We start from the raw sequence: 57,671 nt of genomic DNA, 5'->3' as shown, positions 1-57,671 counted from the left end.
GACGGTCAGCTCGCCTTCGGCACGGACGAGCAGGCCGAGGCGGACGCCCTGATGGCACAGGCCCGGGCCGTACTCGACCTCGGCGAGGCCTTCGGCGAAAAGCTGGTGGACGTGGGCGCGGCAGGGCTGCTCCACGACGTGGAACTGCCCACGTCGCTGCTGCTCGCCCGGATGGAGCGGCACGGCATCGCCGCCGACCGCGCCCATCTGGAAGCGATGGAGCAGCAGTTCGCCGGGGCCGTGCAGCAGGCCGTCAAGGAGGCGCACGCCGCGGTCGGCCATGAGTTCAACCTCGGATCGCCCAAGCAGCTCCAAGAGGTCCTGTTCGGCGAGCTGAACCTCCCCAAGACGAAGAAGACCAAGACCGGCTACACCACGGACGCGGACGCGCTGGCCTGGCTGGCGTCCCAGACCGAGCACGATCTGCCGGTCATCATGCTGCGTCACCGCGAGCAGGCGCGGCTGCGCTCCACCGTCGAGGGCCTGATCAAGACGATCGCCGCCGACGGCCGGATCCACACCACCTTCAGCCAGACCGTCGCGGCCACCGGCCGGCTCTCCTCCATCGACCCCAACCTCCAGAACGTGCCGGTGCGCACCGACGAGGGCCGGGCGATCCGGCGCGGGTTCGTGGTCGGTGAGGGCTTCGAGGCCCTGATGACCGCCGACTACAGCCAGATCGAGCTGCGGGTGATGGCCCACCTCTCGGAGGACGAGGGCCTGATCGAGGCCTTCACCTCGGGCGAGGACCTGCACACGACGGTCGCCTCCCAGGTGTTCGGCGTCGAGCGGTCGGCGGTCGACGCGGAGATGCGCCGTAAGATCAAGGCGATGTCCTACGGACTGGCGTACGGCCTCTCGGCGTTCGGGCTGTCACAGCAGCTCAACATCGAGGCGGCTGAGGCCCGGGCCCTGATGGACACCTACTTCGAGCGCTTCGGCGGGGTCCGCGACTATCTGCGCCGGGTGGTGGACGAGGCACGGGCCACCGGCTACACGGCCACGATGCTGGGCCGTCGCCGCTATCTGCCCGACCTCAACAGCGACAACCGCCAGCGTCGCGAGGCCGCCGAGCGCATGGCGCTGAACGCACCGATCCAGGGCACGGCCGCGGACATCGTCAAGCTGGCCATGGTGCGTGTCGGCACAGCCCTGCGCGCAGCGGGCCTCACCTCCCGCATGCTGCTCCAGGTCCACGACGAAATCGTCCTGGAACTCGCCCCCGGCGAGCGGGAGCAGGTCGAGGAGATCGTGCGCCAGGAGATGTCGACAGCGGTGGAACTGCTGGCACCGCTGGATGTCTCGGTGGGCGTCGGACCGGACTGGGAGTCGGCAGCGCACTGAGCCCGGGCAAGGCCTGAAGGTGCCGGGCGGGCCAGCGGTCCGCCCGGCGCGCCTGGGGTCTGCCTGGCGGGTATATAGAGGGGGACACCCCTCCGGCGTCGCGTGCCGGCTGGGGGCTCCTTGGACGGCCTGACCGCTCAGCTCACGCCCGCGCCGTCCGCGGCGGTCTTCTCGCGGGCACCGTCCGCGGCCGTGCGGTCGGGGCGGAGCCGGACCGCCAGCGCGTAGAGCACGATCCCCGCCGCCAGCCCCGCGCCCGCCCCGAAGCAGGCCGTCGGGATGATGTCGAGAGGCGTGTCGATCCGGCCCCAGTACTGATAGAACCGCACACAGCGATGTGTCATCCCGGCCAGCACGCACACCGCGATCAGCGCCCCGGCGGCCAGCCGGTCCCCGCGGCCGAGCAGCGGCACCCCGGGCGGCACCGGGACCGGTCCCGGTACCCGGCGCAGTGCCGAGGTGACGAACCAGACGACGGCGATGAGCGCCACCGCCGAACTGCCGTACTGCGTGTACAGATAGAGCGGGAAGCCGGCGACCAGCTCGCTCAGCACCGGCAGAGCCCGCACGCCCCAGCGGTCGAAGTGCGTGAAGGAGTCCCACACCACATGTGTGGCCGCGCCGAGCGCGGCAGACACATAGAAGAGGAACATCCAGGCCGCGGGGGATCGCTGAGCCCGGGCCGGCCCCCGCAGCAGCGTATGGATCCGTCCCTGCCGACTGTGCGGCAGCAGTGCCACCAGGGGGTCGCGGACCAGCACCCACAGCCCCACCAGCGCCGCCGTGATGGCCACATCAACCGTCAGCATGCCTTTGAGGCTGTGGGTGACGTCCCCGAAGAACATCGCTTCGGGGTGCACGCTTGCCGCGAAATATGTCATATCGGGTGCGAAGGACCCCGCGACCAGTGCCGACGCGACCAGCGGGCCACGTGCCGAGCCGTCCCTCCTGATCCCCGGCAGCACCGCCGCCGCGTGGCTGAGTGTGAACGGCATGAAGAACCCCAGTCAGGCCGGTTGCGGACCATGTGACCCGGAAAGTGTCACCCGGTAAATGTCACCTAGTATGCGCGATGCTGATCGTCCGCCCTGTGAACGGGAGCGCCTCGTACCGCTTCCTTCGGGCCGGATGACCGATGGGTGAACAACCGGCAAGAGCGGCCGGGTATCCGGTGTTTCGGTCTTCCGCCTTGCCGTAGGGTCTTGGGGGTGTCGCGCGGGGAGCGCGAGGTTCGCCAACGGGGAGGAAACAGACGTATGGCAGCGCATTTCAGCCGCCGACTGCGCAAGGGAGCGACCACCACAGCGGTGGCCGCGGCTGCGGTGGCCGCGCTCTCCGCGTCGCAGGCGCCGGGTGTCACGCCCGCCGCAGCGGGAAGTGACGGCAACGCGGCGGGCTCGACCACCCCGCCCGCGAGCACGGCCACGGGTGACTCCCCCTACTACACGGACCTCCCGCCGCTCAACACCCCGAACAAGCCAGGTGTGGCTCCGCAGACCCCGGTGGTCACCGGCCCCTCGGAAGCCGGAATCCCGGCCACGGTGCTCGACGCCTACAAGCGGGCCGAGGCTTCCCTGACGACCTCCGACCCCGCCTGCCGCCTCCCCTGGCAGTTGCTCGCCGCGATCGGCAAGGTCGAGTCCGGGCACGCGAGCGGCGGTCGGGTGAGCGCCGACGGCACCACGACCTCCCCGATCCTGGGCCCGGTCCTCAACGGCGTGGGGTTCGCCAACATCTCCGACACCGACGACGGTGCGTACGACGGCGACCGGACCCATGACCGGGCGGTCGGCCCGATGCAGTTCATCCCCTCCACCTGGGACGGCTGGGGCCAGGACGGCAACGGCGACGGCACCAAGGATCCGAACAACATCTACGACGCCGCACTCGCGGCCGGGAAGTACCTGTGCGCCGACGGCCGTGACCTGTCGCAGTCGGCGGGCATGGAGCGGGCGATCCTCAGCTACAACCACTCGCAGGAGTATCTGCGCACGGTGCTCTCGTGGTTCGACTTCTACAACCGCGGCACCCATGAGGTCCCGGACGGCACGGGTGTGCTGCCCGTCGACCGCAGCGACGACGACGTCACACCGGTCACCACGCCGACCGCCCCCGTCGCCCCGGGACCCGCGCCCGCCAAGCCCGCCCCCGCCAAGCCCGCCCCGGCCAAGCCGCCGGTCAAGCCCTCCGCGCCGCCCAAACCGCCCACGCCGTCGAAGCCCGAGCCCGGCGACGGTACGAGCACGCCGACGCCCACCGAGGGCGTCGCCCGGATCGAGGACGCGGCCAGCGGCACGCTCGCGGCCCCTGCGGGTGAGGAGTTCGGCGAGCGGGTCAAGGTCCGCGCCGAGAACCGCGGCGGGACCGCCGTCGGCAAGGCCGTGATCGCCTTCGAGATCGTCGGTGACACCGACGCCCGCTTCACCCAGGGACGTAAGAAGGTCCTCGTCGCCACCGGGGCCGACGGCATCGCCGTCGCACCTGTGCTGCGCGCCGGTGAGAAGACCGGGGACTTCACCATCCGGGTCACGGTCAACGGCCGCAACCTGCCCGGCGTGGACTACCTCGCGTCCGTCGTGGCCCGTCAGGCCGACGCGCTGGAGCGCACCGGCGACAAGGAGCTGACGGCCGTGGCCGGCGCCGAGTTCGCCGAGGCGATCGAGCTCAAGGCCACCCTCAAGGGGGCCACCGCCGCCGGTGTGGCCGTGACCGCCACCATGATCACCGATGCCGAGGGCCCGGCCGAGAACACCGAGGGCCCCTGCTTCAAGGACGAGGACGGCAAGTCCGTCCGGAGCCTCACCGGGCTGAAGACCGACGAGAACGGCATGCTCGTCCTCCCGAAGATCTACGCGGACGACGAGGTGGGCACCTTCAAGCTGCGCCTCACCGCCGAGGGTGGCGGCACGCTCACCCTTGAGCTGAAGGTCACCGCCGCCCCGGTCATCGGCACCGAACCTGTCATCGGCACCGAACCGGCCGTCGACCCGGAGCCGCAGGGCTGAGACCGGGGTTCGTACCCACCGTCCCTTCCGCCCACCGCCCCTTCCGCCCGTCGTGGCGAAGGGGCGGTGTCGTCGTGCGGTGCGACGTGTTCTCATCTCGCGGCCGCGTTGCTACGGTGCCCGGACTCCGGCGTTTCTGACGCCACATCAGATCGGGGAGGGGGGCCCATGCGCGCCCTCGTCGCCGCCGCCATCGGGCTGGCCGCGGTGCTGCTCGTCGTGCTGCTCATCGCGGTCCGCGACGTACCGCCGGGGGAGACATCCCCCAAGCCGCTCCTGACCACCGTCCCCGGCCCCAAGCAGTAGCCGGAAGGAGCCGCCGCCATGCGCCGCCGCGTCAGCCTGGTCCTGCTCGCCCTCGCCGTCTTCTTCGGCGCGCTGGCGCCTGTGCTGCGCTGGTACGCCTTCCCGAGGCTGGCGAAGATCCCGCCCTCGCAGTACCAGGAGATGGTGCTGGAGGCGAAGCCCGCGACGCTGCTTCGCTACGACACGATGCAGGCCGAGCAGGTCGACAAGGTCACCATCGTGCAGACCCTCAAGGGCAACGTCGAGGAGTCCCAGAGGATCGAACGGGACGCGGGGCGCGATGTCGTGGTCTGGGACTCCCTGTCGTACGTCCAGGGCCCCGACGGCGCGATGGTCTCCCAGATCCCCGAGCGCTATGTCTTCGACGCCCACACCCAGGCCCCCGTGCACGCCACCGGTGAGTCGGTCGACGGCGACGCGGTGCGCCGCGAGGGCATCGAGTTCAAGTTCCCCTTCCTCACCGAGCAGCGGGACTACGAGTACTTCGACGCCCAGACCCGTACATCGGCGCCCATCCACTACAAGGGGACCCGGACCTTCCGCGGCCTCGAGGTCTACTACTTCGAGCAGACCATCCCCTGGACCAAGGTCGCGTACCCGAAGAAGATGCCGCTCCCCGGCATCGACGCCACCACGCTGGAGAAGCAGACCGGCACCAGCCGCTGGTACACCACCAAGCGGATGTTCTGGGTCGAGCCGGTCACCGGCGCACCCGTCAACGGCGAGGAGATCCACACCGAGGAGCTGCGCGGCGGCTCGCTGCTGGGAGGCAGGGACAAGGTCACGGCCTTCTCGGGCCATGTGAAGATGCGCGAGGACTACGTCGACCACACCGTGGCCCTGGTCTCGGCCAACCGGACGACCGTGCTGCTGCTGGTCTCCTACCTGCCCTGGGGTTTCACGGCGCTCGGGCTCCTGCTGCTGGCGCTCTCCCTCTGTCTGGAGGCGCGCTCACGCCGACCGGAAGGCCGGCCCCCACTGCGGCCTGAGCCCGCGCCGGTCAGCGCTTGACCCCACGGGTCGGTTGGGCGGTGGACGGGTCCTCGGGCCATGGATGCTTCGGATAGCGGCCGCGCAGTTCCGCTCGGACGGCCCGGTAGCCATCGCGCCAGAAGGACGCGAGATCGGCGGTGACCGCGGCCGGCCGCCCGGCGGGTGACAGCAGGTGCACCAGCACCGGCACCCCCGCGACGGTCGGCGTCGCCGACAGCCCGAACAACTCCTGGAGCTTCACGGCGAGCACCGGCTGCTCAGCCGAGTAGTCGACCCGGATCCGCGATCCGCTCGGTACCTCGATCCGCTCGGGCGCGAGCTCGTCCAGACGCGCGGCATCACCACTCGCCCAGGGCAGCAGCCGGCGGAGCGCCTCTCCGGCATCGATACGGCCCAGATCGGCGCGGCGGCGGGCCCGGGACAGCTCCGGCTCCAGCCACTCATCGGCCCGGTCCAGCAGGGCCCCGTCATCGGCCACCGCCGGCCACGGGGTCCCCAGGACCCGGTGCAGAAAGGCGAGCCGCTGCCGGAAGGCCGCCGCCTCCCGCGACCAGGCCAGCAGTCCGAGCCCCTCCCGCCGCAGTCCCTCCATCAGCGCATCCCGGACAAGCCCCGCACCCGGCTTCTTCAGCGGCCGTACGAGCAGCTCGACCGCACCCAGCCGCAGCACCTGGCGGGCCACGAGGTCGCCGTCCTCCCAGTGCACCTCCTCGCCGCCGGAGAGCAGATGCGAGGCGGCGGTGCGCGCCGTGTCCTCGTCGATGACGGCGGCGAGCCGTACCCGTGCCGACGCGGCGTGCACCGGCCGGTCCGCGACGGCCACCGCCAGCCAGGACGCATTGCGCAGCCCTGACCCCTCACCCAGCTCCGCTCCCGTCCCGGAAGCCATGAGAAACGCCCGCTCCCCGCGCGCCCGGGCGACCCGTTCGGGAAAAGCGAGCGCCGTGACGAGACCGGCGACCGTGTCATCCGCGGCATGGGCCGTGCCGGCCGGGGCTTCGCCGCCCCGGCCACCGGCCGCCGCCTCCGGCACCCGCTCGCCGAGCGAGCGTGCCAGTCGCCCCGCCTCCGCCCGCCAGCGCGCCCCGTAGGCGTCACCGCTCCGCCGCGCCGTGCGCCACACCGCTGCCAGATCGTCCCCGTACGCCCGGGGCGGCTCCTCGCTCAGCAGTGCCACCACCTCGGAGGCGCGCCGCGTACCCACCTCCGAGGCCCCGTCCACCAGCGCGCGGGCGAGCCGGGGATGAACACCGACGCGCGCCAGCCTGACACCCCGGTCCGTGGCGCGCCCCGACCCGTCCACCGCGCCGATCGCGCCGAGCACCGCGCGGGCGGCGGCCATCGCGCCGCCAGGCGGTGGATCCAGCAGGGCGAGCCCGGAGGCCGAGGGGTCGCCCCAGCACGCCGCCTGGAGGGCGAACGCGGTCAGGTCCGCGACCTGGATCTCGGGAGCGGGGAACCGGGGCAGCCGTACGTCCTCCGCCTCGGACCAGCAGCGGTACACGGTGCCCGGCGCCTCACGCCCCGCCCGGCCCGCACGCTGTCGGGCCGCCGCCTGCGAGGCCCGCACGGTCGTCAGGGAGCCGATACCCCGTGCGTGGTCCATACGCGGCTCGCGTGCGAGACCCGAGTCCACCACCACCCGCACCCCCGGCACGGTCAGCGAGGACTCAGCCACCGCCGTCGCCAGCACCACCCGGCGCCGCCGCCCCGGTGACAGCACGGCGTCCTGCGTCGCGGCCGGTGCCCGACCGTGCACCTGGAGCACTTCGGCGTCCACGTCCGACAGCAGCCCTGCGACCCGTGCGAGCTCCCCGGCGCCGGGGAGGAAGCAGAGCACGTCACCGGTGTGGGCGGACAGCGCCCGGCGCACCACCGATGCCACATGCGCCAGCAGGGCCGGGTCCACCCGCATCCCGTGCGGCGGGCGCACCGGACCGGCCGGGGGAGCCCAGACCACCTCCACCGGATGTGCGACACCCTCCGCCTCGACCACCGGCGCGTCGCCGAGCAGTCGTGCCCACCCGGCGGCATCCGTGGTCGCGGATGCGGCCACCAGCCTCAGCTCGGGCCGCAGAGCCGCACGCACATCGAGAAGGAAGGCCGCCACGGTGTCCGCGTCCAGATGCCGCTCATGGCATTCGTCGAGGATCACCGTGCCGACCCCGGACAGCTCCTGGTCCCGCTGGAGCCGCTGGAGCAGCACACCCGTGGTGACCACCTCGACGACGGTCCCGGGCCCGACGACCCGTTCGCCGCGCACCGTGAAGCCGACCCGCCCACCGACCCGCTCCCCGAGCAGCCAGGCCATCCGGCGCGCCGCGGCCCGTGCCGCGATCCGGCGCGGTTCTGCGACGAGGACCTTGCCGCCGCCGCGTGCGCCGTCCTCGACCAGCCCTGCCAGGGCCAGCGGCACGAGGGTCGTCTTGCCGGTCCCGGGCGGTGCGCAGAGCACTGCCGCGCCGTGCGCGTCCAGCGCACGCTCGAGCGCGGGCAGGGCGGTCCGTACGGGCAGCCCCGCCAGTGTGTCCGCGCCGATCACGCCCCCGGCTCTTCACGCTCGCAGACGAAGATCGCCGTGCCGGGGATCAGATGCCCCCGCAGCGGAGACCAGCCGCCCCACTCCTGGTCGTTCCACTCGGGCCACTCGGGCTCGACCAGATCCAGCAGCCGGAAGCCCCCGGTGACCAGCGCGCGCACCCAGTCGCCGACCGTGCGGTGGTGCTCCACATAGATGGCGCGACCCTGCTCGTCCTGCTCGACGTAGGGGGTCCGGTCGAAGTACGAGGCGGCCACGCTCAGCCCCTCCGGGCCCGGCTCGTCCGGGAAGGCCCAGCGGACCGGATGGGTCACCGAGAACACCCAGCGGCCACCGGGCCGCAGCACGCGCCGCACCTCGCGGAACACCTTCACCGCGTCGGGGACGAAGGGCACCGCCCCGTATGCCGAGCACACCAGGCCGAAGGAACCGTCGGCGAAGGGCAGCGCCCCCGCGTCGGCCTCCACGAGCGGAAAGCCGGTGCCGATCCGCAGCGCGTGCTGGAGCTGCCGGTGCGACAGGTCCAGGGCCACCGGTCGCGCCCCCTGCGCCGCCAGCCAGCGCGAGCACTGCGCCGCGCCCGCCCCGATCTCCAGCACGCGCAGGTCCTTCAGCGTCTCCGCGGGTCCGAGCAGCCGGGCTTCGGCCTCGTCGAGCCCCTCGGGGCCCCAGACGAAGCGGTCGTCGCCCAGGAACGTCCCGTGCTCCATCTGGTACTCGTCCGCGTTCCGGTCCCACCAGCCGCGGCTGGCCCGGCTGCTCTCCGCGTACTCCGCGGTGCGCCGTACGGCTTGCGGTTCGTACTCTTGTTCGTCCTCTTGGATCATTTCGCCCGTCGTTGTACGTTGCTGAAGGTCTCTGCCGGAGGTGCCGCTGGGGACGTGCTGCGGGCGCCGTCGTGTCGCGCGGCGCGTGCGCTGCGGCTCATCGTGGCCTCGGCAAACCTTAGTTGTGCCGGGTATGCGCTTTTCCGCCCACGGTGGTGGCCTTCGCGCATTGACCATGCCCTGCTGCGCCCTTATGCTAAAGGTTGCGCTGCGGGCTTGCGCGCCTCAGACCGAGCAGGCCGCGCTCGCATCTGTTGTATGTCCCCTCGGTTGTCGAGGCGCCATTCCCCTCGGGTTGGCGCTTCCTTGGCTGTCCGGCTTCTTCAGCTGCGATACGGGCTCACGGCGTAGCAGTACCTACGACTTCAATGTCCGTACCGGAGCCCTTTCCCACATGACGAGCAGCACCGAGACCACCGCCACCACCCCGCAGGTTGCGGTCAACGACATCGGTAACGAGGAAGCCTTCCTCGCCGCGATCGACGAGACGATCAAGTACTTCAACGACGGCGACATCGTCGACGGCGTCATCGTGAAGGTCGACCGGGACGAGGTCCTGCTCGACATCGGTTACAAGACCGAAGGTGTCATCCCGAGCCGCGAGCTCTCGATCAAGCACGACGTCGACCCGAACGAGGTCGTCAAGGTCGGCGACGAGATCGAGGCCCTGGTTCTCCAGAAGGAGGACAAGGAAGGCCGCCTGATCCTCTCGAAGAAGCGCGCCCAGTACGAGCGCGCCTGGGGCACCATCGAGAAGATCAAGGAAGAGGACGGCATCGTCACCGGTACCGTCATCGAGGTCGTCAAGGGTGGTCTCATCCTCGACATCGGCCTCCGCGGCTTCCTCCCGGCCTCCCTGGTCGAGATGCGCCGTGTCCGCGACCTCCAGCCGTACGTCGGCAAGGAGCTCGAGGCCAAGATCATCGAGCTGGACAAGAACCGCAACAACGTGGTCCTGTCCCGCCGTGCCTGGCTGGAGCAGACCCAGTCCGAGGTCCGCCAGACGTTCCTCACCACCCTCCAGAAGGGTCAGGTGCGTTCCGGCGTCGTCTCCTCGATCGTCAACTTCGGTGCCTTCGTGGACCTGGGTGGCGTCGACGGTCTGGTTCACGTCTCCGAGCTGTCCTGGAAGCACATCGACCACCCGTCCGAGGTTGTCGAGGTCGGCCAGGAAGTCACCGTCGAGGTTCTCGACGTCGACATGGACCGCGAGCGTGTCTCCCTGTCGCTGAAGGCGACGCAGGAAGACCCGTGGCAGCAGTTCGCCCGTACGCACCAGATCGGCCAGGTCGTCCCGGGCAAGGTCACCAAGCTGGTTCCGTTCGGCGCGTTCGTCCGTGTGGACGAGGGCATCGAGGGTCTGGTCCACATCTCCGAGCTGGCCGAGCGCCACGTGGAGATCCCGGAGCAGGTCGTCCAGGTCAACGACGAGATCTTCGTCAAGGTCATCGACATCGACCTCGAGCGTCGCCGGATCTCGCTGTCCCTGAAGCAGGCCAACGAGTCCTTCGGTGCCGACCCGGCGTCGGTCGAGTTCGACCCGACCCTGTACGGCATGGCCGCGTCCTACGACGACCAGGGCAACTACATCTACCCCGAGGGCTTCGACCCCGAGACCAACGACTGGCTCGACGGTTTCGAGAAGCAGCGCGAGGAGTGGGAGCGCCAGTACGCCGAGGCGCAGCAGCGCTTCGAGCAGCACCAGGCGCAGGTCATCAAGTCCCGCGAGGCCGACGAGGCCGCTGCCGCCGAGGGTGGCGCCGCCGCTCCGGCCGACGCGCCGCAGGGTGGTTCGTACTCCTCGGAGTCGGACGACAACTCCGGCGCCCTGGCGTCGGACGAGGCCCTCGCCGCCCTCCGCGAGAAGCTGGCCGGCGGCCAGAGCTGACAAGGCTCACGGCCGGACGCTAGCCGCTAGGCGATAGCACCACCGAGGCCCGCCCCCTTTTCGGGGGGCGGGCCTTGGCGTTTGCCCCGGGAATGACCACCCCCTCCGTGATGTTGTAACGGGCAACCGGAAGAGGGGCGTTAAGGTGCTTGATCCGCAGAGTTTGTACGAGTGGGACCCCAAGGGGCTCGCGGTTGTCGACATGGCGCTGGCGCAGGAGTCGTCAGGGCTCGTGATGCTTTACCACTTCGAGGGCTATATCGACGCGGGGGAGGCCGGCGAGCAGATCGTGGGCTCGCTGCTGGATTCGCTTCCGCACCAGGTGGTGGCCCGCTTCGACCACGACAGGCTCGTGGACTACCGTGCCCGCCGGCCGCTGCTGACCTTCCGGCGCGACCGCTGGGCGGGCTATGAAACGCCCGCTTTGGAGGTCCGGCTGGTCCAGGACGCCACCGGGGCGCCCTTCCTGCTGCTCTCCGGACCCGAGCCGGACGTCGAGTGGGAGCGCTTCGCCGCCGCCGTCCGGCAGATCGTCGAGCGCCTCGGAGTGCGCCTCTCCGTGAACTTCCACGGCATCCCGATGGGCGTCCCGCACACCCGGCCGGTCGGGATCACCCCGCACGGCAACCGCACCGACCTCACTCCGGGGCATCGGAGCCCCTTCGACGAGGCGCAGGTGCCGGGCAGTGCGGAAGCGCTCGTGGAGTACCGGCTGATGGAGTGGGGCCAGGACGTCCTCGGTATCGCCGCGCACGTACCGCACTACGTCGCCCGCTCCGCCTACCCCGACGCCGCGCTCACCGCCGTCGAGGCGATCACCGCTGCCACGGGCCTGGTGCTGCCGGGCGTGGCGCACGCGCTCCGCGCCCAGGCTCAGCTCACCCAGACCGAGATCGAACGGCAGATCGGCGAAGGTGACGAGGAGCTGGTGACGCTGGTCCGCGGACTCGAGCATCAGTACGACGCGGTCGCCGGAGCCGATACGCGCGGCAGTCTGGTCGCCGAACCCGTGGATCTGCCGTCCGCTGACGAGATCGGCCGCGAGTTCGAGCGGTTCCTGGCCGAGCGGGAGGGCGAGGCATAGACGCGTGGAACGCACCCCTAAGCTTCCGCTCATGCTGAAGGTGGGCCTGACCGGCGGAATCGGCGCCGGCAAGAGCGAAGTGTCGCGACTGCTCGTGTCGTACGGGGCGATCCTCATCGACGCCGACAGGATCGCGCGCGAGGTGGTGGAGCCCGGGACACCCGGACTCGCGGCGATCGTCGAGACCTTCGGTCCCGAGATCCTGAGCGCCGACGGCACTCTCGACCGTCCGAAGCTCGGTTCGATCGTCTTCGCCGACCCGGATCGTCTGGCCGGACTGAACGCGATCGTCCACCCCCTGGTCGGGGCCCGGTCCGCCGAGCTCGAGGCCACGGCCGGGCCGGACGCGATCGTCATCCACGACGTCCCCCTGCTCACCGAGAACCACCTCGCCCCGCTGTACGACGTGGTCGTGGTGGTGGAGGCATCCGAGGCCACCCAGCTCGACCGGCTGGTCCGGCTTCGCGGAATGACCGAGGCCGATGCCCGGGCCCGGATGGCCGCACAGGCCACTGGCGAGGAGCGGCGCGCCATCGCCGATCTGATCGTCGACAACAACGGGCCCCTGGAGTCACTGGAGCCACGCGTACGAGAGGTGTGGGAGGCGCTCACCGAGCGCGCGGCAGCCGGTTAGCCGGCGCAGGGGATGTTGAATCGCCCGAGCAAGGGGAAGGATGCGAGAGTGCCCGACACGAACCCGGAGACCCACGTCATCGACTTTCGTGCAGCCGAGCATCTGCTGGCGGCACGGGACCCGCGGGGTGCGGTGAAGCTGCTCGACTCGGTGATCGCGGCCCACCCCGAGAACACCGCCGCGCGGCTGCTGCGCGCCCGTGCCTTCTTCGCTGCCGCCCAACTGCGGCCCGCTGAGCTCGAGTTCGAGATCGTCCTGGAGCGCGAACCGGACAACGCGTTCGCCCACTTCGCCCTCGCCCGCACCTACCAGCGTGCGGGCCGCCCCGAGCTGGCCCGGAAGCACTTCCGCCTGGCCGCGGCTCTCGACCCCAAGCCGGAGTACCTCGAGGCGGCCCGTTTCGAGAACTGACGGTCAGCGCGGGGGCCGGTTGTCGCCCCGGTCCGGCTCGTACGGTGGGATGTCCGGACCCGGCTGGTAGTGCGGCCCCTGATGGAGCCGGTGCACCACCATCATCAGGTCCGCCGAGATGATCAAGACCAGCACCGCGCAGGCTATGGCCCAGCCCGCCCGGCCGGTCAGAGTGAAGAGGGCGGTACCGGCGACCGCCCACAGCAGGCCCCAGACACTCAGCCAGAATCGCAACCGCAGGGGACTGCGTGCGGTCGCGGGCTCACTCCCGGTGCGCATGGCATATCGCCTCTTCCATTCCAGGGTCTACCCGGAATCCGCGCGGTATCCCCCGGGGGCGGGCGTACTCCAGCGGGGTGGGTACACCGACAGCCCGTCCGTCCCGTGACCCCGCACCCTCAGTGGACGAAGCTATAGCTCAGCCACGGTGTCGTCCCCGGCGCGATGTTGTCGAACAGCGTCGTCCCGATGTACCCCGACTCGGGACCCTTACAGTTCGGCTCCCGGTACAGGAACATATCGATCAGCGTCGCGTTCTCGACCCGGTGCGCGCCCTTCGGAATGAACGGGAAGCAGCCGGTCACCACGGGGTTGGACACATGGACGACACGCTTGTCCTCGGTCTCGTAGATCACGTTGCCTACCGCGGTCCGGCCGAGACCGGAACAGCCCGCGACGGCGAGGGTCAGAAGCAGTGTCCCGGCCGCGATGGCGGGACGCCGGAGATGGGGCATGGCTGGTCCTCGTCTGTCGTCTGGGGATCCCACTTGTGATCACTCGTGGTCGCCACGTTGCCGGACTTCCGCCGGGCAGGCACGTCGGAGACAGCCGCACAGGGGATCCTGACGCTCGACCGGGGGTCATCGCGGGAATACCGTGGAAGCGAGGACGGACCGGGACGGGACGGACGGCAGGGGGTGCCGTGATGGTCGAAGAGCTGGTGGTGGCCGGTGTGGCGGCCGGTTCTGCGCTCGTGGTGTACGGCCTGGCCGCGGCCAGGGTCATCAAGCAGTACGAGCGGGGTGTGGTGTTCCGTCTCGGCCGGCTGCGCGATCGCGTCCGCGAGCCCGGATTCACGATGATCGTTCCGTTGGTCGACCGCCTGTACAAGGTGAACATGCAGATCGTGACCATGCCTGTGCCCGCCCAGGAGGGCATCACGAGGGACAACGTCACGGTCCGGGTGGACGCAGTCGTCTACTTCAAGGTGGTGGACGCCGCCGACGCCATCGTCAGCGTCGAGGACTACCGTTTCGCCGTCTCGCAGATGGCCCAGACCTCGCTGCGCTCCATCATCGGCAAGAGCGAGCTGGACGATCTCCTGTCCAACAGGGAGAAGCTCAACCAGGGCCTGGAACTCATGATCGACAGCCCGGCGCTCGGCTGGGGCATCAGCGTCGACCGGGTGGAGATCAAGGACGTGTCGCTCCCGGAGACGATGAAGCGCTCGATGGCGCGGCAGGCGGAGGCGGACCGGGAGCGCCGTGCCCGGGTCATCAACGCCGACGCGGAGCTCCAGGCGTCGAAGAAGCTGGCCGAGGCAGCGCACCAGATGGAAGACGCACCGTCGGCGCTCCAGCTGAGGCTGCTCCAGACGGTGATGGCCGTGGCCGCCGAGAAGAACTCCACGCTGGTGCTCCCTATCCCGGTCGAGCTGCTGCGCTTCCTGGAGCACGGCACGCACCGCCCTGCGCCGGAGGCCGCCGTCTCGGCGCCGGTACAGAGCAAGCCCGCGAACGAGCGTGAACCGGCGGCGCCCGCCGACGCGGCAGCGCCACAGGCACCCCCGGCCCTCGAAGGGCTGGCCGGACTGACGGGCCTGGACCTGGACCCGCCGAAGTCCGACGCGGCCGTGATGCCGACGGCCGAGGAGGACGCACCGGAGAGCCGCCGGACGGGGTGACCGCGGCCGGTGGCTCGTAGCGGCACGGTCCGGCCCAGAGGCTCTCGAGGAGCACTGTCAGACCCCGCCCGTATGGTCGTGACTCGAAGGACCAGCAGGCCTCGAAGCCCGGCCACGGAGGGGAGGTGCCCCGCGCATGCCGCAAACGCCGCACACGCAGCCCGAGCGACTCACGCTGCACACCCGTGCCGCGGTGTTCGTCCCTGCCGCGCTGCCGCGCGAAGGGCGGGTCGCCTTCTGGAGTCCGGACGGCGCCCTGCCTTCTCCCGCCCCCGGTTCGGCGGGGGAGCACAGCGAGTTGACGGTGGTGCGGCGGCACGGCAGCGGGGCGCGCCGACAGGTCGTCCCCGCCGTGCTGCTGCCCGTCGCCGACGCCCTGCCCCTCCTCGCCCGAGCCCGGCACGACGCCGCGGCGCACCCCGCCACGGCCTGCTGGGGAGCCGCCGCCCTGCACGCCCTCCAGCTCGTCGCACGCGGCCGGCTGCTGCCTGGTCTGACCACGGACGACCATGACGCATGGCGGGCCGGTCCGCTCGACGCCGACGACATCGCCCACCTGCGGGCCATCGCCGCCGCAATGCCCGTGGAAGCCCACGCCACCCCGGTGCCGGGACCGCGGTCGCTGCGGCTGCCCGAGCCCGAGGCACTGGTCAGGTCGTTCCTGGACGCGGTCGCGGACACGCTGCCCCGCACCCCTGCGGCCGAGCACGCGGTGGGACGGCCGTTCGCCGCGATGGCGCCGCAGCGCCTGCCGCACGCCCGTGCCTGGGCCGCCGAGGCCGCCGCCGGCATGGACGCGGGGGTGCGGATCTCGCTGCGCCTCGACCTCTCGGCGTACGAGCTGTTCGACCGGGTCGACGCACACGGGTCCGGCGGCCCCGAGCCGGCCGAGGACGATCCCGAAGCGACCGGGCCGGACGGGCACGGGTCCGCGCGGCGGGCCGCCGCAGCCCTCGTGCAGGTGCACAGCCTCGCCGACCCGACCCTGGTCCTCGACGCCGCACGCCTCTGGGCAGGTGACGGCGAGGACCACTTCGGGCCCCGGGCCCGGATCGACGCGGTGCTGGCCCTGCGCCGCGCCGCCAGGGTCTGGCACCCGCTCGGGCGCCTCCTGGAGCGCGAGCTCCCCGACGTCCTTCCGCTGAGCGAGGACGAGCTGTACGAACTGCTGGGCGTGGCCGCGGAGCGGCTCGGCGCGGCGGGTGTGGCCGTGCACTGGCCCAGGGAGCTCGCCAGGACCCTCAGCGCCACCGCCGTGGTGCGGTCACCGGCGCCCGGGTCCGCCACCGACGGCACGCCCTTCTTCGACAGCGAGCAACTCCTCGCGTTCCACTGGCAGCTTGCGCTGGGCGGGGATCCGCTGACCGCAGGGGAGATGGACACACTCGCCGAGTCCCATCGCCCCATCGTGCGGCTGCGTGACCAGTGGGTTGTGGTCGACCCCGCTCTCGTACGCAAGGCGCGCAAGCGGGAGCTGGGGCTCCTGGGGCCGGTGGACGCGCTGGCCGTGGCGCTCACCGGCAGCGCCGAGGTGGACGGGGAGATCGTCGAGGCTGTCCCCGAGGGCACGCTCGCCGCGCTCCGGGACCGGCTCGTCGAAGGCCCGGCGGCGCTCGCCCAGCCGCCGGGGCTCGACGCGACGCTGCGCGACTACCAGCTGCGGGGGCTCGCCTGGCTGGACCTGATGACCTCACTCGGGCTCGGCGGCTGCCTCGCCGACGACATGGGCCTCGGTAAGACGGTCACGGTCATCGCACTCCATCTGCACCGCGCCCGCTACGGCGCCCGCACGGCACCGACCCTCGTCGTCTGCCCGGCATCCCTGCTGGGCAACTGGCAGCGGGAGATCGCCCGGTTCGCGCCTGGTGTGCCCGTGCTCCGGTTCCACGGTGCCGAGCGCAGCCTGGAGGCGATCCGCACCGCAGCCGACCGCCCCGGCTTCGTCCTGACCACGTACGGCACGATGCGCACCAGCGCCGCCGCACTGGCCGCCGAGACCTGGGGCATGGTCGTCGCCGACGAGGCACAGCACATCAAGAACCCGTTCTCGGCGACCGCCAAGGCACTGCGCACCCTCCCCGCCCCGGCGAGGATCGCCCTCACAGGAACCCCCGTCGAGAACAACCTGTCAGAGCTCTGGGCCCTGCTCGACTGGACCACACCCGGACTGCTCGGACCGCTGAAGGCCTTCCGCGCCCGCCATGCCCGCGCCGTCGAGAACCACGAACACGCGGAGAACGATCAGGCCGTCGAGCGGCTCGCCCGGCTGGTCCGCCCCTTCCTGCTGCGCCGCAAGAAGTCCGACCCCGGCATCGTGCCCGAGCTGCCGCCCAAGACCGAGTCCGACCACCCCGTGCCCCTGACACGGGAACAGGCATCGCTCTACGAGGCGGTCGTGCGCGAGACCATGGCTCTGGTCGAAACCGCCGAGGGCATGGCGCGCCGCGGTCTGATCATGAAGCTGCTGACCTCGCTGAAGCAGATCTGCAACCACCCCGCGCAGTATCTGAAGGAGAGCGGCGCCCGCCTCACCGCCCGCTCCGGGAAACTCACCCTCCTCGACGAGCTGCTCGACACGATCCTGGCGGAGGACGGTTCGGTGCTGGTGTTCACCCAGTACGTGTCGATGGCCCGGCTGATCGCCGGACATCTCGAGGCCAGGGGAGTCGCCTCCCAGCTGCTCCACGGCGCCACGCCCGTCCCGGAGCGGGAGCGGATGGTGGATCGCTTCCAGTCCGGCGAGGTCCCCGTGTTCATCCTCTCCCTGAAAGCCGCGGGCACCGGGCTCAATCTGACCAGGGCCGGTCATGTCATCCACTACGACCGCTGGTGGAACCCGGCGGTGGAGGACCAGGCCACCGACCGTGCCTATCGCATCGGCCAGACCCAGCCGGTGCAGGTGCACCGGCTGATCGCCGAAGGCACCGTGGAGGACCGCATCGCCGAGATGCTGCTCTCCAAGCGGGCGCTGGCGGACGCGGTGCTCGGATCCGGTGAGGCGGCGCTGACCGAGCTCACCGACCGGGAGCTGGCCGATCTCGTATCGCTGCGGAGGCCCTCGTGACCGGACCGAGCCGGCCGGCCAGGCCGACCAGCCGCATCGAACGGCTCGTCCGGGGACGCGCCACCAGGAGTACGTCATGACCGCCCACCGTCTTCGCTCCTCTCGCGGGGATGCCCCCCGCAGGCCGGACGATCGGCGGCGCACCTTCCCCCGGCTCGCCCCGCGCTCCGGGGACGACACCTCCGCCGCCTCCTGGTGGGGCAACGCATGGGTGGAGGCGCTGGAGGACACCGCGCTCGATCCGGCGCGCCTCGCCCGCGGCCGCTCGTACGCCGGGCGGGGCCATGTGGACGCGATCACCGTGACTCCGGGCAGGGTCACCGCCTATGTCCACGGCTCCCGCCCTCGCCCGTATCGCACGGACATCCGGCTGCGCACCCTTGGCGACGAGGAATGGGAGCGGCTCCTGGACATCGCGGCGGGCCGCCCCGACCACATCGCGGCACTGCTCGACAAGGACGTGCCGCACGCTCTCGCGAACGCCGCCGAACTGCTGCCCGCACCGGGTGATCTGATCCCCGACTGCTCCTGCCCCGATGACGGCCTTCCCTGCAAGCACGCCGCCGCGCTCTGCTACCAGACGGCCAGGATCCTCGACGAGGACCCCTTCGTGCTGTTCCTGATGCGCGGACGTGGTGAGCAGGAGGTCCTCGCCGAGCTCACCCGGCGCAATGCGGCACGCTCGGCGGCGGAGCGGGCCACCGCGCGGCGCATCGTGGAGCGCACCGCGAACCGGGGTGCCAAGGCGGGTCGGAGCGGCGCCGGAGGGCAGACTCCGCCGCCGCTCCTCGCGACCGTTCCCGCCGCATCGGTTCTGGCGGCTCGCAGCCTTCCGGCTCTCCCGGACCCGCTGCCCGTGCCTCCGCATCCCGGACGCCCACCCGTGTATCCGGAGGCGGCCGGTGCCCCTGACCCACTCGCCCTGGACCTCCTCGCCACCGAGGCGGCGGGGCGTGCCCACACCACACTGCGCACCGGGCGGGACCCGCTCACGGGCCTCACCCCCTGGCAGGACGCCGTCCGGCTGGCCGCCGCCCATCCCGGCTCCGGGCTGACCGCGTCCACCCGCGCGCTCTACACCGCGCTGGCCCGCGCCACCGACCGCAGCCCGACGGACCTGGCCCGTGCCGTCGCGGCCTGGCGGCAGGGCGGTCTCGCGGGACTCACCGTTCTGGAGGAGGAATGGGACCCTCCGGCCGGTCCCTTCGACCGGGCGCGCCCCGCGTTGATCGCCGCCGGTTTCCCGGCCGGCCCGGCGTTCCGTCCCCGGCGCAACCGGCTCTCCACCTCCACACTTCAACTGCGCCTGGGCCGGGACGGCTTGTGGTACGGCTACGAGTCGGATCCGGGCTGCGACGACTGGTGGCCGCGCGGTATGCCCGACACGGATCCGGTCGGGGCGCTCACCGCGCTGACCGGCCATTGAGTGCACGGCCACCAGATCGGGTGTGGTGACGGTCGAGTGACGTTCAGTTCGATAATCGGCCCACTCGATGGGGTGAAAGGATGGCCGGCCATAACCCGATTGGCTCCATCGCGTTATTTCCGGTGCGGGACAGCTACCCGTGGTCATTATCCGGAAGGCAGGAACAATGAGGCGGATTTACCGAACAGGCCTCGTCGCAGCGATGGTCACGGGTGGTGCGATGGCAGCCGCCGGGGCCGCGCACGCCGACTCGGCCGCGCAGGGAAGCGCGGCCGGATCGCCGGGCCTGATCTCCGGGAACACCGTGCAGATCCCCGTGCATGTCCCGGTGAACGTATGCGGCAACACCATCAATGTGATCGGCGTGCTCAACCCGGCTGTCGGCAACCGCTGTACCAACGCGGACGCCGCGCGGACCGCCACTGACGTGCAGCGCATCGCCCCGCACGCCGACGCACCGGGCACCCGCACCACGGACGCCCGCGACCACGACGTCGACAACGGCGTTCTCGGCGGTGCGCTGGCCGCGGGTGGCGCCCAGGGTTCCCCGGGGCTGCTCTCGGGCAACACCGTTCAACTCCCCGTCGATGTGCCGGTGAATGTCTCCGGCAATTCCCTCAACGTCGTCGGTATCGGCAATGCCTCCGTCGGCAATGTCTCGTCGAACGGACCCGGAATTCCGGTCACCCCGAATCCGGTGTCCAGGCCGCCGATGGAAGAAGTCGCGGCAGCCCACCACGAACCCCATCAGATGCCGGCCCAGCTGGCCCGGACGGGCGCCGCGGCCGGTGCCGCCTTCACCATCCCGGCAGGCGCGGCCCTGATCCTCGGTGGTGCCGTGCTCTACCGCCGCTTCCGCCCCGCGGCGTAGCACGGAAGGGGCGGGGGTGGTTCGGGGTGACGCGGGCGTCACCCCGCTCCCGTGTCCGCCCCGTCCCGCACGGGTCCGCGCCACCTGGCCAGCAGGGCCTCGATGGCCGGAGCCACCCGCTTGCGCGCCTCATGGCGAGGTACGCCCCGGATGAGCAGGGTGTCGTACGGCGTGTCGAGGTGACGTACGGACGCACGCACTGCCGCCGTGATCGCCCCCTCGTCCAGCGCTCGTCCGGCCGCGGTGCGCCCCACGCGCCCGCTCCCGCGCTCCGCGGTGTGCGCCGCGACATCGGCCGCGCGGTCCGGTGGGCAGTACGGGAACAGTCGCAGGATCTCCGCGGTCAGCGTCCCCGTGAACAGCACATCCCGTGCCGCACGCCGCGCGGCGTCCCTTTCCCGGCGCCTGGCCCGCGCCTCCGCGTCGGCCAGGCAGGCCCGCTCGGCCCGGGCCAGGGCCTCCTCCTCCACCAGCAGACCCTGCCGCTCGTACCGTGTGCGCTGTCTGTTGTGCCGTACGACAACGGCCCACAGCGAACCGGCCTCCCGGGCGCGCCGGGTGAGGGCCGCGTTCCCCCGGGGCAGAAACACCAGATGTCCCAGGTCCGCGCAGTCCAGACAGCGCGGTGAGTTGAAGTCGAGCACCATCCGCTCCAGCGGACCGCGATGGCAGTCGGCGCAGCGGCGCGGCTTCAACGGCTCCACGACCACGAGAGGATCCACCGGCCCGGTCTCCCTCCCTGCGGCGGCCGCATCTCCGGCACTGCGCCGGATAATCGTTCGATGAAGGGGCTTGGGGACTGCTACGTTCCCGCACGTGGCGAAACTCAATCAGATCATCGCAGTGGAGAAAGGCGTCAAGTCCAAGGCGCACCAGGATCTTACGGCGGCCCATCACGGCCTCCAGAAGCCCGCGCTTCTGGCCGGCATCTCCCGGACGTATCAGCCGAAGGACGAGGAGGGCGAGCAGCTTCCGCCCGAGTCGACGCTGGTGCAGATCAAGGCCGAGGACGTGCTGCGCGACACCGCGAAGACGCTGACCCGGCTGTTCGACGTGACCGCCACCAAGGACTGGGCGAACTGCGCGGCCCGCGCCGACATCGCCGTCGACGGCCGGGTGCTGGTCGCCGATGCGCCCGTCTCGTATCTCCTCTTCCTGGAGAAGCAGCTGACGGACATCAACACCTTCGTGCGCAAGCTGCCGGTGCTCGACGCGGCCGAGTCCTGGTCCCAGGACCCGTCCACGGACTCGTGGAAGACCGAGCCGGTCAAGACCGTCCGGACCAGGAAGGTGCCCCGCAACCACGTGAAGGCGGAGGCCACCGAGAAGCATCCGGCGCAGGTCGAGGTGTACTACGAGGACATCCCCGTCGGTTACTGGACAACGGTCAAGTTCTCCGGAGCGCTGCCCGCCCGCCGGGTGAACGAACTGCTGGACCGGGTGGAGAAGCTCCAGCAGGCCGTGAAGTTCGCCCGTGAGGAGGCCAACGGCGCCGAGGTCACGGACCAGCGGGTCGGAGACGCCGTCTTCGGCTATCTCTTCGGTCAGTAGCCCCCTGAGGCTACGATCACACAGACTCCCCGTCCGCGGCATCGCGGGCGGGGTGCGCGAGGAGCGCAAAGCTGAAGCTGAAGCTTGTCGTGACGAAGCGGTTCCAGTGGAGGTTCGAGTCCTCCCCCCGGCACTACCGTGCGAGCCGGGGTAGCCCAACTCGGCAGAGGCAGACCGCGATCAATCTCAGACTCTCGCTCCAGACTCAGCATTCGCCGCTCATCGCCGGATCGACCGGGCCCGGGCCCTGGTGTGTCGAAATGCCAGTTCGAATCTGGTCCGCCGAGCTCGATCGGCGGTGGTCCAAAGGCAGGACGCGACACAATGAGACTGACCCGGGTCCTCAAGCGTGCCGGCGTGTGATGTGAGCGGCATCAACAGGGCCCGAGGGCAGGCTACGCCCTCGGGCCCGCTCCTGTTCTGCCTCTTCCCGCGCACTCACTGGCGGTAGCCGCTGAGGAACCTGCCGATGCGGCTGATCGCCGCGTCCAGATCGTCGGCGTGGGGGAGCGTCAGGATCCGGAAGTGGTCCGGACGCGGCCAGCTGAAGCCCGTACCCTGCACGACCTGGATCTTCTCGCGCAGCAGCAGATCCAGTACGAACTTCTCGTCGTCGTGGACGGGGTGCACGGCCGGGTCGAGCCGCGGGAAGGCGTACAGCGCGCCCTTCGGCTTCACGCACGAGACCCCGGGTATCTCGTTGAGCCGCTCCCAGGCGCGGTCGCGCTGCTCGCGCAGCCGCCCCCCGGGTGCGGTCAGTTCGTGGATGGACTGGCGCCCGCCGAGCGCGGCCTGAATGGCGTACTGCGCGGGCGCGTTGGGGCACAGGCGCATGGAGGCGAGCATCGTGAGCCCCTCCAGATAGCTTCGGGCGTGCTGCTTGGGCCCGGTGACGACCATCCAGCCGGAACGGAATCCGGCCACCCGGTAGGTCTTGGAGAGTCCGCTGAAGGTGAGGACGACCAGGTCCGGGGCGAGGGCCGCCGCGCTGTGGTGGACGGCGTCGTCGTACACGATCTGGTCGTAGATCTCGTCGGCGAACACCATCAGCTGGTGGCGGCGCGCCAGATCGAGGATGCCCTCGACGATCTCACGCGGATACACGGCGCCGGTGGGGTTGTTGGGGTTGATGATCAGCACGGCCTTGGTCCGGTCGGTGATCTTCGAGGCCATGTCGTCGAGGTCCGGGTACCAGTCCGCCGACTCGTCGCACAGGTAGTGGACGGGCCGTCCTCCGGCGAGCGTGGTGACGGCGGTCCACAGCGGGAAGTCGGGAGCGGGGATCAGGATCTCGTCACCATCCTCGAGCAGGGCCTGCACGGCCATGGAGACCAGCTCGGACACCCCGTTCCCGAGGAAGATGTCGTCTACGCCGACCTCGCTGAGTCCGAGGGCCTGGTAGCGCTGGGCGACGGCGCGGCGGGCGGAGAGGATGCCGCGGGAATCGGTGTACCCGTGGGCCTGCGGCAGCATCCGGATCATGTCCTGGAGGATCTCGTCCGGTGCCTCGAAGCCGAACAGTGCGGGGTTGCCCGTGTTGAGGCGCAGGACGCTGTGGCCGGCTTCCTCCAGCGCGTTGGCGTGCTCGATCACCGGACCGCGGATCTCGTAGCAGACCTCGCTCAGCTTGCTCGACTGCCGGAACTCCATGCGCTGACCTCCCCGGAAACGTTGTTGCTTGGTTTTACCAAGTGACTGCTTGGAAAGTCCAACACTATGTCTAGACTGCCTCGCATGCCGCCTCGCTCGTCATCCCCGTCGCGCACCGCGACACCGCCGCGCCCCGCGCGCCGCCGAAGCTATGACCAGTACTGCGCCGCCGCCCGCGCGCTCGACGCCGTCGGCGACCGCTGGACCCTGCTGATCGTCAGGGAACTGCTGGCGGGGCCGCGCCGGTACACCGATCTGCACGCGGATCTGCCCGGTGTCAGCACGGACGTGCTGGCCTCCCGGCTCAAGGACATGGAGCGCGACGGTCTGGCCGTGCGCCACCGCCTCCCGGCGCCGGTCTCCGCCTACGTCTACGAACTGACTCCTCGCGGACATGAGTTGCTGCCCGTGCTCACAGCCCTGGCCGAGTGGGGCGTCCCCGAACTGACCGCGCCCCGGCCGACGGACGCGGTAAGGGCCCACTGGTTCGCCCTGCCGCTGCGCCGGAGCCTTGAACGGGCGGGGTGGCACGGGATCGTGGAAGTCCGGCTGGACGAGGGTGAGTTCCATCTGCGGGTCGGTGAGGCCGCGGGGGAGCCGGTGTACGGGGAAGGGGCGCCGCCGCCCGGTACGGCGGCGGCACGGCTCGAACTCGATGCCGGCACATGTCTGGAGATCGGCCTGGGGAAGCTGAGCGTGGACGACGGGGTACGGGAAGGGCGTATCCGCCTGAAGCGGTTCACGGCCTGAGGCCGTCGAGGCCGTGCCGCATGGCCCGGTCCGTGCCCCGGGCATGATGGAGCCGTGCGACTGCAACCGATCACCTGGGAACGGCTGACCGAAGCGGTCGCCGACCGGATCGCGCGGACCACGGCCCACGACGGGGGCAACTGGCTCCGTGTGGCCGTGGACGGTGCGCCCGCCGCCGACACGGGCGCGGCCGCCTCCGCGTTCGCGGACGCGCTGCGGCTGCGCGGGCGTTCGGTCCAGGTGATCGCGGCCACCGGGTTCCTGCGGCCGGCGTCACTGCGTTACGAGCACGGCCGCGAGGACCCCGACACGTACTACGAGGGCTGGTTCGACACGGGCGCGCTCTGGCGCGAGGTCTTCGGACCCCTGGAGCCGGGTGGGTCGGGGCGGGTGCTGCCCGACCTCTGGGATCCGGTCACCGACCGCGCCACACGCAGCGCGTACCGCGAACTCCCGCCCGGGGGAGTGCTGGTGCTGCAAGGGCCGCTGCTGCTCGGGCACTGGTTCCCGTTCGACCTCACCGTCCATCTGCGGCTCTCGCCGGGCGCACTGTGCCGTCGCACGGACCAGGCGGAGCACTGGACGCTGCCCGCCTTCGAGCGCTACGAGCACGAGGTCGCCCCGGCCGGTGCCGCCGAGGTCGTCGTCCGTGCCGACGACCCGAGGCACCCGGCCTGGAACGACCCGTGGGGGCCCGGCGAAACGCCGGGCGCGTAGAGGTCCCTATCCCGCGGGCGGGCGTCCCCCGTCCAGGGCGACCGCGAGAGCCCCCGCCCTGCATCCCTCCGCTGCGGCGACCGCCGCGTCGGCGCCGGACAGGAGGGCGGCGAGGAAGGCGCCGGTGAAGGCATCACCGGCCCCCGTCGAGTCGACCGCCTTCGCCTGGACCGGTGGCACCCGTGCCGTCACCGTGCCCGCTTCCGCCACCAAGGCGCCCTCGGCCCCGAGTGTGACGACGGTGAGCGGGACCTGGCGGCTCAGCAGGGCCGCGGCGTCGGCGGCGTCGGGGACGCCGGTCAGCAGACGGGCCTCGTCGGTGTTGGGCAGGAGCGCATCGGCCTTGGCGACCGCGCGGAGGAACGAATCGGCTCCCATCGCCGCGATGAAGCCCGCCGACGCGGGGTCCACGCTCACCGGGATGCCCCGTGCGTGTGCGTCGGCCATGGCCACGTCGGCGAGTTCGCGGCTCGGGTCGCCGAAGAAGAGGTAGCCGGACAGATGGAGCCGGGCGACCCCGTCGAGCAGGCCGGGCGACCAGTCGGCCGGGGAGATCCGCAGAGCCGCCCCGCTGTCGGTGAGGAAGGTGCGTTCGGCACGGGCGTCCACGAGTGCGACGATGGTGGCGGTCTGCGCCTCGGGGTCGGTCACCAGGAGCGGACGCACCCCGGCCTTTCGCAGATGCGCCGTGTGCCAGTCGGCGCTCTCGGCGCCGACCCTGCCGAGCAGCCGTACGTCGGCGCAGCCCGCGTACGCGGCCCAGCAGGCCGCGTTGGCCCCGGCGCCACCCGGGAGGGTCCGTACCTCGGCGGCGGTGTCGGTCCCATGGGCGAGACCCGAACCGTGCCGTGCCACCACGTCGGTCGCCACATCTCCGACCACCAGCAGGGCACCGCCCCGGTCGGGACCTGGCGCGGTGGGACCGGTCACAGCGCCGCCGCGATCCGGGCCGCGAGCCGTACGTTTCCGCGTACCGCCGCCAGGTTGGCCTCCAGCGACGCGCCCGCCGTGGCCCGCATCAGGTGCTCCAGGAGGAAGGGGGTCACCCCCTGGCCCGCGATGCCGCGCTCCCGGCAGGCGTCCAGCGCCTCCGACAGCACCCGGTCATGCAGCCCGGGATCGAGCTGCTGGTCCTCCGGGACCGGCTGGGCTACGACCAGCGCCGTGTCGGGCCCGCCGAGCGCGTCCTGGGCACGGATCACCCCGGCGACCTCTTCGGGCGTGTGCACCGTCCAGTCGACGGGCTCGCCCGAGGAGGACAGGTAGAACCCCGGGAAGCGGTCGGTGCGGTAGCCGAGGACACCGACGCCCAGGGTCTCCAGGCGCTGAAGTGTCGCGGGGACGTCGAGGATCGACTTCACCCCGGCGCAGACCACGGCGATCCGGGTGCGTGCCAGCAGCCGCAGATCTGCCGACTCGTCCTGGGAGTGGATCCACTCCCGGTGGACTCCGCCCAGCCCGCCCGTCGCGAACACCCTGATCCCGGCACGGGCGGCGAGGAACGCGGTGGCGGACACGGTCGTCGCCCCGCTCGCCCCGGTGGCGAGGGCGGGTGCGAGGTCGCGGTGCCCGAGCTTGCGGACCTCCGGGTCCTTCGCGACCCGCTCCAACTGGGCCTTGCCGAGGCCGATATGGGCGCGTCCGTCCAGCACGGCGATCGTCGCGGGCACCGCCCCGTTGTCCCTGACCAGGGACTCCAACTCCGCCGCCACGGCCAGATTGCGGGGGCGGGGCAGGCCGTGCGCGATGATCGTGGATTCGAGGGCGACGACGGGACGGTGGGCGTCGAGCGCCTCCCGTACCTCTGGCGACAGCAGCAGTGTGGTCTCGGGCATGATCCATCCCTGGCACGGCGAAACCCCGCGCAAACGTTTCGCCGGACAACGATCCTCACTGGCACGCCCCTGAATCCGCCTGCTCGCGCGGTGCTTGTCCGGCCCCGCTAAGGTGACGCGCCATGACGACCTTTGATGACACCGCTGCCGGCCCCGAATCCCCTTCCTTTGTCGTGCACATTCCGGACGTCGAGCTGGAAGCAGAGCCGCTCGAGCCCGAGCAGATCGTCTCCGGTGAGCCCGTGGTGACCGGACGGGTCCTGTGGGAGTCGGAAGACGGCAAGCAGCTGCGCGGCATCTGGCAGATCACCCCCGGTGTGGTCACGGACACCGAGGCCAATGAGCTGTTCGTCGTCGTGAGCGGGCGCGCCACCGTGGCGGTGGAGGGTGGTGCCACCCTTGAACTCGGCCCTGGCGACGCCTGTGTGCTGCGCGAGGGCGACAAGACGACCTGGACGGTCCACGAGACCCTGCGGAAGGCCTACCACATCAGCCTCTAGGTCCCGGGACGTTGGTGACACGCGTGCTGGGTGCTTGAAATGGGTGAGGGCCTTCTGGCTCGGTGTGGATTGCGACATCTGCACCTAGATCAGGAGGCTGGGGTCTCCCCCGGCCCCTTGGGGCCGAGCCTGGGGTCTCCCCCCGGCCCCTTGGGGCCGAGCCTGGGGTCTCCCCCCGGCCCCTTGGGGCCGAGCCTGGGGTCTCCCCCGGCCCTTGGGGTCGAGCCTGGGGTCTCCCCCGGCCCCTCGGGGCCGAGGGGACGTATCGCAAGGCGGAGGAGGGAGTCATGGCGGAGCCATGCCGACCGACGACAACGCGGCGAGACGCGGCACCAGGGGCACGCGAATCCGACCTGATCCGAACGAAAGGCCCTAGACCAAGGCTCAGCCGGCGGGTGGCGGCAGGGATCAGTCCGTGGTCGCGGAACCCGCCGGGTCCGGGACGGCCGGGGCATTCGGTGTGTCAGGGCGGGCGTTGTCCCCGCCCCCGGATCCCGCCGCCCCGGTGTCCGCACGGGACCGTGTGAGCGAGCGGTACACGATGAGGGCGGCCAGCGGCAGCAGCAGGCAGGCCCCGACCGCGTTCAGCCAGCCATAGCTGGTGCGGGACACGATCAGACCGGCCGCCGCACCGCCGATACCCGCCGCCGCGTTCATGGTCAGGTCGGAAAGACCCTGGACGGCGGCGCGGGCCGGGCCGGGCACCGAGTCCGTGAGCAGCGCCGAGCCCGAGACGAGTCCCGCGGACCAGCCCAGGCCGAGCAGGAACAGACCGGCGGCGGTACGGCCATGACTCGCCCCGGCGGTCCCGGCCAGCAGCGCCGCGCAGGCGAGCAACCCCACGGCCAGGCCGATCACCGAGAGCCGGCCGAGCCGGTCGGCCAGCCAGCCCATCACCGGTGAGAATGCGTACATACCCGCGATATGGCCGCTGATCACCAGTCCGATCAGCTCGATCCCCGCCCCGTGATGGCTCAGCGCCAAGGGGGTCATCGACATGATCGACACCATCGCGGTGTGGGCGACCACGATGGTGGCGAGGGCCAGCTGGGCCCGCGGCGATTCCCGGACCGCACGCACCCCGGCCCGCAGCGAACGCCCTTCCCTGGTGTCCTCGCCGGCCGGGGCCAGCGCCCGCGCCGTCAGCAGAGGGTCGGGACGCAGCAGCAGGGCGACGACCAGCGCCGAGATCAGGAACACCCCGCCCGCCCACAGGAACGGTCCGGCTGTCTCCGGGATCCCGAGCCGGGACGCGCTGCGGCCCGCGGGCGCGGCGATGTTCGGCCCGAGCACCGCCCCGATCGTGGTGGCCCACACCACGAGGGAGATGGCCCGTGCCCGCCGGTCGGGCTCCGCCAGGTCCGCTGCGGCGAAGCGCGACTGGAGATTCGCCGATGAGGCGGCGCCGAAGCCCGCCATCCCCAGCAGGAGCAGCGGGAAGTTCCCGAGCGCCGCCGCCAGAACCACGATGGCCGCCCCGGTCGCGCCGATCACATAGGCCAGTACGAGGCCCGGGCGACGTCCACGCGCGGTCATCAGCGCGGCCAGCGGTACGGACAGCAGCGCCGTGCCGGCCACCATCGCCGTCGGGGCGAGACCGGAGAGCGCCTCGGAACCGCTCACCTGCTGCGCCAGCACGGAGGCCAGAGCGACGCCGGTGGCCACGCCAAGACCCCCGAGTATCTGGCCCGCGATGAGCACGGGGGTGATCCGCCGTCGTAGCGCGGGCAGTTCTGCCGCGTCGATCGCCGCCGGGGACTTCTTTCCGGTGCTCATCGGGTGATCGCGCCCGCTCCGGAGAGCGCGCTGCCGACACCGGCTATCGGAACATCACAGGAAGTAGGAGCCACCGCCGTAGTGTGCCAGGTGTACGCGCACCGGCGGAATCGCCTTTCGGCCGCCAGGGCAGAGGGCTCGGTGTGGGTGAGGCGGCACGACCGGTGCCGTTCAGAACAACGGCTCGGGCAGCACTCCCTCCAGGGCCAGCAGCTTGCGCTTGGTCTCCCGGCCGCCGCCGAAGCCTCCGAGACTCCCGTCGCTTTCCACCACACGATGGCACGGCACCACCAACGGCAGCGGATTCGATCCCATGGCAGCGCCCACCGCCTGCGCGGCGTCCGGCCGACCCACCCGCGCGGCCAGCTCGCCGTATCCCACGACCGCGCCGTACGGCACCCCCGATGCCAGCTCGCGCAGCACCTCGCGGTTGAAGCCGGAGGCCAGCGACCAGTCCAGCGTCAGGTCGAAGTCCCTGCGCCGCGCGGCGAAGTACTCTGCGAACTGACGTATGGGCTCGGCGAGCCGACCGGGTGCGGCAGTGCTGCCCGCCGAAACCGCATCCGCCGCGGAGGCTACCTGATGAGGGGTGCCGCCCAGCTGTGCGGCCAGCCGGTCGACCGCCCTGTCACGCACCGGCGCGTCGGCGTGGAACACGACGCTCACCAGTCCGTCCGCGGTGGCGGCGAGGAGCAGCGGCCCGATGTCCGAGCCCACCACGGTCCACTCGAAGCTCTTCATGGCACCACCGTAGGACCAGCCACTGACAATGCCCCTGACCCCGGGGTTTGCCTCCTGGCAGGATCGCCCTACCCTCGCCCCGTAACGGGCTCCACCCACCGGGAGCCCTCCGGCCACGAGCGGCGCAGGGTGGTACACGGCGGTACACGGCGGCACAGGGCGGTACACGGAGCGAAGGACACAGCGCGATGCAGGGCACAGTCGACGGTTTCAGCCACGGTCTCCTCACGCCCGTGGCCGCCTTTCTCATGGCCTGCGCCGGCGGGGCGCTGGGGCTGCGCTGCACCGCCCGGGCGGTGTGCACGAGCAGATCGTGCGGAGAGCGTGGAGCGCTGCGCTGGTGGTGGCTGATGCTCGGGGCCGCTGCCATCGGTGCCGGGATCTGGACCATGCACTTCATCGCGATGACGGGCTTCACCGTCGCGGAGGCCCCGATCGGCTACGACCGGCCCACGACCTGGGCCAGTCTCGGTGTCGCCGTCGTCATGACCGGCACCGGGATCGTCATCGTGGGCCATCGCGGTGCCACCGCCCTGGCCCTGGTCACCGGTGGCACCATCACCGGACTCGGCATCGCTTCCGCGCACTATCTGGGCATGGCCGGAATGCGGCTCCAGGGGCGGCTCGCCTACGACACCGCGACCATCGCCCTCTCCGTGCTGATCGCCGTCGTCGCGGCCACCGCGGCCCTCTGGGCCGCCGTCTCCGTCCGGGGCCTTCTGCCGAGCCTGGGTGCCGGACTGGTGATGGGGCTCGCCGTCAGCGGCATGCACTACACCGGCATGGCGGGAGTGCGGGTCCATGTGCACGGCGCCGCCCCCGCGGGCACGGCCGGCGACTCACCGGCCACCCTCCTCGCCCCCCTGCTGGTCGGCCCGCTGTTCTTCCTCGTCCTGGCGGGCGCGCTCGCCGTCTCCGCCCGGAAGCGGTCCGGGGGCTCCGAGAACGCCGAGTCCGCCGAGAACGCCGAGGATTCCGCGTACCGGCATCAATGTCAGTGGCGGGTCGTACGGTGGTTGCATGCGGCCCGTTACCAAGATCGAACGCTCGATGGCGCCCTTCGAGGTCATCAGCCCCTACCAGCCCAGCGGCGACCAGCCGACGGCCATCGCCGAGCTCGAGAAGCGCATCCGAGCAGGTGAGAAGGACGTCGTCCTGCTCGGTGCGACCGGCACGGGCAAGTCCGCGACCACGGCATGGATGATCGAGAAGCTCCAGCGCCCGACTCTGGTCATGGCGCCGAACAAGACGCTGGCCGCCCAGCTGGCCAATGAGTTCCGCGAGCTCCTGCCGAACAACGCGGTGGAGTACTTCGTCTCGTACTACGACTACTACCAGCCAGAGGCATACGTCCCTCAGTCGGACACGTACATCGAGAAGGACTCCTCGATCAACGAGGAGGTGGAGCGGCTGCGCCACTCCGCGACGAATTCGCTGCTGACCCGCAGGGACGTGGTCGTGGTCGCCTCGGTCTCGTGCATCTACGGCCTCGGCACCCCGCAGGAGTACGTGGACCGCATGGTGCCGCTGAAGGTCGGCGAGGAGATCGACCGCGACCAGCTGCTGCGCCGCTTCGTCGACATCCAGTACTCGCGCAACGACCTGGCGTTCGCCCGGGGCACCTTCCGGGTCCGCGGCGACACCATTGAGATCTTCCCGGTCTACGAGGAGCTGGCCGTCCGCATCGAGATGTTCGGCGACGAGATCGAGGCTCTCTCCACCCTGCACCCGCTCACCGGCGAGGTGATCAGCGACGACCAGGAGCTGTACGTCTTCCCCGCCAGCCACTACGTCGCCGGCCCCGAGCGCATGGAGAAGGCGGTCAACGGCATCGAGCGCGAGCTCGAGTCGCGCCTCGCCGAGCTGGACAAGCAGGGCAAGCTGCTGGAGTCGCAGCGGCTGCGGATGCGCACCACGTACGACATCGAGATGCTGCGACAGATCGGCAGCTGCTCCGGCGTCGAGAACTACTCGATGCACTTCGACGACCGTGACCCGGGCACCCCGCCCAACACGCTGCTCGACTACTTCCCCGAGGACTTCCTGCTGGTCATCGACGAGTCGCATGTGACGGTCCCGCAGATCGGCGCGATGTACGAGGGTGACGCCTCGCGTAAGCGGACCCTTGTCGACCACGGCTTCCGCCTGCCCTCGGCCCTCGACAACAGGCCCCTGAAGTGGGAGGAGTTCCAGGGGCGGATCGGGCAGACGGTGTATCTGTCCGCCACCCCGGGCACCTATGAGCTGTCCCGCTCCGACGGGTTCGTGGAGCAGATCATCCGCCCTACAGGACTGGTCGACCCCGAGGTGGTCGTCAAGCCCACCGAGGGCCAGATCGACGACCTGGTGCACGAGATCCGCAAGCGGACCGAGAAGGACGAACGCGTCCTGGTGACCACCCTCACCAAGAAGATGGCCGAGGACCTCACCGACTACTTCCTGGAGCTGGGCATCCAGGTCCGCTATCTGCACAGCGACGTCGACACCCTGCGCCGGATCGAGCTGCTGCGCGAGCTGCGCGCCGGTGAGTACGACGTGCTGGTCGGCATCAACCTGCTCCGTGAGGGCCTCGACCTCCCCGAGGTGTCCCTGGTCGCGATCCTCGACGCGGACAAGGAGGGCTTCCTGCGTTCCGGCACCTCCCTCATCCAGACCATCGGCCGCGCGGCACGCAATGTCTCGGGCCAGGTCCATATGTACGCCGACAAGATCACCCCGGCGATGGAGAAGGCCATCGAGGAGACCAACCGCCGCCGGGCCAGGCAGATCGCCTACAACAAGGCGAACGGCATCGACCCCCAGCCCCTGCGTAAGAAGATCAACGACATCGTGGCCACCATCGCCCGCGAGGAGGTCGACACCGAGCAGCTCCTCGGCACCGGCTACCGCCAGGGCAAGGACGGCAAGGCCGCCAGGACACCGGTGCCCTCGCTGGCAGCGCACGCGGGCGGCACAAAGGCGGCGAAGGGCGCCAAGGCCGGTGGCGCCAAGAAGGGCGAGATCACCAGCGACCGTCCCGCCGCCGAACTGGCCGGGATCATCGAGGAGATGACCGACCGGATGCGGGCAGCAGCGGCGGAGCTCCAGTTCGAGGTGGCCGCACGGCTGAGGGACGAGGTCAGTGAACTCAAGAAGGAGCTGCGGCAGATGAGGGAGGCGGGGCTGGCCTGAGCCGGCGACTGTTGCAAGAGCGCCACAAAAGGCCGACCCGCGCTCCGCGGCTCGGCTGGGATGCGTAGGGTTTCAGACGTGGTCGCCCCACGGACGGCGACCGCGATGGCTATCCCGGTCAGACCGGGGAGAGAGGGGGGACAGCGCGTGAGCGTCAACTTGTCCAAGGGGCAGGGCATCAGCCTGCAGAAGTCCGACGGCGGCACGCTGACCGCGGTGCGGATGGGCCTGGGCTGGCAGGCGGCTCCTCGGCGCGGGCTGTTCGGGTCCCGCACCAGGGAGATCGACCTCGACGCCTCGGCCGTCCTCTTCGCCGACAAGCAGCCCGTGGACGTGGTGTTCTTCCGCCACCTTGTCAGCGACGACGGATCCGTCCGCCACACCGGTGACAATCTGGTCGGCGGCGCCGGACAGGGCGGGGATGACGAGGCCATTCTGGTCGACCTCCAGCGTGTACCGGTCCACATCGACCAGATCGTCTTCACGGTGAACTCCTTCACCGGCCAGACCTTCGCCGAGGTGCAGAACGCGTTCTGCCGGATCGTCGACGAGACCAACGGCCAGGAAATGGCGCGTTACACCCTCACCGGTGGCGGTCAGTACACCGCCCAGATCATGGCCAAGGTGCACCGCGTCGGCTCCGGCTGGCAGATGACCGCCGTCGGCGAGCCCGCCAACGGCCGCACCTTCCAGGACCTGATGCCGGCGATCGTTCCGCACCTGTAGGCACGCCCGGTCACGGCCACGGGGCCGTGACCGCCCTTCGTGCGGCTCCCGGCGGCTTCGACCGCCGGGAGCCGTCGTACACCGCGCACCACCGAGAGCTCATCACCGAGGGGACAGAGCCGATGACGGCCGAGCTGGTCCGGGGGCAGAACCATCCGCTGCCCCACACCCGACTGGAGATCCGGGTGTCGGCCGGAAAGGCCGTCGTGGCCGGTGCGACCCTGGCCGACGAGCACGGCCGCGTGGCGGGCCCCGAATGGCTCGCACACCCCGCCCAGCCGGCCTGCCCCGGAGTGGAGGTGTCCCGGCAGGCGACCGCCGACCACCGGATCGCCGTCGACCTGGCCGTCGTGCCGGCCGCCGCCCACCGGGTGTCGCTGCTGCTCGCGCTGCCGGTGGCACCAGGCGCCCCGACCAGCTTCGGGGCCGTCGCGGCCCCCTTCCTCGCCGTCACCTGCCCCGAAGGCGCCGCAATCGTCAGCTACACCCTCACCGGTCTGGACACCGAGTCCGCCGTGGTCGCCGTGGAGTTCTACCGCCGCCAGGACGCGTGGAAGATACGGGCCGTCGGCCAGGGGTACGCGGGCGGTCTCGCCGAGCTGCTCGCCGATCAGGGCGTCGACCGTCCCGGGGAGCTCGTCGCCACCATCCACGAGACCGTCGCGCCCGGGGTGGCCCGCACGGTCGGCACACCACCGCCACGCACCACGGAGGTGCGCCACAGCGCACCGGCGGCCGCCTCGAGCGCGGGGGGCGACCACACCCTCCCCGGCACCGGAGCGCCCGCGTCCGACCAGGGCGCCCAAGGGCCTGCGGACGCGCACCCCGGGACCCAGGGCGTTCCCCGGCCGAGCGCCGCGAATCAGCCGGGGACGGCCGCGCCGCCCGGTGGCCCCATCAACTACGCGCACCCCCGCAGACAGTCCGCCGCGCCACCGTCGCCGGCCCCGGCCGTGCCGCCCGCCGAGCCGGGCCGCCCGGCCCCGCCGGTCGCCGGTGACGCCACCGGATGGTCCATGGAGGAGCGGCTCTACAACCAGGTCTGGGGCATGTTCGAGGACCTGGCCCGGGCCACCGCCGCCTACCGGAGCGCGGTCGACTTCGCCGAGACCCGTCGTGATCAGGAGCTCGACCGTGCGCTCTCCGACCCGCGTGTCCGGCTCACCGGCTCAGGGGATGCCGCGACGGCCGCTCGAGACCGCTGCGAGGAGCTGATCGGACGGGCCCGTGAGGCCCTCGACCGCGATCTCGGCCAGCTCACCGCGGAGTCCGGGGTCGTCGAGCCCGCGCTGCCGCCCGCGTTCGCCCGCTGGGACCATCCGGTCTGGCAGGCCTACCGTGCGCCGATGGAGATCCCGATGGCCCTGCGCCTTGGGGATCTGCACCTTCCCGAGTGTCCCGGGCTGCGCATCCCCATGCTGATGCGGCTTCCGCTCGAACGGGGCCTGTGGGTCGACAGTGGCCGCCGGACCTCCGATGCGGCGTCCCTGATGGATGAGGCGCAGATCCGCAGGCTCGCCATGGACACGGCAGTCATCCACGCGGCCCGGCTGCTCGCCGCCTATCCGGCCGGTGAGTTCACGGTGCATGTGATCGACCCGGCCGGTTCGGGTGCGAGCTCGCTCGCACCGCTGGTGCACTCGGGCGTGCTGGACGAACCGCCTGCCTCCGGCGCCCAGGGCGTCTCGGCGGTGCTCGCCAAGCTCACCCAGCGTCTCGATCTCGTGCAGATGGCGGTACGCGCCGGAGCGGCCGACGCGCTGCCGCCGGATCTCGACACCGCCGAGCAGCTGGTGATCGTCAATGACTTCCCGCACGGTTTCGACGACCGCGCCGTCACCCAGTTGCGCTATCTCGCCGACGAGGGTCCCGCGGTCGGCGTGCATCTGCTCATGGTGGCCGACCGGGAGGACGCAAGCGCCTACGGGCCGGTGCTCGATCCCCTATGGCGCTCGCTGCTGAGGATCACCCCGGTCCCGGACGCCCATCTCGCCGATCCCTGGGTGCAGCACTCCTGGACGTACGAGCCGCCGGTGATCCCCCCGGGCAGCCAGGTGCTCCGGCAGGTGCTGACCCGGGTGGCCGAGGCCAGGCGCACCGGAAGGCGCTGAAGAGGGCTCGATGCCGCGGAAGCACTGATCACACTGCTCCCCACCTGCGCACTTGGCCTCCACATTACCCTTCGCTTTACCTTTCTTTGGTCTTTCCTGTACTGTTCTTTGCGCGGAGGGGAGTACTCCCACATGCGGTGTGCCCGTCAGTACGGACCGTCAGACAGAGCCCGGTCCCGGGGCGCCGGCCCGCGAGCGGCAGTGTCCGCCCGGGTGGAAGAGACCTCCGGCAGCGACGACGCTGATCAGTAGCGGTACGACGCCGGAGGCGCAGTGGACGTTTCGATAACCATGTGGGCACTGACCATTCTCGGTCTGTGTGCCCTGATCGCGGTCGACTTCTTCATCGGGCGCAAGCCCCATGACGTGTCGATGAAGGAAGCCGGGATCTGGACGGTGGTCTGGATCATCCTGGCGGTGCTCTTCGGCCTCGGCCTGCTGCTTGCCGGTGAGAGCCAGGCCTCGGGCGAGTTCTTCGCGGGATTCATCACGGAGAAGTCGCTCAGTGTCGACAACCTGTTCGTCTTCGTCCTGATCATGGCGAAGTTCGCGGTGCCGTCCCACCTCCAGCAGCGCGTGCTGCTCGTGGGTGTGCTGATCGCCTTGGTCCTCAGGGCCATCTTCATCGCCGCGGGCGCCGCGATCATCACCAACTTCTCGTGGGTGTTCTACATCTTCGGGGCGTTCCTGATCTACACCGCCTGGAAGCTCATCCAGGAGGCGCGCTCGGACGACGAGGAGGATGAGTTCGAGGAGAACCGCCTGCTCAAGTCGATCGAGAAGAAGTTCGGCGTCGCCGACCGCTACCACGGCACCAAGCTGTTCATCCGCGTCAACGGCAAGCGGGTGCTGACCCCCCTCATGGTGGTCATGCTGGCCATCGGCACCACGGATGTGCTGTTCGCCCTGGACTCGATCCCGGCGATCTTCGGACTGACCCAGGACCCGTACATCGTCTTCACGGCCAACGCCTTCGCCCTGATGGGCCTGCGCCAGCTGTACTTCCTGATCGGCGGGCTCCTCAAGAGGCTGGTCCACCTGAGCTACGGCCTCTCGGTGATTCTCGGCTTCATCGGGGTGAAACTCGTGCTGCACGCCCTGCACGAATCCGGGGTGCCCGTCCCCGAGATCTCGATCCCGTTCTCGCTGGCGTTCATCTGCGCCGTCCTGGTGATCACCACCATCACCAGCCTCATCGCCTCCAGGAGGCAGGAGCGGCGTGAGGCCGCCGAAGGCGCCGGCACCAGTACGACCCCGGCGTCGGACGGCGAGACCGAGAAGGACAGCATCGGCGCCTGACACCCGCGTCGCACGCTCCGGGGCCCGCACATCCTCTGCGGTGCGGGCCCCGGCTCAGCTCCGGGTGCGGGCCCGGCTCGGGCGGGGGACGACCTCAGGCCGCCGCGCTGTCCCGGGCGGGCTCCGCGGGCTTCGCCATAGGCAGCCGCGCGGGCAGGGTCTCCGGCAGGAGCGCGAAGCACAGCAGGCTGAGCAGCGCGATCCCGGTCAGATAGGCGGCCACTCCCCAGGGCGGGCCGCTCCCGTCCGACAGCGCGGTGGCCACGATCGGCGTCAGCGCCCCGCCCAGTACCCCGGCGAGGTTGTAACCCACCGCCGCACCCGTGCAGCGCACCCTCGGCTCGTAGAGCTCCGGCAGATACGCCGCGATCACGGCGAAGATGGTGATGAACGCCAGCAGGGCGACGAGGAAGCCGAAGAACATGGGCACTGGCCGCCCCGTCTGTAGCAGGCCCACCATCGGGAACATCCAGAGCGCGATGACCGTGCAGCCGATGAGACACAACGGCCGCCGGCCGTACCGGTCACCGAGCATCGCCGCGAACGGCGTGGCGGCGCCCTTGAGGGCGACGGCGGCCATGATCGATCCGAGCATGGCCGTACGGCTCACACCGAGCCGCTCGGTCCCGTAGGCGAGTGACCAGGTCGAGACCGTGTAGAAGACCGCGTATCCCACCGCCAACGCCCCCGCGGTCAGCAGCACCAGCCGCCAGTGCCCGCGCAGCACCTCGGCCAGGGGCATCCGTGCGGGCTCGGTGATCTCCCTGAACTGCGGGGTCTCCGCCAGCGAACGGCGGAGCAGCAGCCCACCGGCGGCGAGCAGCCCCGCCGCCCAGAACGGCACACGCCAGCCCCAGCTCTGGAACTGAGCCTGGGTCAGTCCCGCCGAGAGCGCCAGCATCACCCCGTTGGCGAGCAGGAAGCCCACGGCGGGCCCGATCTGGGGGAAGCTCGCCCACAGCCCGCGGCGTGCCTCGGGCGCATGCTCGGCCGTCAGCAGGACGGCACCGCCCCACTCCCCGCCGAGCCCGAACCCCTGCAGGAAGCGCAGCACCAGCAGCAGGGCGGGGGCGGCGGCGCCAAGGGTGGCGTACGTGGGCACACAGCCGACCAGCACGGTGGCCACCCCGGTCAGCAGCAGAGAGCCGAACATCACCGGCCGCCGTCCGTACCGGTCGCCGATGTGCCCGAAGAGGATGGAACCGAGCGGTCGTGAGATGAATCCGATCGCGAACGTGCCAAAGGCGGCCAGGGTTCCGGCGAGCGGGGAGAAGGTGGGGAAGAAAAGCGGTCCGAGGACCAGTGCCGCGGCCGTGCCGTAGACGAAGAAGTCGTAGAACTCCACGGCCGTCCCGGCGAGGGAGGCCGCGGCGAGGCGGGTCATCGAAGGGGCGGATGGTTCAGCGCCGGAGGGAGTGGGGGAAGCGAGCGCAGCGTGATTTTTGTGCACGCCGCGCCAACTACGTGTGATCGTTCCGGGTTACGGGGCGCACGTGGTCGGCACGCCCCGCCCCGGAAACCGTCTCCACCCGGACGGGGTGCTCACCAGCCGCGTTCGCGCCACTCCGGCAGATGCGGACGCTCGGCGCCCAGGGTGGTGTCGTTGCCGTGCCCCGGGTAGACCCAGGTCTCGTCGGGGAGCCAGCCGAAGATCTTGGTCTCCACGTCGTCGATGAGGCTGGCGAACGCCTTGGGGTCGTCGTGGGTGTTGCCCACCCCACCGGGGAACAGGCAGTCACCGGTGAACACATGCGGGTGGCCGTGGGGGTCGTCGTAGACCAGAGCGATCGACCCCGGGGTGTGCCCCACGAGGTGGCGTGCGGTCAGTTCGACCCGGCCGACCTTGATGACGTCGCCCTCGTCCACGAGTACGTCCGTGGGCACCGGGATTCCCCGGGCGTCCTCACGGCCCGCGTAGGTGCGGGCTCCGGTCGCCGCGACCACCGCTTCGAGCCCGTGCCAGTGGTCACCGTGCCGATGGGTGGTGACGACGGACGTGATGCCGTCGTCACCGATCAGCCGGAGCAGGGTCTCGGGCTCGTTGGCCGCGTCGATCAGCAGCTGCTCGCCGGTCGCCCGGCAGCGCAACAGATATGCGTTGTTGTCCATCGGGCCCACCGCGACCTTCGAGATCATCAGGTCCTTGAGCTCATGGACATCCGCCGGGCCGCCGACCTTCACTGCTCCGCTGTAAGTCATGGAGCCAGCGTACTCAGCTGATCACAGCCACGGCAGCATGATCACGTGACGGAAGCCCGATCACGATGACGGCGGCACGATCACAACGCCGGCAACGCCGGAAGCGCACCACCCGAGACCTTGAGTGCCGCACCGTCGCGGCGGCCGGCCAGCCAGCCGAGGAGATCGGCCGCGGCGCCCGTGACGGTGACGGGCGCGCCCTCGGCCCCGCCGCCCGTGCCCCATGTGCGCCCGTCGTCCGCGACAACCGTGGTGGGCGGTACGTCCTTGTGCCCGGCGAAGCGCTGGGTGAGGAAGTCGATCTCGCGCTCGGTGAAACTGCCGGGGAGGTCCTCCAGCTCGTATCCGATGCCGAGGTCGACATGGTGCAGCTCCACCTCGACAAGGCGTCGGAAGGGCACACGGGACGCCGTGTCCGTGATTCCGTTGCGCAGCTCGACCGTACGGTCCCAGCCGCCTTCCACCGTCTCCTGGGTGGCGCCCACGGTCCGGAACCGGATGCCGCTCTCGCGCACGTCGTCGAGCTGGGCGCCGAGCGGCCGGGCCGCGTCCCGCTCGATGTCGGCGTCGCGGGCCTCGGCGCTCGGGTACATGGGGCGGCCCTCGAGGACGTTGACGATGGCGTCGGCGTTGCGGGCGATATGGGCCAGGACGTGTCCGCGGCTCCAGCCGGGGAGCCGTGACGGCCCGGCGACGGCCGCGTTGTCCAGTCCGGCGGCCGCATCGAGGAGTCGCTCGGTCGCTTCGTGTACAGAGTCCAGGTCGCGCAAAGGATCGATCATGGGGCTGACGATAGCCCCGCCACACGTTCGGGTGAAGCTCGCTCCGCACCACCGAAAATCGAATGCGCGTGCTATAGGCTCGGTCGAGGCATCCTTGGTAGTCAGGCATTCATCCGTCAGGCAGCTATCGATCTCGCGGCCCCCCTAGCCTGGAGCAGTCCAGGACGGGGCCCGTGCCCCCGCTCTTCTCCCACGACCTCTCTCAAGAAAGGTGCGGACCCGGCGTGGCCGACCGTCTCATCGTCCGTGGCGCTCGCGAGCACAACCTCAAGAACGTCTCGCTCGACCTCCCGCGTGACTCACTCATCGTCTTCACCGGGCTCTCGGGGTCGGGCAAGTCGTCGCTCGCGTTCGACACGATCTTCGCCGAGGGACAGCGCCGCTACGTCGAGTCGCTGTCCTCGTACGCCCGGCAGTTCCTCGGCCAGATGGACAAGCCGGATGTCGACTTCATCGAGGGCCTCTCGCCGGCCGTCTCGATCGACCAGAAGTCCACCTCACGCAACCCGCGCTCCACGGTGGGCACCATCACCGAGGTCTACGACTACCTCCGGCTGCTCTTCGCCAGGATCGGGAAGCCGCACTGCCCCGAGTGCGGCCGCCCCATCGCGCGCCAGTCGCCGCAGGCCATCGTGGACAAGGTGCTGGAGCTGCCCGAAGGCAGCCGCTTCCAGGTGCTGTCGCCGCTGGTGCGCGAGCGCAAGGGCGAGTTCGTGGACCTCTTCGCCGACCTCCAGGCCAAGGGCTACGCCCGGGCGAGGGTGGACGGTCAGACGATCCAGCTCTCGGAGCCGCCCAAGCTCAAGAAGCAGGAGAAGCACACCATCGAGGTGGTGGTCGACCGCCTCACCGTCAAGGACAGCGCCAAGCGGCGGCTCACCGACTCGGTCGAGACCGCGCTCGGCCTCTCCGGCGGCATGGTCGTGCTGGACTTCGTGGATCTCCCCGAGGACGACCCCGAGCGGGAGCGTATGTACTCGGAGCATCTGTACTGCGCGTACGACGACCTCTCCTTCGAGGAGCTCGAGCCCCGCTCGTTCTCTTTCAACTCGCCCTTCGGCGCGTGCCCCGACTGCACCGGCATCGGGACGCGGATGGAGGTCGACCCCGAGCTGATCGTCCCGGACGAGGAGCGCTCGCTCGACGAGGGCGCGATCCACCCGTGGTCACACGGTCACACCAAGGAGTACTTCGGGCGTCTGATCGGCGGGCTCTCCGACGCGCTCGGGTTCCGCACGGACATGCCCTGGGCCGGGCTGCCGCAGCGCGCCAAGAAGGCCCTGCTGTACGGGCACAAGACCCAGGTCGAGGTGCGCTACCGCAATCGCTACGGGCGTGAGCGCGCCTACACCACCCCTGCGTTCGAGGGTGCGGTCTCGTTCGTCAAGCGGCGCCACAGCGAGGCCGAGAGCGATTCCAGCCGTGAGCGCTTCGAGGGCTATATGCGCGAGGTGCCCTGTCCGACCTGTGAGGGCACCCGCCTCAAGCCGATCGTGCTCGCGGTCACGGTGATGGAGAAGTCCATCGCCGACGTCTCCGCCATGTCGATCAGCGAGTGCGCCGAATTCCTCGGCAGGCTCACCCTCAACGCCCGTGACAAGAAGATCGCGGAACGGGTGCTCAAGGAGGTCAACGAGCGGCTGCGCTTCCTGGTCGACGTCGGACTCGACTACCTCTCCCTCAATCGTGCGGCGGGCACCCTCTCCGGCGGCGAGGCGCAGCGCATCCGCCTGGCCACCCAGATCGGCTCCGGGCTCGTGGGCGTGCTGTACGTGCTGGACGAGCCGTCCATCGGACTGCACCAGCGCGACAACCACCGGCTCATCGAGACCCTTGTGCGCCTGCGGGACATGGGCAACACCCTGATCGTCGTCGAGCACGACGAGGACACCATCAAGGTGGCCGACTGGGTGGTCGACATCGGCCCGGGCGCCGGTGAGCACGGCGGCAAGGTCGTCCATTCCGGTCCGCTCAAGCAGCTGCTGGCCAACAAGGAATCGATGACCGGGCAGTACCTGTCCGGCAAGAAGTCCATCGCCACACCGGACATCCGGCGCCCGGTGGATCCCGGCAGGCAGCTCACCGTGCACGGCGCCCGGGAGAACAACCTGCGGGACATCGACGTGTCCTTCCCGCTCGGTGTGCTCACCGCCGTCACCGGAGTCTCCGGATCAGGCAAGTCGACCCTGGTCAACGACATCCTCTACACACACCTCGCCCGAGAGCTCAACGGCGCCAAGTCGGTCCCCGGGCGGCACACCCGCGTGGACGGTGACGATCTGGTCGACAAGGTCGTCCACGTCGACCAGTCGCCCATCGGCCGCACCCCCCGGTCCAACCCGGCCACCTACACCGGGGTCTTCGACCATGTCCGCAAGCTGTTCGCAGAGACCATGGAGGCGAAGGTGCGCGGCTATCTGCCGGGCCGCTTCTCCTTCAACGTCAAGGGCGGTCGCTGCGAGAACTGCTCCGGTGACGGCACGATCAAGATCGAGATGAACTTCCTGCCGGACGTCTATGTCCCGTGCGAGGTCTGTCACGGCGCCCGCTACAACCGGGAGACCCTGGAGGTCCACTACAAGGGCAAGTCCATCGCCGAGGTGCTGGACATGCCGATCGAGGAGGCGCTGCACTTCTTCGAGGCGGTGCCGACCATCGCCCGCCATCTGAAGACGCTGAACGAGGTGGGTCTCGGGTACGTCAGGCTCGGTCAGTCCGCACCCACACTGTCGGGTGGCGAGGCACAGCGGGTGAAGCTGGCCAGCGAGCTCCAGAAGCGGTCCACCGGCCGCACGGTCTATGTGCTTGACGAGCCGACCACCGGTCTGCACTTCGAGGACATCTCCAAGCTGATCAAGGTGTTGTCCGGGCTGGTCGAAAAGGGCAACACAGTGATCGTCATCGAGCACAACCTGGATGTGATCAAGACTGCCGACTGGGTCGTCGACATGGGTCCCGAAGGCGGCGGCGGCGGTGGGCTCGTGATCGCCGAGGGCACACCCGAACAGGTCGCGAGCGTCCCGGAGAGCCACACCGGCAAGTTCCTGCGTGACATCCTGGGCGCTGAGCGGATCAGCGACGCGGTGCCGCCGCAGTCACGCAAGTCCGCTTCGGCCAGGAAGACGACGACAGCGAAGAAGGTGGTGGCGGCCAACTCCACCGCCACCAAGAAGGGGGCCACGGCCCAGGCCACCACGGCGAAGAAGGCCACCGCGCGCGCCAGGGCGCGCAAGGCCTGAGCCCGGACCGGGCCGCGACGACCAGGCCGGGTCCGGGGTCCAGCCACCGCTCGGGGGTGGCAGGACACCGGACCTGGTCCCTGTTCGGGGTGCCGAACCGCTCTGGGTGCACGGGCCGGGCGTCAGCCCAGCTCGTGGGCGTAGGGCGGCTCCGCCCCCGTGCGCGAGCAGGTCAGCGCAGCCGCCCGGGCCGCGAATTCGAGGACATCGGTCCAGTCGATCGTGTCCATGGCGTCCAGGGCGCCCGGGGAGAGTGCGTCCCGGCGCCCCAAGGCGTGCAGCAGCGCCGCGTTCACCGTGTCGCCGGCGCCGATGGTGTCCACCACCGTCACCGGCTCGGCGGGCACGGAGACCTTCCTGCCCTGCCGGGTGAACACCGTGAGGCCCTGGTCGCCGCGCGTCACCACCACCGCGGCCGGCCCCCGCCCCGCAAGCCACCGCCCGGGATCCCCGCCCAGCCAGGCCGCGTCGTCCTCGGACAGCTTCAGCAGCGACACCGAGGGGAGCCAGCCGTCGAAGCGGGCCCTGTAGGCCTCGCCGTCGGGGATCAGACCCTGGCGTACGTTCGGATCGAGCAGGGTGAAGCGCCCCCGGGAGGCCTCCCGCCGTAGCAGGGCCTCATAGGCACTGGCCCCCGGCTCCAGCGCCAGCGAGCAGGTCCCGAACGCCAATGCCCGGACCTCCTCGGGGAGTTCGGTCGGCAGTTCGAAGAGCCGGTCCGCGCTGCCGTTGGCGTAGAAGCCGTAGTGCGCCGACCCGTCCGCCCCGATCGAGGCGACAGCGAGCGTCGTCGGCTCGGGACCGCGCTGCACCAGCGAGGTCCCGACGCCCGCCGCGTGCAGCCCGCCGAGCAGGGCCTCGCCGAAGCCGTCCGTCGACACCCGCGAACAGAAGGTGACCGGCGCGCCGAGCCGCCCCAGCGCCACCGCCGTGTTGTACGGGCCGCCGCCGAGCCTGGGCAGCAGCGCGGGCAGGGGCCGGCCGCCGGCCGCAGCCCGCTGCGGGACCAGATCGATCAGGGACTCACCGGCGACGACGATCACGCCCGGAACGTAACCCATCGTTCCGCTCGGGCGACAGTGAGTCGGAACGCCACCCGTCCGCCCACCCGCTCGTGGGGGCCGCGAACTGCGCCGGTATCGTCGCTTCTGTCACCCGAGTGGCGCACCGGCACCCGCACCTGCCTGCGCACCCGCCCCGACCCCGACCCGTGGAGTGCGCATGTCCGGTCAGTCTCCCGCCCGCCGCACCGTGCTGAAGGGCGCCGCGCTCGCGGGGGCGGCAGGGCTGGGAGCCGCCGCCTGTTCCACCGAGTCCAAGCTCGGTCACGCCGAGGTACCCACCCCGACTGCGCCCGTCGACCTCGGCGCCGCGGACGCCGTCCCCGTCGGCGGCGCGAAGCTCTACCGGGAGCAGCGGCTGGTGGTCCACTGCCCGGCGGCGGGCCAGTATAGGGCGTTCAGCGCACAGTGCACCCACGCGGGCTGCGTCCTGGACAAGCTCGAGGGTACCGAGGGCAACTGCCCCTGCCACGGCAGCCGCTTCGACGTGACGTCGGGCGACGCCGTCAAGGGACCGGCGACCGTGCCGCTGCCGGAGGTCCCGGTCAGCGTGCGGGACGGAAAGCTCGTCGCGGGCCCGCAGGCCTGACCGACTCGGCACCGGGCGCCTGACCCCGGTCCGCGGGACCCTGGCGCGAACCCGCCCGAGACCTTGGCGCGAAGGCGTCACGCGCCCCCGAGGCGAGGCCCGGTTGTCGGCGCCCGCCAGTAGGGTGGGCGGCATGGCAGACCCCTCCAGCTACCGCCCCAAGCCGGGACAGATCCCCGACTCGCCAGGGGTCTACAAGTTCCGTGACGAGCACCGCCGGGTGATCTACGTCGGCAAGGCGAAGAGCCTGCGGCAGCGTCTCGCCAACTACTTCCAGGACCTGGCGAGTCTGCATCCGCGCACCCGCACCATGGTGACCACGGCGGCCTCCGTGGAGTGGACGGTCGTCTCCACGGAGGTGGAGGCGCTTCAGCTGGAGTACTCCTGGATCAAGGAGTTCGACCCCCGGTTCAACGTCAAGTACCGCGACGACAAGAGCTATCCGTATCTCGCGGTGACGATGAACGAGGAGTTCCCGCGGGTCCAGGTCATGCGCGGGGCCAAGCGCAAGGGCGTGCGCTACTTCGGTCCCTACGGCCACGCCTGGGCGATCCGCGAGACCGTCGATCTGATGCTCCGGGTCTTCCCCGTACGGACCTGCTCCGCGGGTGTCTTCAAGAACGCCGTGCGCACCGGCCGCCCCTGCCTGCTCGGCTACATCGGCAAGTGCTCGGCACCCTGTGTGCGGCGGGTCACCCCGGACGAGCACCGCGAACTGGCCGAGGGTTTCTGCGACTTCATGACGGGCCGCACCGGTACCTACATTCGCCGCCTGGAGAAGGACATGATGGCGGCGGCCGAGGAGATGGAGTACGAGCGGGCGGGCAGGCTCCGTGACGACATAGAGGCCCTCAAACGGGCCATGGAGAAGAACGCCGTCGTGCTGGCCGACGCGACCGACGCCGATCTGATCGCGGTCGCCGAGGACGAGCTGGAAGCGGCCGTCCAGATCTTCCATGTCCGGGGCGGCCGGGTGCGCGGTCAGCGCGGCTGGGTCACCGACAAGGTGGAGGCCGTGGACACGGCGGGTCTGGTCGAGCACGCTCTGCAACAGCTCTACGGGGAGGAGAGCGGCGACACCGTCCCCAAGGAGGTGCTCGTGCCCGCCCTGCCGGACGATCTCGACGCGGTCGGCCAGTGGCTGAGCGGCAGGCGCGGATCGAACGTCTCCCTGCGCATTCCGCAGCGGGGCGACAAGAAGGACCTGATGGCCACGGTCGGACGCAATGCCCAGCAGGCCCTGGTGCTGCACAAGACCAAGCGCGCAAGCGATCTCACGACGCGCTCCCGGGCCCTGGAGGAGATCGCGGAGGCCTTGGAGCTGGACTCCGCACCGCTGCGCATCGAGTGCTTCGACATCTCGCACCTCCAGGGCGAGGACGTCGTCGCGTCCATGGTCGTCTTCGAGGACGGGCTGCCCCGCAAGGGCGAGTACCGGCGGTTCCAGATCAAGGGATTCGAGGGACAGGACGATGTCCGCTCGATGCACGAGGTGATCAGCCGGCGCTTCAAGCGCTATCTGGCCGAGAAGGAGAAGACGGGGGAGTGGGATCTCGCCGACGGCGGAGATGTGAGTGGTGCGATTGCGGCGAGTGGCGGGAGCGGCGTCGGTGAGGGGGCCGTCGCGGCCGGTGAGATCCCCTCGCCGTCCGCCGCGGCCGACAACGGCCGGCCCAGGAAGTTCGCGTACCCTCCCCAGCTCGTGCTCGTCGACGGTGGCCGGCCACAGGTCGCCGCCGCCCAGCGGGCGCTGGACGAGCTGGGCATCGATGACGTCGCGGTCTGCGGTATCGCCAAGCGCATGGAGGAGATCTGGCTGCCGGGCGAGGACGATCCGGTGGTGCTGCCGCGCTCCAGCGAGGGGCTCTATCTCATCCAGCGCGTCCGCGACACCGCTCATGACTTCGCGATCCGCTACCAGCGCTCCAAGCGCACCAAACGGCTGCGCACCAGCCCCCTGGACGACGTACCCGGTCTCGGTGAATCCCGGAAACAGGCGCTGATCAAGCATTTCGGCTCGGTGAAGCGCCTGCGGCAGGCGACAATCGAGCAGATCTGCGAGGTGCCGGGCATGGGCCGCAAGACGGCGGCGTCCGTCGTCCTCGCGCTCTCCGAAGCGGCCCCGGCCGCGCCCGCCGTGAACACGGCGACAGGAGAGATCATTGAAGAGGAAGCGGACCATGGGATTCCGGGTCGCGGGATACCGGGCCACGGGACGCCGGCGCAGAGCACGACCGAGAACGGGGGCAGCACGGAATGAGCGATCAGGACAGAGCCGGGCGCATGGACCGTGAAGAACGCCTTGAAGAACACGGAGCAGGAGACGTGAGTACGGGAACGACCCCCGAAGCCGGGCCGGCCGCCGAGGCCGCCATCCCCGAGCTGGTGATCATCTCCGGAATGTCGGGCGCGGGCCGCAGCACCGCGGCGAAGTGCCTGGAGGACCTCGGCTGGTTCGTCGTCGACAACCTGCCGCCCGCGCTGATCCCCACCATGGTGGAGCTCGGCGCACGGTCCCAGGGCAATGTGGCCCGTATCGCCGTCGTCGTGGACGTCCGCGGCCGGCGGTTCTTCGACAACCTCCGCGAGTCACTCGCGGACCTCGACGCCAAGCAGGTCACCCGTCGGATCGTCTTCCTGGAGTCGTCCGACGACGCCCTGGTGCGCCGATTCGAGTCGGTGCGCCGCCCGCACCCGCTCCAGGGCGACGGCCGGATCGTGGACGGCATCGCCGCCGAGCGCGACCTGCTGCGGGAGCTGCGCGGCGACGCCGACCTGGTGATCGACACCTCCAGCCTCAACGTCCATGAGCTGCGCGCCAAGATGGACGCCCAGTTCGCGGGTGACGAGGAGCCGGAGCTGCGGGCCACCGTCATGTCCTTCGGCTACAAGTACGGGCTGCCCGTCGACGCCGACCTCGTGGTGGACTGCCGTTTCCTGCCGAACCCGCACTGGGTCCCGGAGCTGCGCCCGTTCACCGGGCTCAACGAGGAGGTGTCCGGTTACGTCTTCGACCAGCCGGGCGCCAAGGAGTTCCTGAACCAGTACACCGAGCTGCTCCAGCTGATCGCGGCGGGCTACCGCCGCGAGGGCAAGCGGTATGTGACCATCGCCGTCGGCTGCACCGGGGGCAAGCACCGCTCCGTCGCCATGTCGGAGAAGCTCGCCGCACGCCTCGGCTCCGAGGGCATCGAGACCGTGGTCGTCCACCGTGACATGGGGCGCGAGTGACCGGTCGCACACTTCGGCTGCGCCGGCTGCGGGGCACCGACGCCCCGGGGTCCGGCCGCAGGCGCGGCACCCAGCCCAAGGTCGTCGCACTCGGCGGCGGGATGGGGCTGTCCGCCTCGCTCGCCGCCCTGCGCCGGATCACCGGCGACCTCACCGCCGTCGTCACGGTCGCCGACGACGGCGGCTCCAGCGGCCGGCTCCGCAAGGAGCTGGGCGTGCTGCCCCCGGGCGATCTCCGCAAGGCGCTGGCGGCGCTGTGCGGCGACGACGACTGGGGGCAGACCTGGGCCAGGGTCATCCAGCACCGTTTCCAGTCACAGGGCGAGCTGCACGAGCACGCGGTCGGCAATCTGCTGATCGTCGCCCTCTGGGAGCAGCTCGGTGATCATGTGCAGGCGCTGGACCTGGTCGGCAGGCTGCTCGGGGCCCATGGCCGGGTGCTGCCCATGTCCGCGGTGCCGCTGGAGCTCCAGGCACTGGTCAGGGGCCATGATCCGCAGCGGCCGGAGGAGATCACCACGGTCCGGGGGCAGGCGACCGTGGCGCTCACCCCTGGGGAAGTGCAGTCCGTGCACCTCGTACCGAACGACCCGCCGGCGGTTCCGGAGGCCGTCGAGGCCGTGCGTGACGCCGATTGGGTGGTACTCGGACCCGGTTCGTGGTTCTCCTCGGTGATCCCTCACCTGCTCGTCCCCGAACTGCACGACGCGCTGGTGGAGACTAAGGCGCGCCGTGTGCTGTCCCTCAATCTGGCGCCGCAGCCGGGAGAAACGGAAGGCTTCTCCCCGCAGCGTCATGTGGAGGTTTTGGCGCGACACGCCCCTAAACTCGCCCTGGACGTGGTGCTGGCCGATGAGGCGGCGGTGCCCGACCGGGAGTCCCTCGCCGACGCGGCGAAGCGGCTCGGTGCCGCGGTCGAGCTGGCTCCGGTGGCGTTGCGCGGGAGTGCTGCCCAGGCCGAGGAAGGCTCTGGTGCTGGTTCGGCCCGGCATGACCCGGAGCTGCTGGCCGCCGCGTACGACCGTATTTTTCGGATGCATGGAAGGATCGGCCCATGGCGATGACGGCAGCGGTGAAGGACGAAATCTCCCGGCTCCCCGTCACCCGGACCTGCTGTAGAAAGGCGGAGGTCTCGGCGATCCTGAGGTTCGCTGGCGGGCTGCACCTGGTGAGCGGACGCATCGTGATCGAGGCGGAGCTGGACACGGGGATCGCGGCGCGCAGGCTCCGCAAGGACATCCTGGAGATCTTCGGTCACTCCTCGGATCTGGTGGTGATGGCTCCCGGAGGGCTGCGGCGCGGCTCGCGCTATGTCGTGCGGGTCGTGGCGGGCGGTGACCAACTGGCCCGTCAGACCGGTCTGGTGGACGGCCGGGGCCGCCCCATCCGCGGGCTGCCCCCGCAGGTGGTCTCCGGTGCGACCTGTGACGCGGAGGCGGCCTGGCGCGGGGCCTTCCTGGCGCATGGCTCGCTGACCGAGCCCGGCCGCTCCTCCTCCCTTGAGGTGACATGCCCGGGCCCGGAGGCGGCGCTGGCGCTGGTGGGTGCCGCCCGTCGGCTGTCCATTGCAGCGAAGGCGCGTGAGGTGCGCGGTGTCGACCGTGTGGTGGTCCGTGACGGTGACGCGATCGGCGCGCTGCTGACACGGCTCGGCGCCCATGAGTCAGTGCTGGCGTGGGAGGAGCGGCGGATGCGGCGTGAGGTCCGTGCCACCGCCAACCGCCTCGCCAACTTCGATGACGCCAACCTCCGCCGCTCGGCCCGCGCGGCGGTGGCCGCTGGGGCCCGGGTGCAGCGTGCGCTGGAGATCCTCGGCGAGGAGGTGCCCGAGCACCTCGCCGCGGCGGGCAGGCTGCGTATGGAGCACAAGCAGGCGTCCCTCGAGGAGTTGGGGGCTCTCGCGGACCCACCGCTCACCAAGGACGCGGTCGCGGGCCGTATCCGCCGACTGCTGGCGATGGCCGACAAGCGCGCCCAGGATCTGGGGATCCCGGGCACGGAGTCGAATCTGACGGAGGAAATGGCCGACGGCCTCGTCGGCTGACGGCCCCGCCGTCTCCGTCCGCCGATGGCCCTGCCGGCTCCGCCGCCGGCCCCTCCGCTGCCGGCCCATCGGCTCAACGAGTGAAATTTCCGCTGCCGGCGCCCGTTTGGGACGCCGGCAGCGGTGTGTCGCTGGACCCCACGCCGTCTTGACATGATCATGAACAGTCATGAGCCTGGCATCTGTTTTCTTTCGCCACAGACGAAAGCAAGAGGGGCTAATGAGACGACGAGCGAGATCGATCCTTGCCGCGACCTCACTCCTGATCGCAGGACTCGCAGCCGCACCACTCGCCCGGGCGGACCAGGGCGCAGCCGGTGACGGACTGTCCGTTTGGCAAGCGAAAGTCACCAAGGCGCAAGTGCCGCTGCTCCTCGCGGCCGGTGCCGACGGTCATGAGCTGACTGCCCAGGTGCCCGACAAGGGCACCGCCACCGTCGAGCTGTACCTCACCGATGAGCAGGCCGGACAGCTGCGGGCCCAGCACATCGACCTCACGAAGCACACCGTGTCCCGCTCCGCGGCCCGACGTCTCGCCGCCGCCGGCGACGGGGTCTTCCGCCCCTACAGCGGCGAAGGCGGCATCAAGGAGGAAGTCCTCGCCGCCGCCGAAGCCCACCCCTCGATCACCAAGGTCGAGAGCATCGGCAAGACGGTGCAGGGCCAGGACATCCTCGCCCTCAAGGTCACCAAGGGCGCCAAGAGGTACGCCGACGGCGCCAAGCCCGCCACGCTGTACATGTCCAACCAGCACGCGCGTGAGTGGATCACCCCGGAGATGACCCGCCGGCTGATGCACCACTATCTGACGGGCTACGGCAAGGACCCCCGTATCACGAAGATCCTCAACACCACCGAAGTGTGGTTCCTGATCTCCGCGAACCCCGACGGCTACGACTACACCCACGCCTCCTCGGCCAACCGCCTCTGGCGCAAGAACCTCCGGGACAACAACGGGGACGGCAAGATCACCACCGGTGACGGCGTCGACCTCAACCGGAACTTCGCCTACAAGTGGGGATACGACAACGAGGGCTCGTCGCCCAACCCCGCCAGCGAGACCTATCGCGGGACCGGCGCCGCATCCGAGCCCGAGACCGTCGCGCTCGACCGTTTCCAGAAGCGCATCGGCTTCGCCTACGGCATCAACTACCACTCCGCCGCCGAACTGCTGCTGTACGGCGTCGGCTGGCAGGTGGCGACCCCGACCCCCGACGACGTGCTCTACACCGCGCTCGCCGGTACGCCCGACAACTCCGCGGTCCCCGGCTACTACCCGCAGGTCTCGTCCGAGCTCTACACCACCAACGGCGAGGCCGACGGCCATGCGGCCAACATCAACGGGATGATGATGTTCACCCCGGAGATGAGCACCTGTCAGACGGTCTCCAACAGCGTCCCGGACGATGCCTGGAAGGCCCAGGACTGCCAGTCGGGCTTCAACTTCCCCGACGACGAGAAGCTGATCCAGACGGAGTTCGCCAAGAACATCGACTTCGCGCTGTCCGTCGCCGAGACCACCGCCCACCCCGACCAGCCGTCCTCACCGGTCGGCCTCACGGCGGCGGACTTCACCATCGACCCGTTCACCACCTCCTACGCACGCGGCGGTAACCAGGAGGTGGCCGTCACCGTCCGCAAGTCCGTGCGCGACAAGGAGCTCAAGTACCGCGTCAACGGCGGGCGTACGTACGACATGGCCCTGCGCCCCTGGAAGGGCGGTGAGAAGTACGGCGGCGAGGACAACATCCGCTTCGACGAGTACCGGGCCAAGGTGATGGACGGTGACGTCGGCGACAAGGTCGAGGTCTGGTTCACCGGCGAGACCCGCAGCGGAAAGCGCACCTCCAGCGACCACTTCACCTACACCATCGCGCCCCGGCCCAAGGCCGACACCGTCGTGGTCGCCGAAGAAGGCGCAGCCGCCCAGCACGCCCAGGCCTACGTCGACGCGCTGAAGGCCAACGGCCGCAAGGCCGTCGTCTGGGACGTGGCCACCCAGGGCCCCCCGCATCCGCTCGGTGTCCTCGGGCACTTCTCCACCGCCGTCCACTACACCGGGGCCCAAGCCCCCGGCGGCCCCACCCAGCTGGCCCTGCGCGACTTCATCAACGAGGGCGGCAAGCTGATCGAGGCCGGTGAACTGGCCGGTGGCAACGCCCAGGTCGGCAGGGCGGCCACCAACGACTTCAGCCAGTACTACCTCGGTGCCTACGGACGCACCTCGGCCTCCACCGCGAACGGCTTCACCGGCGCGGGGGACCTCATCGGATCCACCGGCGCGCTCGGCGCGGCCTCGGGCAACCCGCTGAACGCGGCAGGTATGTACACGGTCACGTCGGACACCCTGCCCGCCGCCGAGTTCCCCCAGTTCGCCAGCGCCCAGGCGGGCCGGTACAGCGGTGTGACCAACCCGTACGCCCCGTACGCGGGCCAGTGGATGGTCTCCGCGACGCACGACGACAACGACTGGAAGCGCCTGACCCGGGCCGTCGACCTCACCGGGGTCGCGGCTGCCGACAGCCCGAAGCTGAAGCTCGCCCTCAACTGGAACACCGAGCCCGGCTACGACCACGCGGTGCTCGAAGCCCGCACGGCAGGCGCCGACGACTGGACCACGCTGCCCGAGGCCGGCGGCCTGACCAGCACGACCGTCCCCGAAGAGTGTGAGGCCGGCTTCTTCGTCAACGGCCATCCCTTCCTGCGCCACTACCTCACCCTCGACGCCGGAGGCTGCACCGCGAGCGGCACCAGCGGGGCGTGGAACAGCTTCACCGGCTCGTCGGGCGGCTGGAAGCAGGTCACATTCGACCTGAGTGCCTACGCGGGCAAGACGGTCGAGCTGTCCCTCAGCTCCATCACCGACCCGGGCAGCGGCGGACGCGGAGTCTTCGCCGACAACGCCGCCCTGGTCATCGGCGGCACGGAGAAGGACGGCGAGGGCTTCGAGACCTCGCTCGGCAACTGGACCACCCCCGGCGCACCGGAGGGCAGTCCGGTGATCGAGGGCGACTGGGCGCGGTCGGGAGAGCTGTTCGCCTCCTACGCGGCCGTCACCACCCGTGACACGGTCCTGCTGGGCTTCGGACTCGAGCACGTCACCGAACCCGCGGCCCGCGCCCAGCTCGTAGGGAAGGCACTGAGAGCACTTCGCCGCTGACACAGGGTGTTCAATTCCCCGGCACGGGAACGGCGGCCCGCATCTTACTCATGGGTACGGGTCGCCGTCTCGTTTCCGCTCCGTGGCCGATGTCACTGCGGGGCCCCGCGGAGAGGTAGGGTCATAAGCGGTCGGGGACATCCCTATAAATGCTCGCCGGGCGCTGAAACCCGGCGTACCTAACGAGGAGATCGGTTCGTGACGATCCGCGTAGGCATCAACGGCTTCGGCCGCATCGGCCGTAACTACTTCCGCGCGCTGCTGGAGCAGGGCGCTGACATCGAGATCGTGGCTGTCAACGACCTGGGAGACACCGCGACCACGGCTCACCTGCTGAAGTACGACACCATCCTCGGTCGGCTCAAGGCGGAGGTCAGCCACACCGCCGACACGATCACCGTCGACGGCCACACGATCAAGGTGCTCTCCGAGCGCGACCCCGCCGACATCCCGTGGGGTGAGCTGGGCGTCGACATCGTCATCGAGTCGACCGGCATCTTCACCAAGAAGGCCGACGCCGAGAAGCACATCGCTGGCGGCGCCAAGAAGGTCCTGATCTCGGCCCCCGCCTCCGACGAGGACATCACCATCGTCATGGGCGTCAACCAGGACAAGTACGACGCGGCCAGTCACCACGTCATCTCCAACGCGTCCTGCACCACCAACTGCGTGGCCCCGATGGCGAAGGTCCTCGACGAGAACTTCGGCGTCGTCAAGGGGCTGATGACCACCGTCCACGCCTACACCAACGACCAGCGGATTCTCGACTTCCCGCACAAGGACCTGCGCCGCGCACGCGCCGCCGCGGAGAACATCATCCCGACCTCGACCGGTGCCGCCAAGGCCACCGCCCTGGTTCTGCCGCAGCTCAAGGGCAAGCTGGACGGCATCGCCATGCGGGTCCCCGTCCCGACCGGCTCCGTCACCGACCTCGTCGTGGAGCTCGACCGCGAGGTCACCAGGGACGAGATCAACACCGCCTTCCAGAAGGCCGCCGAGGGCGAGCTCAAGGGCATCCTGGAGTACACCGAGGACCCGATCGTCTCCTCGGACATCGTCAACTGGCCGGCCTCCTGCACCTTCGACTCGCAGCTCACCATGTCGCAGGGCAAGCAGATCAAGATCGTCGGCTGGTACGACAACGAGTGGGGCTACTCCAACCGCCTTGTCGACCTGACCGTGTTCGTCGGCAACCAGCTCTGATCCTCGGCCGGTAGCACAGCGATGTGAGCAGCAGGGCCTGGCCAGCGCAAAGAAGCGCTGGCCGGGCCCTGTAGCGTGTCCTCGCCCTCTCTAGGAGTCATCACAGCATGAAGACGATCGACGAACTCCTCGCCGAAGGAGTCACCGGCAAGCGGGTCTTCGTCCGCGCCGATCTCAATGTGCCGCTCGACGGCACCACCATCACCGACGACGGTCGAATCCGCGCCGTGCTGCCCACCGTGAAGGCCCTCGTGGACGCGGGCGCCCGGGTTGTGGTCGCCTCCCACCTCGGCCGCCCCAAGGGTGCCCCGGACCCGGCCTTCTCGCTCGCCCCGGCCGCCGCGCGCCTCGGTCAGCTGCTCGGGAACGATGTCGCCTTCGCGACCGACACGGTCGGTGATTCGGCGCGTACGACGGTCGACGGCCTCGCCGACGGCCAGGTCGCCGTGATCGAGAACCTGCGCTTCAACCCCGGTGAGACCGCCAAGGACGACGCCGAGCGCGCCGCCTTCGCCGACCAGCTCGCCGCACTCGCGGACGTCTACGTCGGCGACGGCTTCGGAGCCGTGCACCGCAAGCACGCCTCGGTCTTCGACCTCCCGGCACGGCTGCCGCATGCTGCCGGCTACCTGATCGCCACCGAGGTCGGCGTGCTCAGGAAGCTCACCGAGGATGTCCGGCGTCCCTATGTGGTCGTGCTCGGCGGCGCCAAGGTCTCCGACAAGCTCGCGGTCATCGACCAGCTCCTCGGCAAGGCCGACCGTCTGCTGATCGGAGGCGGAATGGCGTACACCTTCCTGAAGGCCAAGGGCTACGAGGTCGGTGTCTCCCTCCTTCAGGAGGACCAGATCCCGGTGGTCACCGAGTACATGGAGCGTGCCGAGAAGAGCGGCGTCGAACTGGTGCTGCCGGTCGACGTGCTCGCCTCCTCGGAGTTCCCCGACCTGAAGACCAAGGCTCCGGCCGACTACGACGTCGTCGACGCCGACAAGATCCCCTCCGACAAGGAGGGCCTGGACATCGGCCCGAAGACGCGCGAGCTGTACGCGTCGAAGATCGCCGACGCCGAGACCGTGTTCTGGAACGGTCCGGTGGGCGTCTTCGAGCATCCCGACTACGCGGGGGGCACCCGCGCCATCGCCCAGGCACTCGTCGACGGCAAGGCCTTCACCGTCGTCGGCGGCGGCGACTCGGCCGCCGCCGTACGTACGCTCGGCTTCGACGAGAACACCTTCGGCCACATCTCGACCGGTGGCGGCGCGAGCCTCGAGTATCTCGAGGGCAAGACGCTTCCCGGCCTCGCCGCACTGGAGGACTGATCCACCGATGAGCACCCGCACCCCGCTGATGGCGGGCAACTGGAAGATGAACCTCAACCACCTCGAGGCCATCGCCCACGTCCAGAAGCTCGCGTTCGCCCTGGCGGACAAGGACTACGACGCCGTCGAGGTCGCCGTACTGGCACCCTTCACCGATCTGCGTTCCGTGCAGACGCTGGTGGACGGCGACAAGCTGAAGATCAAGTACGGCGCTCAGGACATCTCGGCGCACGACTCCGGCGCCTACACCGGCGAGATCTCGGGCCCCATGCTCGCCAAGCTGAAGTGTGCCTACGTCGCCGTCGGACACTCCGAGCGACGGCAGTACCACGCTGAGTCCGACGAGCTCTGCAACGCCAAGGTGAAGGCCGCCTTCAAGCACGGCCTGACCCCGATCCTCTGTGTGGGCGAGGGCCTGGACATCCGCAAGGCCGGACAGCAGGTCGAGTACACCCTGAAGCAGCTCGACGGCGGCCTCGAGGGCATCCCGGCCGAACAGGCCGAGACCATCGTGATCGCCTACGAGCCGGTCTGGGCCATCGGCACCGGCGAGGTGGCGACCCCTGAGGACGCCCAGGAGGTCTGCGCGGCGATCCGTGGCCGGCTCGCTGAGCTGTACAACCAGGACGTGGCCGACAAGGTCCGGATCCAGTACGGCGGCTCGGTGAAGGCCGGGAACGTCGCGGCGATCATGGCCCAGCCCGATGTGGACGGCGCCTTGGTGGGTGGCGCGGCACTGGACGCCGACGAGTTCGTCAGGATCGTCCGTTTCCGCGACCAGTGAGTAGGCCGTAGCGGCGATCCCGTCGTACCCTTGCGGGGGCCGGACCCTGGGGTCCGGCCCCCGGTTCCTTGATCAGCCTCCGGGGTTTGATCAGTTGCTTTGTTCCTGTCCAGTCGTGTCCTGTCCGAGGAAGTTGGTCCAGCCGTGATTATGGGGTTCTCGATCGCCCTGATCGTCTTCAGCCTGCTGCTGATGCTGCTGGTGCTGATGCACAAGGGGAAGGGCGGCGGCCTCTCCGACATGTTCGGTGGCGGTATGCAGTCGTCCGTCGGCGGCTCCTCGGTCGCCGAGCGCAACCTCGACCGCATCACCGTCGTGCTCGGTCTGATGTGGTTCGCGTGCATTGTCGTGCTTGGTCTGCTGATGAAGCTGGACAGCTGACGCACATCGGGCGCTTCTGGGGTGGGGTGTAACTCCAATCACTGGACGCGCGTTGGGCCTTACGTAGACTGGGGCATCCTCGAGCACCATCACGCAGGGAGTTACAACCGTGGCAAGTGGCAACGCGATCCGGGGAAGCCGGGTCGGAGCGGGGCCGATGGGGGAGGCCGAGCGGGGAGAATCCGCGCCGCGTCTCCGCATCTCCTTCTGGTGCTCGAACGGGCACGAGACGCAGCCGAGCTTCGCCAGCGACGCACAGGTTCCGGATCACTGGGACTGCCCGCGCTGCGGGTTCCCGGCCGGTCAGGACCGGGACAACCCGCCGGACCCGCCGCGCACCGAGCCGTACAAGACGCATCTGGCGTATGTACGGGAGCGGCGCAGCGACGCGGACGGTGAGGCGATCCTCGCCGAGGCGCTCGCCAAGCTCCGGGGCGAGATCTGAGCGGCCGGCGCTCATCGACTGACAGCGGGCCCGGCTTTCACAGGAAATGACTGTTTCCTGTGATAGCGGGGCCCGCGGCCGGCTGTCAGTGGTGGCCTCTACCGTCGTGCGC

At 70.4% G+C, this 57,671-nt stretch carries 48 protein-coding genes (1 of these 48 running past the window's edge); 33 read left to right on the top strand and 15 right to left on the bottom strand.

Features of this window, described 5'->3' with window-relative positions; translation table 11 throughout:
- Positions 1–1,344, top strand: the final stretch of a protein-coding gene (gene polA, locus ACFV6V_RS23210) for a DNA polymerase I (RefSeq protein ID WP_385568107.1). Its footprint begins 1,368 nt before the window's first position; the window shows 1,344 of its 2,712 coding nt (coding positions 1,369–2,712); the start codon falls outside the window, past its left edge; it ends in the stop codon at positions 1,342–1,344.
- Between the two features lie 137 nt (positions 1,345–1,481).
- On the opposite strand, the gene ACFV6V_RS23205 is transcribed toward polA, so the two are convergent.
- Positions 1,482–2,339: a DUF4184 family protein gene (locus ACFV6V_RS23205; protein WP_385568104.1), complete on the bottom strand. Its 858-nt coding sequence runs from the start codon at positions 2,337–2,339 to the stop codon at positions 1,482–1,484.
- Between the two features lie 261 nt (positions 2,340–2,600).
- Between ACFV6V_RS23205 and ACFV6V_RS23200 the strand changes: the two genes are divergently transcribed.
- The 3 genes from ACFV6V_RS23200 to ACFV6V_RS23190 all read left to right on the top strand — a co-directional run bounded on the left by ACFV6V_RS23200 (position 2,601) and on the right by ACFV6V_RS23190 (position 5,666).
- Positions 2,601–4,349 (top strand): lytic murein transglycosylase, encoded by a 1,749-nt coding sequence (locus ACFV6V_RS23200; RefSeq protein WP_385568102.1) that lies wholly within the window; start codon positions 2,601–2,603, stop codon positions 4,347–4,349.
- Between the two features lie 168 nt (positions 4,350–4,517).
- A complete protein-coding gene (locus tag ACFV6V_RS23195; protein ID WP_385568100.1) occupies positions 4,518–4,655 on the top strand; it encodes an SPW_0924 family protein in 138 nt (45 codons plus the stop codon).
- Positions 4,656–4,673: 18 nt separating this feature from the next.
- Positions 4,674–5,666, top strand: coding sequence for a DUF3068 domain-containing protein (locus ACFV6V_RS23190; protein WP_385568097.1), 993 nt, complete (start codon positions 4,674–4,676; stop codon positions 5,664–5,666).
- On the opposite strand, the gene hrpB is transcribed toward ACFV6V_RS23190, so the two are convergent.
- Together hrpB and ACFV6V_RS23180 are read right to left on the bottom strand one after the other, a co-directional pair.
- Positions 5,656–8,190 (bottom strand): ATP-dependent helicase HrpB, encoded by a 2,535-nt coding sequence (gene hrpB, locus ACFV6V_RS23185; RefSeq protein ID WP_385568095.1) that lies wholly within the window; start codon positions 8,188–8,190, stop codon positions 5,656–5,658. The genes ACFV6V_RS23190 and hrpB overlap by 11 nt on opposite strands.
- Positions 8,187–9,014 (bottom strand): class I SAM-dependent methyltransferase, encoded by an 828-nt coding sequence (locus ACFV6V_RS23180; protein ID WP_385568092.1) that lies wholly within the window; start codon positions 9,012–9,014, stop codon positions 8,187–8,189. Before ACFV6V_RS23180 ends, hrpB begins: the two co-directional genes overlap by 4 nt.
- Before the next feature lie 394 nt (positions 9,015–9,408).
- Here ACFV6V_RS23180 and rpsA point away from each other — a divergent pair, with 394 nt between their 5' ends.
- The 4 genes from rpsA to ACFV6V_RS23160 all read left to right on the top strand — a co-directional run bounded on the left by rpsA (position 9,409) and on the right by ACFV6V_RS23160 (position 13,031).
- A complete protein-coding gene (gene rpsA / locus ACFV6V_RS23175; protein ID WP_385568090.1) occupies positions 9,409–10,902 on the top strand; it encodes a 30S ribosomal protein S1 in 1,494 nt (497 codons plus the stop codon).
- 145 nt (positions 10,903–11,047) lie between these two features.
- On the top strand, positions 11,048–11,986 hold the full coding sequence (locus ACFV6V_RS23170) for a PAC2 family protein (protein WP_385568087.1): 939 nt from the start codon (positions 11,048–11,050) through the stop codon (positions 11,984–11,986).
- Between the two features lie 31 nt (positions 11,987–12,017).
- Entirely contained in the window at positions 12,018–12,620 is a 603-nt protein-coding gene (gene coaE / locus ACFV6V_RS23165; RefSeq protein WP_385568085.1) for a dephospho-CoA kinase, read from the top strand.
- A gap of 48 nt (positions 12,621–12,668) precedes the next feature.
- Positions 12,669–13,031: a tetratricopeptide repeat protein gene (locus ACFV6V_RS23160; protein ID WP_385568082.1), complete on the top strand. Its 363-nt coding sequence runs from the start codon at positions 12,669–12,671 to the stop codon at positions 13,029–13,031.
- A gap of 3 nt (positions 13,032–13,034) precedes the next feature.
- On the opposite strand, the gene ACFV6V_RS23155 is transcribed toward ACFV6V_RS23160, so the two are convergent.
- Together ACFV6V_RS23155 and ACFV6V_RS23150 are read right to left on the bottom strand one after the other, a co-directional pair.
- Positions 13,035–13,310, bottom strand: coding sequence for a DUF6343 family protein (locus ACFV6V_RS23155; protein WP_385568080.1), 276 nt, complete (start codon positions 13,308–13,310; stop codon positions 13,035–13,037).
- A gap of 119 nt (positions 13,311–13,429) precedes the next feature.
- A complete protein-coding gene (locus tag ACFV6V_RS23150) occupies positions 13,430–13,765 on the bottom strand; it encodes a hypothetical protein (RefSeq protein WP_385568077.1) in 336 nt (111 codons plus the stop codon).
- Positions 13,766–13,956: 191 nt separating this feature from the next.
- Between ACFV6V_RS23150 and ACFV6V_RS23145 the strand changes: the two genes are divergently transcribed.
- The 4 genes from ACFV6V_RS23145 to ACFV6V_RS23130 all read left to right on the top strand — a co-directional run bounded on the left by ACFV6V_RS23145 (position 13,957) and on the right by ACFV6V_RS23130 (position 20,295).
- On the top strand, positions 13,957–14,934 hold the full coding sequence (locus ACFV6V_RS23145; protein WP_385568126.1) for a slipin family protein: 978 nt from the start codon (positions 13,957–13,959) through the stop codon (positions 14,932–14,934).
- Positions 14,935–15,070: 136 nt separating this feature from the next.
- Complete coding sequence (locus ACFV6V_RS23140; protein WP_385568075.1) at positions 15,071–17,998, top strand: SNF2-related protein; 2,928 nt, start codon at positions 15,071–15,073, stop codon at positions 17,996–17,998.
- A 76-nt stretch (positions 17,999–18,074) separates the two neighbouring features.
- Positions 18,075–19,424 carry an SWIM zinc finger family protein gene (locus ACFV6V_RS23135; RefSeq protein ID WP_385568072.1) on the top strand — a complete coding sequence of 450 codons (1,350 nt, stop codon included), beginning with the start codon at positions 18,075–18,077 and terminating at the stop codon, positions 19,422–19,424.
- Positions 19,425–19,590: 166 nt separating this feature from the next.
- Positions 19,591–20,295: a chaplin gene (locus ACFV6V_RS23130; protein WP_385568070.1), complete on the top strand. Its 705-nt coding sequence runs from the start codon at positions 19,591–19,593 to the stop codon at positions 20,293–20,295.
- A gap of 38 nt (positions 20,296–20,333) precedes the next feature.
- Here ACFV6V_RS23130 and ACFV6V_RS23125 read toward each other — a convergent pair whose 3' ends face one another.
- Positions 20,334–21,017: a DUF2293 domain-containing protein gene (locus tag ACFV6V_RS23125; RefSeq protein WP_385568069.1), complete on the bottom strand. Its 684-nt coding sequence runs from the start codon at positions 21,015–21,017 to the stop codon at positions 20,334–20,336.
- Positions 21,018–21,111: 94 nt separating this feature from the next.
- Here ACFV6V_RS23125 and ACFV6V_RS23120 point away from each other — a divergent pair, with 94 nt between their 5' ends.
- A complete protein-coding gene (locus tag ACFV6V_RS23120) occupies positions 21,112–21,846 on the top strand; it encodes a hypothetical protein (protein ID WP_385568067.1) in 735 nt (244 codons plus the stop codon).
- A gap of 438 nt (positions 21,847–22,284) precedes the next feature.
- Here ACFV6V_RS23120 and ACFV6V_RS23115 read toward each other — a convergent pair whose 3' ends face one another.
- On the bottom strand, positions 22,285–23,496 hold the full coding sequence (locus ACFV6V_RS23115; RefSeq protein WP_385568065.1) for a pyridoxal phosphate-dependent aminotransferase: 1,212 nt from the start codon (positions 23,494–23,496) through the stop codon (positions 22,285–22,287).
- An 84-nt stretch (positions 23,497–23,580) separates the two neighbouring features.
- Here ACFV6V_RS23115 and ACFV6V_RS23110 point away from each other — a divergent pair, with 84 nt between their 5' ends.
- A complete protein-coding gene (locus ACFV6V_RS23110; protein WP_385568062.1) occupies positions 23,581–24,246 on the top strand; it encodes a winged helix-turn-helix transcriptional regulator in 666 nt (221 codons plus the stop codon).
- 54 nt (positions 24,247–24,300) lie between these two features.
- Positions 24,301–24,963, top strand: a complete 663-nt coding sequence (locus ACFV6V_RS23105) for a uridine kinase (protein WP_385568061.1) — start codon at positions 24,301–24,303, stop codon at positions 24,961–24,963.
- A 6-nt stretch (positions 24,964–24,969) separates the two neighbouring features.
- On the opposite strand, the gene ACFV6V_RS23100 is transcribed toward ACFV6V_RS23105, so the two are convergent.
- Both ACFV6V_RS23100 and ACFV6V_RS23095 read right to left on the bottom strand, forming a co-directional pair.
- Positions 24,970–25,893: a carbohydrate kinase family protein gene (locus ACFV6V_RS23100; protein WP_385568058.1), complete on the bottom strand. Its 924-nt coding sequence runs from the start codon at positions 25,891–25,893 to the stop codon at positions 24,970–24,972.
- Positions 25,890–26,798, bottom strand: a complete 909-nt coding sequence (locus tag ACFV6V_RS23095; protein ID WP_385568056.1) for a pseudouridine-5'-phosphate glycosidase — start codon at positions 26,796–26,798, stop codon at positions 25,890–25,892. The genes ACFV6V_RS23100 and ACFV6V_RS23095 overlap by 4 nt, the downstream gene beginning before the upstream one ends.
- 122 nt (positions 26,799–26,920) lie before the next feature.
- On the opposite strand from ACFV6V_RS23095, the gene ACFV6V_RS23090 reads away from it, so the two are divergent.
- Positions 26,921–27,298 (top strand): cupin domain-containing protein, encoded by a 378-nt coding sequence (locus ACFV6V_RS23090; protein ID WP_385568053.1) that lies wholly within the window; start codon positions 26,921–26,923, stop codon positions 27,296–27,298.
- Positions 27,299–27,706: 408 nt separating this feature from the next.
- Here ACFV6V_RS23090 and ACFV6V_RS23085 read toward each other — a convergent pair whose 3' ends face one another.
- Positions 27,707–29,074, bottom strand: a complete 1,368-nt coding sequence (locus ACFV6V_RS23085; RefSeq protein WP_385568051.1) for an MFS transporter — start codon at positions 29,072–29,074, stop codon at positions 27,707–27,709.
- A gap of 171 nt (positions 29,075–29,245) precedes the next feature.
- A complete protein-coding gene (locus tag ACFV6V_RS23080) occupies positions 29,246–29,815 on the bottom strand; it encodes a methylated-DNA--[protein]-cysteine S-methyltransferase (RefSeq protein ID WP_385568048.1) in 570 nt (189 codons plus the stop codon).
- 188 nt (positions 29,816–30,003) lie between these two features.
- Here ACFV6V_RS23080 and ACFV6V_RS23075 point away from each other — a divergent pair, with 188 nt between their 5' ends.
- The 5 genes from ACFV6V_RS23075 to ACFV6V_RS23055 all read left to right on the top strand — a co-directional run bounded on the left by ACFV6V_RS23075 (position 30,004) and on the right by ACFV6V_RS23055 (position 37,122).
- Positions 30,004–30,957 carry an MHYT domain-containing protein gene (locus ACFV6V_RS23075; RefSeq protein ID WP_385568045.1) on the top strand — a complete coding sequence of 318 codons (954 nt, stop codon included), beginning with the start codon at positions 30,004–30,006 and terminating at the stop codon, positions 30,955–30,957.
- Positions 30,866–32,986 carry an excinuclease ABC subunit UvrB gene (gene uvrB, locus ACFV6V_RS23070; RefSeq protein ID WP_385568124.1) on the top strand — a complete coding sequence of 707 codons (2,121 nt, stop codon included), beginning with the start codon at positions 30,866–30,868 and terminating at the stop codon, positions 32,984–32,986. The genes ACFV6V_RS23075 and uvrB overlap by 92 nt, the downstream gene beginning before the upstream one ends.
- Before the next feature lie 147 nt (positions 32,987–33,133).
- On the top strand, positions 33,134–33,712 hold the full coding sequence (locus ACFV6V_RS23065; protein WP_361278094.1) for a TerD family protein: 579 nt from the start codon (positions 33,134–33,136) through the stop codon (positions 33,710–33,712).
- A gap of 122 nt (positions 33,713–33,834) precedes the next feature.
- Positions 33,835–35,823: a TerD family protein gene (locus tag ACFV6V_RS23060; protein WP_385568121.1), complete on the top strand. Its 1,989-nt coding sequence runs from the start codon at positions 33,835–33,837 to the stop codon at positions 35,821–35,823.
- A gap of 273 nt (positions 35,824–36,096) precedes the next feature.
- Positions 36,097–37,122, top strand: coding sequence for a TerC/Alx family metal homeostasis membrane protein (locus tag ACFV6V_RS23055; protein ID WP_385568043.1), 1,026 nt, complete (start codon positions 36,097–36,099; stop codon positions 37,120–37,122).
- Between the two features lie 94 nt (positions 37,123–37,216).
- Here the strand turns inward: ACFV6V_RS23055 and ACFV6V_RS23050 are convergent, their stop codons facing one another.
- The 3 genes from ACFV6V_RS23050 to ACFV6V_RS23040 form a co-directional block, all read right to left on the bottom strand.
- Positions 37,217–38,506 (bottom strand): MFS transporter, encoded by a 1,290-nt coding sequence (locus tag ACFV6V_RS23050; RefSeq protein ID WP_385568040.1) that lies wholly within the window; start codon positions 38,504–38,506, stop codon positions 37,217–37,219.
- Positions 38,507–38,664: 158 nt separating this feature from the next.
- Positions 38,665–39,321: an MBL fold metallo-hydrolase gene (locus tag ACFV6V_RS23045; protein ID WP_385568038.1), complete on the bottom strand. Its 657-nt coding sequence runs from the start codon at positions 39,319–39,321 to the stop codon at positions 38,665–38,667.
- Positions 39,322–39,401: 80 nt separating this feature from the next.
- Positions 39,402–40,103 carry a maleylpyruvate isomerase family mycothiol-dependent enzyme gene (locus ACFV6V_RS23040; RefSeq protein WP_385568035.1) on the bottom strand — a complete coding sequence of 234 codons (702 nt, stop codon included), beginning with the start codon at positions 40,101–40,103 and terminating at the stop codon, positions 39,402–39,404.
- 224 nt (positions 40,104–40,327) lie between these two features.
- Between ACFV6V_RS23040 and uvrA the strand changes: the two genes are divergently transcribed.
- The gene (gene uvrA / locus ACFV6V_RS23035) at positions 40,328–43,342 is read left to right on the top strand and encodes an excinuclease ABC subunit UvrA (RefSeq protein WP_385568032.1); all 3,015 of its coding nucleotides are present in this window, start codon (positions 40,328–40,330) and stop codon (positions 43,340–43,342) included.
- A gap of 122 nt (positions 43,343–43,464) precedes the next feature.
- Here uvrA and ACFV6V_RS23030 read toward each other — a convergent pair whose 3' ends face one another.
- Positions 43,465–44,385: a carbohydrate kinase gene (locus tag ACFV6V_RS23030; RefSeq protein WP_385568030.1), complete on the bottom strand. Its 921-nt coding sequence runs from the start codon at positions 44,383–44,385 to the stop codon at positions 43,465–43,467.
- A 178-nt stretch (positions 44,386–44,563) separates the two neighbouring features.
- Between ACFV6V_RS23030 and ACFV6V_RS23025 the strand changes: the two genes are divergently transcribed.
- The 11 genes from ACFV6V_RS23025 to ACFV6V_RS22975 all read left to right on the top strand — a co-directional run bounded on the left by ACFV6V_RS23025 (position 44,564) and on the right by ACFV6V_RS22975 (position 57,559).
- A complete protein-coding gene (locus ACFV6V_RS23025; protein ID WP_385568028.1) occupies positions 44,564–44,992 on the top strand; it encodes a Rieske (2Fe-2S) protein in 429 nt (142 codons plus the stop codon).
- Between the two features lie 133 nt (positions 44,993–45,125).
- Complete coding sequence (uvrC, locus tag ACFV6V_RS23020; protein ID WP_385568025.1) at positions 45,126–47,252, top strand: excinuclease ABC subunit UvrC; 2,127 nt, start codon at positions 45,126–45,128, stop codon at positions 47,250–47,252.
- Positions 47,249–48,223, top strand: a complete 975-nt coding sequence (rapZ, locus tag ACFV6V_RS23015; protein ID WP_385568024.1) for an RNase adapter RapZ — start codon at positions 47,249–47,251, stop codon at positions 48,221–48,223. The genes uvrC and rapZ overlap by 4 nt, the downstream gene beginning before the upstream one ends.
- Entirely contained in the window at positions 48,220–49,287 is a 1,068-nt protein-coding gene (gene yvcK, locus ACFV6V_RS23010) for a uridine diphosphate-N-acetylglucosamine-binding protein YvcK (protein ID WP_385568021.1), read from the top strand. The genes rapZ and yvcK overlap by 4 nt, the downstream gene beginning before the upstream one ends.
- Positions 49,278–50,267, top strand: a complete 990-nt coding sequence (gene whiA / locus ACFV6V_RS23005) for a DNA-binding protein WhiA (RefSeq protein ID WP_093653140.1) — start codon at positions 49,278–49,280, stop codon at positions 50,265–50,267. The genes yvcK and whiA overlap by 10 nt, the downstream gene beginning before the upstream one ends.
- Positions 50,268–50,487: 220 nt before the next feature.
- Positions 50,488–53,427, top strand: coding sequence for a M14 family zinc carboxypeptidase (locus tag ACFV6V_RS23000; protein WP_385568019.1), 2,940 nt, complete (start codon positions 50,488–50,490; stop codon positions 53,425–53,427).
- A 198-nt stretch (positions 53,428–53,625) separates the two neighbouring features.
- Positions 53,626–54,630, top strand: coding sequence for a type I glyceraldehyde-3-phosphate dehydrogenase (gene gap / locus ACFV6V_RS22995; protein ID WP_385568016.1), 1,005 nt, complete (start codon positions 53,626–53,628; stop codon positions 54,628–54,630).
- A 107-nt stretch (positions 54,631–54,737) separates the two neighbouring features.
- A complete protein-coding gene (locus tag ACFV6V_RS22990) occupies positions 54,738–55,949 on the top strand; it encodes a phosphoglycerate kinase (protein WP_385568014.1) in 1,212 nt (403 codons plus the stop codon).
- Between the two features lie 7 nt (positions 55,950–55,956).
- Positions 55,957–56,733, top strand: coding sequence for a triose-phosphate isomerase (tpiA, locus tag ACFV6V_RS22985; protein WP_385568011.1), 777 nt, complete (start codon positions 55,957–55,959; stop codon positions 56,731–56,733).
- A 150-nt stretch (positions 56,734–56,883) separates the two neighbouring features.
- Positions 56,884–57,114, top strand: a complete 231-nt coding sequence (secG, locus tag ACFV6V_RS22980) for a preprotein translocase subunit SecG (protein WP_361278633.1) — start codon at positions 56,884–56,886, stop codon at positions 57,112–57,114.
- Between the two features lie 109 nt (positions 57,115–57,223).
- Positions 57,224–57,559, top strand: coding sequence for an RNA polymerase-binding protein RbpA (locus ACFV6V_RS22975; protein ID WP_351570973.1), 336 nt, complete (start codon positions 57,224–57,226; stop codon positions 57,557–57,559).
- Positions 57,560–57,671 lie beyond the last annotated feature (112 nt).

Origin of the sequence: Streptomyces sp. NPDC059828 (assembly GCF_042731955.1) — a bacterium.
Taxonomy (GTDB): domain Bacteria; phylum Actinomycetota; class Actinomycetes; order Streptomycetales; family Streptomycetaceae; genus Streptomyces.
The sequence above is the reverse complement of the archived record's forward strand: the minus strand, read 5'-3'. Positions and strand labels throughout refer to the sequence as shown.

Bases quoted from the DNA above. Each gene is read 5' to 3' on its own strand.
- ACFV6V_RS23205 (WP_385568104.1), bottom strand. From the start codon at position 2,339: ATGCCGTTCACACTCAGCCACGCGGCGGCGGTGCTGCCGGGGATCAGG.
- ACFV6V_RS23200 (WP_385568102.1), top strand. From the start codon at position 2,601: ATGGCAGCGCATTTCAGCCGCCGACTGCGCAAGGGAGCGACCACCACA.
- ACFV6V_RS23195 (WP_385568100.1), top strand. From the start codon at position 4,518: ATGCGCGCCCTCGTCGCCGCCGCCATCGGGCTGGCCGCGGTGCTGCTC.
- ACFV6V_RS23190 (WP_385568097.1), top strand. From the start codon at position 4,674: ATGCGCCGCCGCGTCAGCCTGGTCCTGCTCGCCCTCGCCGTCTTCTTC.
- ACFV6V_RS23180 (WP_385568092.1), bottom strand. From the start codon at position 9,014: ATGATCCAAGAGGACGAACAAGAGTACGAACCGCAAGCCGTACGGCGC.
- rpsA (WP_385568090.1), top strand. From the start codon at position 9,409: ATGACGAGCAGCACCGAGACCACCGCCACCACCCCGCAGGTTGCGGTC.
- coaE (WP_385568085.1), top strand. From the start codon at position 12,018: ATGCTGAAGGTGGGCCTGACCGGCGGAATCGGCGCCGGCAAGAGCGAA.
- ACFV6V_RS23155 (WP_385568080.1), bottom strand. From the start codon at position 13,310: ATGCGCACCGGGAGTGAGCCCGCGACCGCACGCAGTCCCCTGCGGTTG.
- ACFV6V_RS23150 (WP_385568077.1), bottom strand. From the start codon at position 13,765: ATGCCCCATCTCCGGCGTCCCGCCATCGCGGCCGGGACACTGCTTCTG.
- ACFV6V_RS23145 (WP_385568126.1), top strand. From the start codon at position 13,957: ATGGTCGAAGAGCTGGTGGTGGCCGGTGTGGCGGCCGGTTCTGCGCTC.
- ACFV6V_RS23140 (WP_385568075.1), top strand. From the start codon at position 15,071: ATGCCGCAAACGCCGCACACGCAGCCCGAGCGACTCACGCTGCACACC.
- ACFV6V_RS23135 (WP_385568072.1), top strand. From the start codon at position 18,075: ATGACCGCCCACCGTCTTCGCTCCTCTCGCGGGGATGCCCCCCGCAGG.
- ACFV6V_RS23130 (WP_385568070.1), top strand. From the start codon at position 19,591: ATGAGGCGGATTTACCGAACAGGCCTCGTCGCAGCGATGGTCACGGGT.
- ACFV6V_RS23115 (WP_385568065.1), bottom strand. From the start codon at position 23,496: ATGGAGTTCCGGCAGTCGAGCAAGCTGAGCGAGGTCTGCTACGAGATC.
- ACFV6V_RS23110 (WP_385568062.1), top strand. From the start codon at position 23,581: ATGCCGCCTCGCTCGTCATCCCCGTCGCGCACCGCGACACCGCCGCGC.
- ACFV6V_RS23095 (WP_385568056.1), bottom strand. From the start codon at position 26,798: ATGCCCGAGACCACACTGCTGCTGTCGCCAGAGGTACGGGAGGCGCTC.
- ACFV6V_RS23090 (WP_385568053.1), top strand. From the start codon at position 26,921: ATGACGACCTTTGATGACACCGCTGCCGGCCCCGAATCCCCTTCCTTT.
- ACFV6V_RS23085 (WP_385568051.1), bottom strand. From the start codon at position 29,074: ATGAGCACCGGAAAGAAGTCCCCGGCGGCGATCGACGCGGCAGAACTG.
- ACFV6V_RS23080 (WP_385568048.1), bottom strand. From the start codon at position 29,815: ATGAAGAGCTTCGAGTGGACCGTGGTGGGCTCGGACATCGGGCCGCTG.
- ACFV6V_RS23075 (WP_385568045.1), top strand. From the start codon at position 30,004: ATGCAGGGCACAGTCGACGGTTTCAGCCACGGTCTCCTCACGCCCGTG.
- uvrB (WP_385568124.1), top strand. From the start codon at position 30,866: ATGGCGCCCTTCGAGGTCATCAGCCCCTACCAGCCCAGCGGCGACCAG.
- ACFV6V_RS23060 (WP_385568121.1), top strand. From the start codon at position 33,835: ATGACGGCCGAGCTGGTCCGGGGGCAGAACCATCCGCTGCCCCACACC.
- ACFV6V_RS23050 (WP_385568040.1), bottom strand. From the start codon at position 38,506: ATGACCCGCCTCGCCGCGGCCTCCCTCGCCGGGACGGCCGTGGAGTTC.
- ACFV6V_RS23045 (WP_385568038.1), bottom strand. From the start codon at position 39,321: ATGACTTACAGCGGAGCAGTGAAGGTCGGCGGCCCGGCGGATGTCCAT.
- ACFV6V_RS23040 (WP_385568035.1), bottom strand. From the start codon at position 40,103: ATGATCGATCCTTTGCGCGACCTGGACTCTGTACACGAAGCGACCGAG.
- ACFV6V_RS23025 (WP_385568028.1), top strand. From the start codon at position 44,564: ATGTCCGGTCAGTCTCCCGCCCGCCGCACCGTGCTGAAGGGCGCCGCG.
- uvrC (WP_385568025.1), top strand. From the start codon at position 45,126: ATGGCAGACCCCTCCAGCTACCGCCCCAAGCCGGGACAGATCCCCGAC.
- rapZ (WP_385568024.1), top strand. From the start codon at position 47,249: ATGAGCGATCAGGACAGAGCCGGGCGCATGGACCGTGAAGAACGCCTT.
- whiA (WP_093653140.1), top strand. From the start codon at position 49,278: ATGGCGATGACGGCAGCGGTGAAGGACGAAATCTCCCGGCTCCCCGTC.
- ACFV6V_RS23000 (WP_385568019.1), top strand. From the start codon at position 50,488: ATGAGACGACGAGCGAGATCGATCCTTGCCGCGACCTCACTCCTGATC.
- ACFV6V_RS22990 (WP_385568014.1), top strand. From the start codon at position 54,738: ATGAAGACGATCGACGAACTCCTCGCCGAAGGAGTCACCGGCAAGCGG.
- tpiA (WP_385568011.1), top strand. From the start codon at position 55,957: ATGAGCACCCGCACCCCGCTGATGGCGGGCAACTGGAAGATGAACCTC.
- secG (WP_361278633.1), top strand. From the start codon at position 56,884: ATGGGGTTCTCGATCGCCCTGATCGTCTTCAGCCTGCTGCTGATGCTG.